Source organism: Nonomuraea sp. NPDC049309 (genome assembly GCF_043196965.1).
GTDB lineage: Bacteria > Actinomycetota > Actinomycetes > Streptosporangiales > Streptosporangiaceae > Nonomuraea > Nonomuraea fastidiosa.
The window spans coordinates 678,792-728,996 of record NZ_JBICSH010000005.1 but is presented as its reverse complement, the minus strand read 5'-3'; the positions used below and the strand labels follow the sequence as shown (position 1 = coordinate 728,996).

The window sequence follows — 50,205 nt, the reverse complement described above, 5'->3', positions numbered from 1 at the left end:
GCCGCGTCGTGACAGTGGTTACGGTGATCGGCGCGAGGGTGGTTACTCCTCGCGTCGTGAGGGCGGTTATCGCGATCGGGATGATCGCGGGCCGCGCCGTGACAGCGGCTATGGCGATCGGCGTGAGGGCGGCTACCGGGGTGACCGGGGTCCTCGGCGTGAGTGGGACGATCGCCGGTCGTACCGGGATCGGGATGATCGTGGGCCGCGTCGTGACAGTGGTTACGGTGATCGGCGCGAGGGTGGTTACTCCTCGCGTCGTGAGGGCGGTTATCGCGATCGGGATGATCGCGGGCCGCGTCGTGAGTACGGGTCGCGGGACGATCGTCCGCGGCGTGACGGCGGGTTCCGCGATGATCGGGGTCCGCGTCGTGAGTTCCGTGACGATCGTGGACCGCGCCGCGAGGGCGGTTACTCGTCGCGGCGTGACGGTGGCTACCGCGACGACCGCGGTCCCCGTCGTGACTGGGACGAGCGCCGTCCCTACCGCGATCGGGACGACAGGAGGCCGGCTCGCGAGGGCGGCCCGCGTGACAGGCGCGGCGAGTCCCGTCCGTTCTCCCGTGACGGCCGCCGCGACGACAGGGCCGCGGGCACCCGCGCCCGCTACGGCAGGAGCGACCGCGACGCCGCCCCCGAGGCGCCGCAGCGGGAGAAGCTGCCCGAGGTGGCGCCCGACATCACCGTCGACGAGCTCGACAAGGAGGTGCTGGAGGAGCTGCGTTCGCTCCCCGGCGACCTCGCCGACCTGGTCGGACGGCACCTCGTCGCGGCCGAGCGGGCTCTTGAGGAGGACGACCCCGACCGGGCGCACGAGCACACCAAGGTGGCGCGCAGGTTCGCGGCGCGCATCGGCGTCGTACGCGAGGCCGCCGGCATCGTCGCCTACCGTGCCGGGCACTACTCCGAGGCGCTGAGCGACCTGCGCGCGGCCAGGAGGCTGACGGGGTCGGAGGCGTACCTGCCGATCATGGCCGACTGCGAGCGCGGCCTCGGCCGTCCCGAGCGGGCCATCGACCTCATCCGTTCGCCTGAGGCCGAACGCCTCGACCGGGCCGGGCGCATCGAGCTGACCATCGTCGAGTCCGGCGCCCGCCGCGACCTGGGCCAGCACGACGCGGCCGTGATCACGCTGCAGCGCCTGCCCGAGCTGCGCGACCCGAAGCCGCGGCCGTGGTCGGCACGCCTCGCCTTCGCGTACGCGGACGCGCTGGCCGAGGCCGGGCACCGCGAGGCGGCGACCGACTGGTTCGGCCGGGCGATGGCGTTCGACGAGGACGGCGAGACGGACGCCGCCGAGCGGTACGCCGAGCTGACCGGAGCCGTCATCGAGGACGTCGAAGAGGACCTCGACTACGAGGACGACTTCGACGACGCCGGTGCCGCGCCCGCGGCGGACGATGAGCCGGACGACGAGGAGGCGCTCGCCGAGGCGGGTGACCTGCTGGGCGATGGGGACGACGTACCGGAGGACGCCGGGGACGTGACCCCCGAAGCGGTCGAGCCGGTCGAGGGGCCTGTGGACGGATCCTCGGGGAAGGCCGAGTCTGAGAAGGCTGAGTCTGAGAACGTGTCCGGTGCTGACGCTCGGGGTCAGGCCGAGGAGGCTCCCGGCATCACGCCGGCGTTCATCGAGCCGCACTTCGAGGACGTACGGGATGAACCGGACGAGCCTGGTGACGACAAGAAGGCCGGCAAGTCGGACGGCTGACGGCACGGCCGCCTGAACGGAAGCGGCGGGCACGCGGAACGCGCGTGCCCGCCGCCTGTTCGTTTTCGGTGTGAGGCGGCTGGGCGCTTCGGTGGCTATGAGCGAAGCGTTTTCGAGCGAGGCGCCGGCGCGCGTGCCCGTTGCTTGGTCGTCTCGACGTCCGGGGCTGGGCGTTTCGATCTTCGTGAACGGGCGCCGGCGCGCGGGTCACTGGGACGGGCGCTGGGCGTCCGGGGAGACGCGGTTCAGCCAGTGCAGGATGCCCGCGACGTTGGACTGGGCGCCGCTCAGCAGCTCCAGCTGCTCGGCTCGCTCGTCGCCGGACGCCGGCTGGGCGTAACGCTCCTTCGTGCGGTCCCTGACCATGGCGACGGCGTGATCGAGGTCCATGCCCTCGGCGTGGGCCTGCCGGGTCAGATCCACCCATACCCGGAGCTCTTCGGCGGACCGCTCAAGCGTCTCCTTGACCGCGTCGACCGGGCCGTAGTGGCTGAAGAGCAGGCGTTGCGGGTCGAGGGCCTCGAACAGCGCGATCGAGTTCAGCGCGGTCTGCAGGTCGAAGTCCGGCGGTGGGGTGGCGGGGCGCAGATCGCCCGTTTCGGGCAGGTAGACGCCGGCGGCGTCGCCGACGTACAGGTCGCCGGTGGCGGAGTCGACCAGGCCCACGTGGTGCTTGGCGTGGCCGGGTGAGTAGTGACTGCTCAGCGTGCGGCCGTTGCCTAGGTCGATGGCGCCGGTGTCGCCGAGGGCGACGATGCGTTCGGCCTCGGTCGGGGAGAGCTCGCCGAACAGCACGTCGAGCTTGTCGCCCCACACCATGCGGGCGCTGGTCATCAGGCGTGACGGATCGGCGAGGTGACGCGCGCCCTTCTCGTGTACGACGATCTGCGCGGACGGGAAGAACCTGGCGATGTCGCCCACCCCGCCGGCGTGGTCGAGGTGGATGTGGGTCACGACGACCGTGGCGAGCTCGTCGGGGCCGACGCCGAGCGAGGCGATCGCGTCGCGTACCACGGGGGCGGAGGTGGACGTACCCGTCTCCACCAGGCACGGGCGGTCGCTGAGGATCAGGTAGCCGGCCGTGATGCCGGAGTACCCGGCCATCTTGGTGTCGATCTCGTAGACGTCGCCGCCCAGTGCTTTGATGTTGTCCACAGGCACTCCCGATCGTCCGCCGTTGTCCCCAGAACGGCATTCGAGCCGATCCGGCGTCCTCCTCATCGTAGAGAGTGATCTCCACCAGAGCACCGATGGGAGGACGACCATGGACCGAAACGAAGTCTTGCTGGTGGGGAGACTGTCGGCGCCCGCCGAGGAGCACCCCTTGCCGAGCGGCGACACCGCGACGAAATGGCGCATCATCGTCCGCCGCCGTCACCGCCCGGGCGCGGCCCTGACCGACAGCATTCCGTGCGTCACGTTCGACCCGGAGACGGCCGCCGTGGTGCGCGCCCTCAAGCCTCGCGACTACATGGAGGTGACGGGGGAGTTCCGCTGCCGCGTCTTCGGGCCGACGGCGGCCAAGATCTGGCGGTACGAGGTGGAGGTGAGCAGCGTCAGACCGTGCGAGGTCGCACTGGTGGCTGCGGACGATGTGGGTTCGGAGGGGCAGGTGGCGGCTTTGGTGCCGAGACAGGTGCGGTATCTGGCGGCTGCGGGGTGACGGTGGTGGGGTGAGGGCGGCGGGATGGGGATGCGGGGCGGGCACGTCTTGGGGCGTCCGGCTCATCGTCGGCGGCTCGGCGCTTCGAGGATGACGAAGGGGCCTGTCGGCGGTGATGGCCGGCGAAGCCCCTTCGCTCCTGACCGGTCTCTTGGCGCAGCAGAAGGTCGTTGAGCCTGCCGGTGGTGATGGCCGGTGTGGCTCCTTCTGCTTTGTCCTGTCTCTTGTCCGCTCGTCGCCTCTGTCCGGTGCACTGCTGTGAGAGCTTGGCAGTGGGCTGCCGGTGGAGCTTGGCAGGGGTGGGGCGGCCGGGCGGTCTTCGCGCGCTTGTGGCGGGCTCCGATGCCGGGCCGAACCCCGGCCTGCGGTCGAAGGTCAGGGCCTGATGCGTGGCCCTGACCCCCTTTAGAGCGGCCCCTCGTCTCCTCCCCAGGTCATGCTTCGCTTGAGCAGCTCGTCGAGTTTGCAGTCGAGCAGGTACACGCCGATGCGGAGATCGTCGAGCTGCTGTTGCAGCTGGGCCTGGCCGGAGGTGAAGTACTCCCGTGTCTGCCAGCGGAGCCCCGTGATCTCCACGTTGAGGGCCTCCAGGTCGTCGGCCAGCCCTTGGGGGTACTGAGCGACGGCAGGAGCGCCGGCGGCGACCGGTGTCGCCGGCTCGTCCTCATCGGAGGACAAGCCGGACTCGAGCGCCTGGAGGCGCTGCTTGAGGTTGGTGATCTCTTCTTCGAGGTCCATCCGACCTACCTCGGTGGCAATTGTGCTGTGGCCAGGCCTTATGCCGAGCCAAATGAACTGCGGCCTATGGTGACAGGACTCGGAGGTGAGCGTGACCACGGTTCGGAGCCGCGGTGTGATTTCTTCTCCCGGCAGGGCGCTCCAGGTCGGGTGGAAAAGGCGGGATGAAACGTGACCTGACCTCACTTGCCGGTAGAAGAATTTCTCCTGGCCGCGAGATTGTGCATGCACGTCGGCGGTCCGTGATTCGGCTCATCCTCGCTCGCGGCGGATTCGCCCCTCCGGCTTGCTCCGGATCCGTTCCCTAGTTTCGGGTCCGGCCGTGGTCGGTCTGCTCCTGGCTCGGGTGCGCACTCAGCGCGTGTCCCCGGTCATCGTTCGTTTTCGCCTGCGCGCGCACTGGGCGGTCATGGTCTTGGCGCCGGCTCGGGCGGGTCCGGGGTGCGGCTAGGTGGCGGTCAGGAGTCTTGCTGTGGCTCTTCGGGCCCGAACTGAAGAGCTCTTCGGGCCCGGACTCAAGCCTTTCGGGCCCGACCTCTGCGACTGTCCGGGCGGGTGAGGGGGCCTGAATCGGTCTGGGGCGGTTCACGAGCCGTTCTGTCCGTACGCGTTCAGGAACCGACTGGGCGGGACGGAGTCCGTGTGGTGAACCGACCCGCGGTCAGTCGATGGCGAAGGTGCGCAGGACGAGGCCGGTGCGGGGCTTGGGGCCGAAGGAGGTGGATTTGCGGGGGACGCGTTCGCCGGCCGCGGCGACGGCCAGGACGTCATCGACGGCGAGCGGCTTCAGCAGGACGGCGGTGCCGCCGGTGCGGGCGGCCAGGTCGGCGGCGGCCTGTGCGTCGTGGTGGACGATGCGTACGGCCTGGTCGCTGTCCTGCATGCCCCACACCACGGGGAGGATGAACTCCGTGAGGATGGAGGTGTTGAGCGCGTTCCAGCGGTCGGAGCGGTCGGCGGGCATGGCGCGGGCCAGCTGTACGGGGTCGGGGCCGGTGAGCAGGTGGGCGCTGTGGCCGTCGGCCAGCAGGAAGGCGGGCTCGGGGGCGTCCTGGAGCGCGGCGAGACCGGCGGCGAGGTCGGCGTAGTCCTGGACCCGCCAGGCGCCCTTGGCCTTGGCGACGGCCTCGGCGAGCGGCAGGCCGGGGATGACGCGGTGGATGGCCTTGAGGTCGGGCGGGTACGTGGCCGAGTCCACGAGCAGGGCGAGGCCGAAGTCCCAGGGGCCGGAGGCGGGCGCGTCGCGGGCGGCGCGCTCCTGGCGCTGCAGGACGCGGTAGGTCGCGTACCGGTGGTGGCCGTCCGCGATGAGGGCCTGGCGGGGGTGGAGGTCGGCGTTGACGGCGGCGATCTCGGACTCGTCGGTGACCGCCCAGAGGCGGTGGGTGAGTCCGTCCTCGGTGCGCGCCGTGACCAGCGGGTCGCGGGTGGCGGCCACCTCGTCGACCAGCCGGGTGGCGGCGCCGCCGTCGCCGTCGTACAGCAGGAAGATCGGCTCCAGGTTGGCCTGGGTGGTGCTCATGAGGGCCAGGCGGTCGGCGATCGGGCCGGGCAGGACGTCCTCGTGCGGGAGGATGACGCGCCGGCCCGGGTCGGCGAGCGCGACGTCGCCGATGAGGCCGCGCTGCAGGACGCCGGGGCCGCTCTGCTCGTAGACGTAGAGGGCGGGCACCTCGTCGGGGACCAGGACGCCGGAGTCGAGCCAGGCCCGCAACGTCTCCCTGGCCTCGGTGTACCGGCCGGGTGACGGCTGTTCCGCGGCGAGGCTCGTGGTGCCAGAGGAGTCACCAGAAGGCGTACAGGGAAGGATAAGACGGACGACGTTGTTCGGGTGAGCGTCAAGGAGGACCTCGACGTCGGCGTCGGAGATGAGGTCGTACGGCGGGGAGGTCACCTTGGCGGGATCTTCGACAGCGAAACGCACGCCGCGGAAGGGCCGTAGCACCAGTCCATCTGGTATCGGCAGTTCAGGAATCCCCATACCGGGCATGCTGCCATAAATGCCCGTTCCTTCTGAAAACCGGCCCATGGTTGCAGTCGTTCCCGCACCGCGGCAGGCGTGGCGGGGTCACCCGTACAGCGATGAAGGAGTTCTCACCCATGGCTCACGAGGGAAACGTCCATGACCAGAATTCGGGAGCTCCCAGAGGTGGTGTTTACGACTGGTACCAGCGCGGGGTCAAGCTGCTGAACGACGGCAGCCCGGCGGCCGCCGCGGCCCTTCTCGAACGGGCCGCCGCCGCGCAGCCGGACTCGCGCAGCATTCTGGAGGCGCTGGCGCGGGCCCAGTTCAACTCCCGCCACTATGCCGAGGCCGCCGAGAGTTTCCGGCAGATCGTGAACGCCAATCCGACCGAGGACTACGCGTATTTCGGACTGGGACTGTCGTTGTGGCGTACCGGGGACGTGGAAGGGGCTCAGGAACCGCTGGCCATCGCGGTGGCCATGCGTCCCGATGACCGTAATTACGTGTCGGCGTTGCGGAGTGTGCGCGCGACGTTGAAGGCGCGCAAAGAGATGTGAGCCTGCCTGTCCGTCCGCCGGTGCGCCCGTCGCCGGCCCGTCCCTCAACGTCCCGCCGGCAGCGGTTGACTCCCCCCGAGAGCGATCTCCGGGGGAGGGCGGTCTCCCTGGGAGCAGGTACGAGGGGGTGGTCTCCCCAGACGGGTACGACGGGGGCGCTCCCCCTGAGAGACAGGCGGTCTCGTCGAGGACGGGCGTTCTCCCCGAGTGCGGGCGGTCTCCCGCATGCGGGTTCCGGGGCGGCCGGCTCTCCCGAGGCGGGCGGCCTCCTCACGGGCCGGTACGGGGGCGGCGCTAGAGTCGCACGCGGCGTGACAGGCGAACGGGAAGAGGCACTGTGCTGATCGACGCTTTCGACACCCTGCTGCTCGACCTCGACGGCGTGGTCTATCTGGGCAGGCAGGCGATCCCCGGTGCCCCCGAGTCGCTGGAGGAGGCCAGGCGGCGCGGGGCCCGGCTGGCGTACGTCACCAACAACGCCTCCCGCACCCCCGCCGCGATCGCCGCGCACCTGCGCGGGCTGGGTGCGCCCGCCACCGCCGACGACGTCGTGACCTCGGCCCAGGCCGCCGCGCGGGTGGTCGCCGAGCGGGTGCCGCCGGGGTCGAAGGTGCTGGTGGTCGGCGGGTCAGGGCTGCGGCTCGCGGTACGCGATCGCGGGCTCAGGCCCGTCTCGACGGCCGCCGAGTCGCCCGCGGCGGTGGTGCAGGGGTTCGCGTACGAGCTGTCGTACGGGCTGCTCGCGGAAGGGGCGCTGGCGGTGCGGCAGGGGGCGCTGTTCGTGGCCTCCAACGGCGACACCACGATGCCGAGCCCGCGCGGCGAGCTGCCCGGCAACGGCTCCCTGGTACGGGTGATCGCCACGGCCGCCGGCGTCGAGCCGATCTACGCGGGCAAGCCCGACCCGCCGCTGCACCGGGAGTCGATGATCAGGACGAACGCGCGCCGCCCGCTGGTCGTGGGCGACCGGCTCGACACCGACATCGAGGGGGCCACGAACGCGGGGGTCGAGAGCCTGCTCGTGCTCACCGGGGTCACGACGCCGGCCGACGTGCTGACGGCCGAGCCGCGCCACCGTCCCACGTACGTGGGCGAGGACCTGCGGACGCTGCTCCAGCCCTACCCCGAGGTGCGCGACGGCGCCTGCGGCGGCTGGCGGGCCCGGTGGCAGGACGGCGCTCTGCGGCTCGAAGGCGAGGGGAGCAGGATCGACGGGCTGAGGGCCGCCTGCGACGTCGCCTGGGCGGTGGCCGGGGAGGGGCGCCTGGAGGAGGACGCCGTCAAACCCGCACTCGACCGGCTCACCTGACGGGGGCCTTCCGCCGGTTCGCGCGGCGCGGAAGGGGGTCTTCCGCCGGTTCGCGCTGCGCCTAGGAGAGCCTTCCGTCGGTTCGCGCCGCGCGAAGGAGGGGCCTCCGCTGGTTCGGGCGGCGCGGAAGAGCGGTGCGAAGGAGAGCTCTCCGCGGGGTTCGGGCGGCGTGTGAAAGGCGGGCGCGCGGCGCTATCGGCGGCCCGGCGAGGGATGCTCAGAGCAGGCGGCGCAGCCGCAGCAGGTCGCCGAAGCTCGCGTCCACCTTCACCCGGCCGCCGAGCAGCGCCCGCGCCAGGTCGAGCTCCCCGTTGACCAGCGCCACCAGGTCGTCGCTGACGATCGTCAGCCTGACGTCGGCGGGTGTGCCGCCGGCGGGCGGCGTCTCGACGAACGGGTCGAGCCCCTCGTGGTGCAGCCGCCCGTAGAACGTGACGTCGAGGTCGGACACCCGGCAGCTGACCGTGCGCTCGACCACGTGCTTGGCACGGTCGGCCTCGTCGATCTCGTCGAACTGGGTGACGAGCTTGGCCAGTGCCGCCCGGCACTCCTCGACGCTTGCCATGATGCGTATCCTTTCATCCCTTTGCGGACGGTAGCGTTCCACATCAGTAGCACCCTCGTATGGGCTTCAACGTCTGACACGCCTGCCAAGGTCCCGGCCGCTCGCGGGAGGCGTTACGGTCGAGTCATGAGTGAGCTGCCGGAGCAGAGCGGCGACGCGCGCGTCGACGCCATCGTGGCGGGTCTGGGCAGGCTGGGCGAGCTGCCCGTGAGCGAGCACGTCGCGGTCTTCGAGGAGGCGTTCTCCGGTCTGGAGAGCGCGCTCGCCGCCGTGGACGGACAGGCCGTGAGCGAGCAGGCCGTGGACGGGCGGATCACGGGCAGGCCCGCGGTCCCCGCACCGCCCGCCGTGGGACGCCCGTGAGCCGCAGGGTCCGCCTCGACAGCGAGCTGGTCCGCCGCGGCATGGCCAGATCGCGTGAGCAGGCCGTCCAGCTGATCGAGGCGGGACGGGTGAGCGTCGCAGGCCAGCGGGCGCGCAAGCCCGCCACACAGGTCGACACCGCCGCCGCCATCGTCGTCGCCGAGTCGGACGACGGTCCCGACTACGTTTCGCGCGGAGCGCACAAGCTGCTCGGCGCGCTCGACACGTTCACCTCGCTGAAGGTGGCGGGCCGCCGCTGCCTGGACGCGGGCGCCTCCACCGGCGGGTTCACCGACGTGCTGCTGCGGCGCGGCGCCGCCCACGTGGTGGCGGTCGACGTCGGTTACGGCCAGCTCGCCTGGTCGCTGCGCAACGACGAGCGGGTGACGGTCATGGAGCGGGTGAACGTCCGCGACCTCACCCCCGAGATGGTCGGCGAGCCGCCCACGCTGGTGGTCGGAGACCTGTCGTTCATCTCGCTGCGGCTGGTGCTGCCCGCGCTCGCCGCCGTCGCCGCCCCCGCGGCCGACTTCGTGCTGCTGGTGAAGCCGCAGTTCGAGGTGGGCAAGGAGCGCGTGGGGGCCGGCGGCGTCGTACGCGATCCCGAGCTGCGCGCCGAGTCGGTGCGCGGCGCCGCCGCCAAGGCGAAGGAGCTGGGGCTGAGCGTGCGCGGCGTGACCTTCAGCCCGCTGCCGGGACCGTCGGGCAACGTCGAGTACCTGCTGTGGCTCGGCAAGGGGGAGGGCGAGCCGGAGGTCGCCGACCTCGACGCCGAGATCCGGCGTGCCGTCGCGGAAGGGCCGCAATGAACCGCACTGTGCTGGTCGCCGTCCACACCGGGCGCGAGGCCGCCGTCGAGAGCGCCCGGCTGGTCATCAAACGGCTGGTCGACGCCGGCATCACCGTCAAGGTGCTCGACACCGAGGCCGACGAGCTGGGCTGCCACGGCATAGAAGCGGTGCACGGCGACCCGGGCGCCGCGGAGGACGCCGAGGTGATGATCGTGCTGGGCGGCGACGGGTCGCTGCTGCGCGCCGCCGAGCTGGCCAAGCCCGCCGGCACGCCGCTGCTCGGCGTCAACCTCGGCCACGTCGGGTTCCTCGCCGAGGCCGAGGTGGCCGACCTGGCCTCGGCCGTCGACGCCGTCGTGGCCGGCCGCTACGACGTCGAGGAGCGGATGACGGTCGACGTGATCGCCCGGCAGAACGGCCGGCTGATCGCCGACACCTGGGCGCTCAACGAGGTCACCGTCGAAAAGCAGGAGCGCATGCTGGAGGTGGTCGCCGAGATCGACGGCCGCCCCCTGTCGCGGTGGGGCTGCGACGGCGTGATCTGCGCCACCCCGACGGGCTCGACCGCCTACGCGTTCTCCGCCGGAGGGCCGGTCGTCTGGCCCGAGGTCGAGGCGCTGCTCATGGTGCCCATCAGTGCCCACGCGCTGTTCGCCAAGCCGCTGGTCGTCTCGCCGCGCTCCACGCTGGCCGTGGAGATCCTGCCCGACACCCCGGGCGGCGTCATGTGGTGTGACGGACGCCGCAAGTTCGAGGTGCCGTCCGGCACCCGGGTCGAGGTGCGCAGGGGCGCCGAGCCCGTGCGGCTGGCCCGGCTGCACGGGGTGGAGAGCACCGGCGCGCCCTTCACCGATCGGCTGGTCGCCAAGTTCGAGCTGCCCGTCCAGGGGTGGCGCGGAAGGGCTCGACCCTGAGTGAATGGAGTGCGGAGCGCGTAGGATCGCGTGGTCAGCACGATCGACCGCGACAGCGGCGTCAGACACGGCAGTGAACGGGAGTGGGCAGTGCGACCGAGGGTCGAGGAGGTCCGCATCCAGGGGCTCGGCGTCATCGACGAGGCCGTGCTCGAGCTTTCGCCTGGCTTCAACGTGGTCACCGGCGAGACCGGCGCGGGCAAGACGATGGTCGTGACCGGGCTCGGGCTGCTGTTCGGCGGCCGGGCGGACCCGGCGCGGGTGCGGCCGGGGGCCGACCGCGCGACTGTCGAAGGCACGTTGGTCATCGAGCCGGGCGGGCGCGTCGCGCGGCAGGTGGAGGACATCGGCGGCCAGGTCGAGGACGGCGAGCTGATCATTTCGCGTACGGTCTCCGCCGAGGGCAGGTCCAGGGCCTGGCTGGGCGGGCGCACGGTGCCCGTGGGCACGCTGACGTATCTGGCCGACGACCTGGTGGCGGTGCACGGGCAGATGGACCAGCAACGGCTGCTGCAGCCGGCCAGGCAGCGCGCCGCGCTCGACCGCTACGCGGGCGACGAGCTGGTCAAGCCGATGCGCGAGTACGCGCAGACGTACAAGCGGCACAAGCAGGTGGCCGCGCAGCTCGAGGAGCTGACGACCAAGGCGCGCGAGCGGGCGCAGGAGGCCGACCTGCTGCGCTTCGGGCTGGAAGAGATCGAGAAGGTCGATCCGAAGCCGGGCGAGGACGAGGAGCTGCGCGAGGAGGAGGAACGGCTCTCCCACGCCGACGCGCTGCGCAGCGCCGCCACGACCGCCCACACCGCGCTGCTCGGCGACCCGATGGAGGCCGCGAGCGGCCCGCGCGACGTGATCGGGCTGCTGGGCGAGGCGCGGGCGGCGGTGGAGGCCGTACGCGACTTCGACCCCAGGCTCGCCGGGGTGGCCGACCGGCTGGCCGAGGCCGGATACCTCATCTCCGACGTGGCCACCGACCTCGCCGCGTACGCCGAGTCGGTCGAGGCCGATCCGGCGCGGCTGGCGGCGGTGCAGGAGCGGCGCTCCGTCCTGTCCGGACTGATCAGGAAATACGGCGAGGACAGCGCGGCGGTGCTGGCCTGGGCGCAGCAGGCCGCCGCCCGCCTGGCCGAGCTGGAGGGCGACGACGAGCGCATCGACGAGCTGACCCGCGAGTACGACGAGCTGACCGAGCGGCTCACCGAGCTGGCCGACCGGCTCACCGAGGTGCGCAAGGCGGCCGCCGAGCGGTTCGGCAAGGCGGTCACGGAAGAGCTGACCGCGCTCGCCATGCCGCACGCCAGGGTCGTGGTCGAGGTGACGCAGAGCGCCGAGTTCGGCCCCGAGGGCCGCGACGAGGTGGAGCTGCGCATGGCCGCCCACCCGGCCGCCCCGCCGCTGCCGCTCACCAAGGGCGCATCCGGCGGCGAGCTGAGCCGCGTCATGCTGGCCATCGAAGTGGTGTTCGCGGGCGCCGACCCGGTCCCGACGTTCGTCTTCGACGAGGTCGACGCGGGGGTCGGCGGCAAGGCCGCGGTCGAGATCGGCCGCCGGCTGGCCCGCCTCGCCCGCACCGCGCAGGTCATCGTGGTGACGCACCTGCCGCAGGTCGCCGCCTTCGCCGACCAGCACCTGGTGGTCGAGAAGTCGAGCGACGGCAGCATCGTGCGCAGCGGCGTGGTGGCGCTCGACCACGAGGGCCGCGTCCGCGAGCTGTCCCGCATGCTCGCCGGCATGGAAGACTCGGAGCTGGGCAGAGCTCACGCCGAGGAGCTGCTCAGCCTGGCCGCGGCGGACAGGTGATGCTGGGTGACATAGCGGACACGCCGCGTCATGCGTGGCCTCCGCGGTGTTTCCCTCTGGCAGGATGGTCTTGATGAAGGTTCCGGGAAGCAAGAGGCCGGGCCTCCGCGGCAGGAAGGTCGGTGACCTTCCCGGTATAACGGCAGTGGCGAGGATCGACCGGCGCACCAAGAGGCTGACGAAACGCCTCCAGCCCGGTGAAATCGCGATCATCGACCACGTCGACGTCGACCGGGTCAGCGCGGAGGCGCTTGTCGCGTGCGGTGCCTCCGCCGTGGTCAACGTCGCGAGCGGCATCAGCGGCCGCTATCCCAACCTGGGGCCGCAGATCCTGCTCGAGGCCGGTGTGCCGTTCATCGACAACGCCAGCCCCGAGCTGTTCGAACGGGTCAAGGACGGCGACGTCGTCCGCGTCTGCGACGGCGTCATATACCTCGACGACGACGTGGTCGGCAAGGGCGTCGAGCAGACGCTCGAGTCCGTCGAGTCGGCCATGGCCGAGGCCCGCGCCGGGCTGGCCGTGCAGATCGAGGCGTTCGCCGTCAACACCATGGAATACGTGCGCGGCGAGGGCAGGCTGCTCATCGACGGCGTCGGGGTGCCCGAGATCCGCACGCCCATGGAGGGCCGCCACGTCCTCATCGTGGTGCGCGGCTACCACTACAAGGAGGACATCGCCACCCTCCGCCCCTATATCCGCGAATACCGTCCCGTCCTCGTCGGCGTCGACGGCGGCGCCGACGCGCTGCTGGAGGCGGGCTACCTGCCCGACGTGATCGTCGGCGACTTCGACTCGGTCTCGACCAAGGCCCTGACCTGCGGCGCGGAGCTGGTCGTCCACGCCTACCGCGACGGCCGGGCCCCCGGCCTGGAGCGCGTGCACCAGCTCGGCAGGGAAGCGGTGATCTTCCCCGCCACCGGCACCAGCGAGGACATCGCGATGCTGCTGGCCGACGACAAGGGCGCCGAGCTGATCGTCGCCGTCGGCACCCACGGCACGCTGGAGGAGTTCCTCGACAAGGGCCGCGCGGGCATGGCCAGCACGTTCCTCACCCGCCTTATCATCGGGAGCAAGCTCATCGACGCCAAAGGCGTCAGCCGGCTCTACCGCAGCCGCATCACCACTTCACAACTGCTCCTGCTGGTGATCACCGCGTTGATCACCATGGGAGTCGCGCTCTTCATGTCGCCACTCGGCCAGACCTGGCTGAACGGCCTGCAAGACGTCTGGAACGCGTTCATCTTCTGGCTGGTCGGACTCTTCTCGTGATCGATTTTCGCTACCACCTCGTCTCCATCGTCGCGATCTTCCTGGCGCTCGCGGTGGGCATCGTGCTGGGCACGACGCTGCTGCAGGAGCCCGCGGTCAAGTCCGCCCAGGAGCTCACCGCGCAGCTCACCAAGACGAAGGAGGAGCTGCGCGCCCAGATCGACACGCTGCAGGGCCGTGAGGCCGGCAACGACGCCTTCATCACCGCCGTGACGCCCGAGCTGGTCGCCGGCGACCTGGCCGGCCAGCGCGTGCTGCTCATCGAGACGCCGGGCTCCAGCACCGCCTGGCGCGAGGCCGCACAGCAGGTGCTCGGCCAGGCAGGCGCCGAGATCTCCGGCCGCATCGCGTTCACGGAGAAGTTCCTCGACCCCAAGGGCACCGGCGTGCTCGACGGCCTGGTCAACCAGCTCAAGCCGGTCAACATGGTCTTCCCCGCCACCGCCACCGCCTGGGACAGGGCCGCCGCGCTGCTGGCCGCCGCGCTGGTCACCAATGACCCCGCCCAGGCCGGCACGCCCAACACCGCCACCGCCGACGTCGTCGGCGCGTTCGAGGCGGGCGGGCTGCTCACCGTCGACGGCGACCCGGGCAAGCGGGCCACGCTCGCCGTCATGTTCGCGCCGGAGCGGCCGTACGAGGGGGAGAACGCCGAGACGCAGGCGAGCGCGCTGGTGTCCGTCGCCAACGGCTTCGACGCCGCGGGCAAGGGCGCGGTGGTGGCCGGCACCGTCGCCACCACGGTCACGCCGGGCGACGTCATCACGGCCCTGCGGGACGAGAGCGAGATCTCCAAGCGGGTGAGCGGCGTCGACACGGCCGACATGCCGCTCGGCCGGGTCGCGATCGTCTACTCTCTGCAGGAACAGCTGTCCGGGCGGGCCGGCCAGTACGGCAACGGCAAGGGGGCATCGGGCCCCATCCCGGCCGACGCGCCGGCCCCCACCCCATCCCCCACCACCGAATCAGGGAGCTGACATGCCCAGCCGGGCCCGTGGCCTGCTCAGCGCGCTGGCCGGCGCCGCCATCGGCGCCGTGGCCGCGCGCGTCGCCTACACCGCCTTCACCCGTAACCGGCCCGCCGACCTGACCGGCCGCTGGACCAGGAAGAACCACCGCGGCGAGCCCATCACGCTGCTCGAGGGCCCCGCGTTCGTGGCCGGTGCCGGCGCCGCCGCCGCGCTCACGCCCGGCCTCACCCCGCGCCAGCGCGCCGCCGCGCTGCTCGCGGGCGGCGGCAGCGGGGTGCTCGGCGCGTACGACGACCTCTACGGCACCACCGCCTCCAAGGGCTTCAAGGGTCACCTGAGCGCGCTGGCCCGCGGCGAGGTCACCAGCGGCGCGGTCAAGATCCTCGGCATCGGCGCGACCGGGCTCGGCGCCGCCGCGCTGGTGTCCCGCGGCCCGGTCGACACGCTGGTCAACGGCGCGGCCATCGCCGGCTCGGCCAACCTCGCCAACCTCTTCGACCTGCGCCCGGGCCGCGCCATCAAGGCCGGCCTGCTGACCGGCGGCCCGCTGCTGGCCGCCGCGCTCTTCCGCGACCAGCCCGCCGCGGGTGCGCTGGCCGCCGTGCCGCTGGGCGCCGCCGCCGCGCTGCTGCCCGACGACCTCGGCGAGCGCGCCATGCTCGGCGACGCGGGCGCCAACGCCCTCGGTGCGCTGCTCGGCCTCGCCGCCGTCACCAAGCTCGGCAGGCCCGGCCGGTACGCCCTGCTCGGCACCGTCGTCGCGCTCACGGCCGCCGCGGAGAAGGTCAGCTTCACCAAGGTCATCGCCGGCAACCCGGTGCTCAACCGCATCGACATGCTCGGCCGCCGCCCCGTCGATCCCGCCTGAGGTCCCTGAAGACGCGATTGTCGGTCCGGCCTGCCAGGATGTCTGCGTACGGTTCTGCTGCGCGTTCGGGGGAGGCCGGGTGGGTCTGGTGACGGCGAGGGGCATCGCGGGCGGTGCGGTGCTCATCGGGGCGATCACCGTGCTGGCGCGCGTCACCGGGTTCGCCAAGCAGTACGCCTTCGCCCAGACCGTCGGCACCAACTGCCTGGCCACCGCCTACATGACGGCCAACCAGATCCCCAACATCGTCTTCGAGGTGGTCGTCGGCGGCGCGCTCGCGGGCATGGTGGTGCCCGTGCTCGCCGGGGTGCCGCGCGAGCGGGCCGGCCGCATCGCCTCGGCGCTGCTGACCTGGGTGCTGGTGGTGCTCGTCCCGATCGCGGTGCTCATCGCGCTGCTCGCCGGGCCGGTCATCGGGCTGTTCCTGGGCGGCGACGTCGACGGCTGCACCGACCACCTGGCCGCGCTCGGCGAGGTCGCCACCCGCATGCTCGTCGTCTTCGCCCCGCAGATCCCGCTGTACGGCGTGGCCGTGGTGCTCTACGGCGTGCTCCAGGCCCATGACCGCTTCGCCGGGCCCGCCGTCGCGCCGCTGGTGTCGAGCATCGTCGTCATCGTCGCGTACCTGTTGTTCGTGCCGCTCGGCGGCGGGCACCGCGACGTCGAAGGGCTGCCGATGGCGGGCGAGCTGGCGCTGTCGGCCGGCACCAGCCTCGGCGTGCTGTCGCTGGTGCTGACCGTCATCGGGCCCGTCGGGCGGCTGGGGCTGCGGTGGCGGCCCACGTTACGGTTCCCCGCCGGGGTGGCCGGGCGGGTGCGCAGGCTCGCGCTGGCCGGCATCGCCGGGCTGCTCGCCCAGCAGGCGGCCATGACCGTGGCGCTGCTGCTGGCCAACAAGGTCGTCGGCGGCGGGGCCATCGCGGCGTACAACTACGCGTGGGCGATCTACCTGGTGCCGTACGCGGTGCTCGCCGTGCCCATCGCCACCAGCGCGTTCCCCCGGCTGTCGGCGCAGTCCGGCGAGCCGGAGGAGTTCGCGGCGCTGGCCGCCCGCACCACCAGGGCCGTCGTGCTGGTCTCCGGCCTCGCGGCCGGCGTGCTCGCGGCGGCGTCCGGGCCCGGCGCGGTCGTGTTCCTCGCCGACAAGAGCGACGTGCCCGCGGGCGAGCTGGCCGCCGCCATCGCGCTGTTCGCGCCCGGCCTCATCGGCTACGGGCTCATCGCCCACCTCAGCCGCGTCCTCTACGCCGCGGGCCAGGGCCGCGCGGTCGCCACCGGCACCGTCGCGGGATGGCTCGTGGTCATGGTGGCCCAGACCGTGCTGGTGCTCGTGCTGCCCGCCGAGTGGGGCATCGCGGCGATGGCGCTCGGCATGAGCATCGGCATGAGCGTGGGCGGCGGGCTGCTGCTGGCGTTCGTGGTCCGCGCCAGAGGCGGTGCGGCGGCGGCCGGGCTGCCCCGCGCGCTGGGGGCGGCGGTCGCCGGGGGAGCGGCCGGGTACCTGGCCGGGGCCGCGGCCGTCGGCCTGCTGGGAGCCGAGTCCCTGTGGGCGAACGCGGTGGCCGCCGTGCTCGGGGCGGTGGTGGCGCTGGCGGCCGGGGTGGCGGTCGTCGCCGTGATCGACCGGCCGGACGCCGCCTCGGTGGCCGGGATGCTGCGGCGCCGCGGGTCCGGCGCGGGCGTGTGAGCGGGAGGTCCGGCGGGCGTTCTGAGCGGAAGCCTGGTGCGGGCTGGTGTGAGTGATAGGGAGGAGCTTGTCGTGCGGGTGGCTTTCGTGCTGGGCACCACGTCCGGTGGCACGGGCCGGCACGTCCTGATGCTGGTGGAGGGGCTCGTACGGCGGGGGCACCAGGTGCTGGTGATCGGGCCGCGCAGCGTCGAGGAGCAGTTCTCCTTCGGGGCCGCCGGCGCCCGCTTCGCCGAGGTGGCGGTCTCCGACCGGCCGCATCCGCGGAACGACCTGCGCGCCGTGCTCGCCGTCCGGCGGCTGACCAGGGGCGCCGACGTCGTCCACGCTCACGGCCTGCGCGCCGGGGCCCTCGCCGGGCTGTCCGGCGGGCCGGGGCGGCTCATCGTGACGTTGCACAACGCGCTGACCGCCGGAGGCTTCGTGGGGCTGGTCTACGGCGTGCTGGAGCGGATCGTCGCGCGGCGGGCCGGGGTGGTGCTGGTGGTCTCGCCCGACCTCGGCGAGCGCATGACCCGGCTGGGCGCCCGTGACGTACGGCCGGCGCTGGTGTCCGCGCCCGCGCCCGCCCCGGCCAAGCGGACCGCACAGGAGATCCGGGACGAGCTGGGCGCGGGCGAGCGCCCCATCCTCCTCACCGTCGCCCGGCTGGCCCAGCAGAAAGGGCTGGAGACGCTGCTCGACGTCGCGGCGGGGCCGTGGGAGGGCGAGCCGCTGTTCGTGGTGGCCGGCGAGGGACCGTTGCGCGGAGAACTACAGCGCCGCATCGACGCCGAGGACCTGCCCGTACGGCTGCTGGGCAACCGCGACGACGTGCCCGACCTGATGCGCGCCGCCACGGCCCTCGTGATGCCGAGCCGCTGGGAAGGGCAGCCGCTCACGCTCCGGGAAGCGCTCATGACCGGCACGCCCGCCATCGCCTCGGAGGTCGGCGGCATCCCCGAGATCCTGGGCGAGGCGGGGATCCTGGTGCCGTACGGAGACGTGGCCGGATTCCGCGCCGCCGTGCGGCGGCTGCTCGCCTCGCCGGAGGAGGCGCGGACGCTGGCCGAGGCGGCGCGGAGGCGCGGGGACGAGATGCCGGGCGCGGACGACGTGGTGGAGAGCGCCCTCGCGGTCTATGGGCGGTGAGCGGGGGACTGCTCGTGGGTTCGCTCGCGCTGGAGCCTGCGTGGTGTGGGTTCGCTCGCGCTGGGGCCTGCGCCGTGGATTGACTGGCCCTGAGCTCGGCCCGCCCGCCGCTTCGCGCTGATTGCCGCTTTCGCTCCGCCCGGTGCTGCCGCTCGCCGCTCCGCCGGGTCGCGGCCGGGCTCGCGCCCACGAATGCGCTGGGGCTGTGGCTCGGCCCGCGTCGTGCCCGGCCTGGGCGAGCCATGGGGCTAGCACGCCAGCGGAGCGGGAACGGACCGGCGGAACGCCCAGGCGGAGCAGTTCCGCCGGTCCGCCCCGCTTCTCCCATGTCTCATGGGTTCCGTTCGTGTTCCGCCTGCTGTGCGTGCCTGAGCGCGCATAGCGGCGTGGTGAGGGTCACATGGGCGGAAGATGTGGCTCTCCGTAAAAGGGTCATCACTCTTGAGGGAGTGGCGGTGCCGTTCGATGCCGGGTTTGGTGGAGGTGGGGTTGAAGAGATGCGCTGGTGAGCGGGCGGGGTGGGAACCGGGGCGGAGGAGGATTAGGTGCGGTCGAGGCGTTCTCGTATACTGCGTGGGTTAGGGAGGGGAGTATCCCTTCGCGACAGCCTCGTCATCACGGTGCAGCCCCACTCCACGGGGCCCCCGGGGCTGCCGGTCCGCAGGCGAACGCGGGCGGGAGAGACCTCCGGCAATGAAGCGTGCATGCCGGAGGGTCTTTGTGACTGAACCTTTGTGGGCTTGGATCGCCGTGATCGGTGGTCTGCTGCTCGTCCTCGCCGTTGACCTGTGGATCGTCGATCGTGGTGAGGCCCGCGAATTCAGCATGCGCCAGGCCGGCTACTGGGTCACGTTCTACGTCATCCTCGCCGTGCTGTTCGGGGTGCTGCTGTGGCAGACCTCCGGCCCGGATCGCGCAGGTGAGTTCTTCGCCGGTTACATCACCGAGTACAGCCTCAGCGTCGACAACCTGTTCATCTTCTTCATCATCATGAGCCGGTTCGCGGTGCCGAGGGTGTACCAGCACAAGGTGCTGCTCGTCGGCATCCTGCTCGCGCTCGTGATGCGCGGCGTGTTCATCGCGCTCGGCGCCGCCGCGCTCGAGCGGTTCAGCTGGCTGTTCTACGTGTTCGGCGCGTTCCTCCTCTACACGGCGGTCAACATCGTCCGCCAGCACCTCAAGGGCGAGGAAGAGGAGTTCAACGAGAACATCCTGCTGCGCTGGGTGCGCCGGGCCTTCCCCACCACCGAGGGTTACGTCGGCTCCAGGATCACCGCGAAGATCGACGGCAAGCGCATGGTCACCCCCATGCTCATCGTCATGGTCGCCATCGGCACCACCGACCTGCTGTTCGCGCTCGACTCGATTCCGGCGATCTTCGGGCTCACCCAGGACGCCTTCATCGTCTTCACCGCCAACGCGTTCGCCCTGATGGGGCTGCGTCAGCTCTACTTCCTCCTGGGCGGTCTGCTGCAGCGGCTCGTCTACATCAGCTACGGTTTGGCGTTCATCCTGGGGTTCATCGGGGTTAAGCTCGTATTGGAGGCGTTGCATTCCAGCGATGTCTCCTGGGCGCCCGAAATTCCCATCTGGGTGTCGCTCTCGGTCATCGGCACCACCATGGTCATCACCACCGTGGCCAGCCTGATCAAAGCCCGAATCGACGCGCGAAAGGGCAAGGAGTCGCACCCGGAGCAGGTCTAGCGCGTGGGGCTTCGAGGCGCTTTGCTCATGTAGTTATGCCGTGTAATAGTTGCTAGTTCTGTAACATCACGGCAAAGCGCCCAGTCCAGTCACCACCAAAGGTTGTACGTGTCAGACGATTCTGCTAAGCCGGGCCGTATGAGGCTCGCGCGCGGGGTCTCCCCGTGGCTCCTCCCGACGGCCGCTACGGCGGCCGCCACCGCTCTGCTGACGCTCCGAGACCGGCGATGGGCGCTCGCGGCGGTGCCGCTGAGCGCGCTCACCGGAGGCATGCTCTGGTTCTTCCGCGACCCGGACCGTACGATCGGCGAGGGCCGCATCCTGTCGCCCGCCGACGGCGTGGTGCAGAGCATCGACCCGTGGCCCGACGGCCGCACCAGAGTGGCGATCTTCATGAACCCGCTGAACGTGCACGTCAATCGTGCCCCTCTTGCGGGAAAAGTCACCTCCGTGCAGCATGTGGCAGGTGGGTTCCTGCCGGCGTTCAATAAGGACAGCGACCAGAACGAGCGCGTGGTGTGGCATTTCGAGACCGCGCTGGGCGACATCGAGATGGTGCAGATCGCGGGCGCCGTTGCGCGCAGGATCGTGCCGTATCTGAGCGCCGGTGCGACCGTCGAGCAGGGCGAGCGGATCGGGCTGATCAGGTTGGGGTCCCGGGTCGACATCTATCTTCCCGAAGGGATATCTCCCGCGGTGTCCGTGGGCGACAAGACGGTTGCGGGGGTGACCAGAATTGACCACGGCTGACGCCGGTAGCTGGCGAGCTGAAGAGGAAGAACCCCGCGGACCCGTCGGCAAGGCGTTCCGCCTGTCCGCCGCCGATTCCTTGTCGCTGGGCAACGCCGTCTGCGGTTTTCTCGCGGTCTGCGTGCTGGCCTACTCCGCCATCCAGCAGCTCCAGGTCGACGGCGGCCGGTTCACGCCCGCCCCGAGCTACTTCGCCACCGCCATCGTGCTGCTGCTCATCGGCGCCACCTGCGACCTGTTCGACGGGCTCGTGGCGCGCCGCTTCCGCGCCTCCGCCATGGGGGCCGAGCTGGACAACCTCGCCGACGTCATCAGCTTCGGCTTCGCGCCCGCCTTCATGGTCGTCATCTGGGGCATCGGCGTGCCGCAGTCGGTGCCGTTCACGGCCGTGCTGGCCGCGGCGGCGGCGGTGCTGGTCGCCGGCGTGGTACGCCTGGCGAGGTTCGCCTGCGTCAAGACCAAGAGCGGCGACTTCATGGGGCTGCCCATCCCGATGGGCGCCATGACCGTGATCTCCATCGTGCTGCTGTTCCAGCCCAGCATCTGGTCGCTGCTGGCCGTGCTCGGGGTGGCCTGGCTGATGGTCAGTCGCATCGAGTACCCCAAGCCGAAGGGGCAGCTCGCCGCGGTGGTCCTCGGCTGGATCATGGTGAACGTCGCGTTCCTGACGTTCTGGGTGGCCTGGCCCGAGGGCGGCGACCTGCCCATCAAGATCGGGGCCACCATGCAGATCGCGCTCGTCGCGGCGATCCCGCTGCGGGTGCTGTTCTACAAGCGCGAGCAGCGCAAGGAAGCCGCTCGTCTCGGCCGTTCCGGTCTTGAATGACCCACTGACGGGATTTTTCGTCTTATTTCGGCTTTGATGGAGCCATGTCGGCTGCGCCGCGCGAGCACACGCGTACGTACTACCTCGGCAAGCTGGCCACGGAGCTGGAACAACGCGGGCTGACGGCCGTGCTGCGGCCGGACCCGCCCGCGTTGCGCGTCACCCACCCCGACGCGCCGCTGATGGCCGAGACCGTGGACTGCGCGGCGCTGCCGGACGGCTGGTGCTTCCGCTGGTCGTGGGGCGAGCTCGTCGGGCTCGCCGGCGATCCCGCCCTGGCGGCCGAGCGCATCGCGCATGTGCTGGCCGCCCGCCGCTGACCTCCCGGGTGCGCGGGCCGGCCGCTGACCCGCTGAAGAGCCTGACCTCTCCGACCTCGGTCCGCTGCCGGCCCCGGCGAAGACCTCAGGTCCGCTGCCGGCCTCGATGAAGACCCCGGGTCCGCGGCGCTCTCGATGAAAACCTCGGGCGCTGCCGGTACCTCGAGCCCGCCGCCGGTACCTCGAGCCCGCCGCCGGCCTCGACGAAAGCCCGGGGCCGCCGCGGATCCCCCGGAGCCGGGTGCTACCAGCCCCTCGCCTTCCACTCCGGCAGCGCGGGACGCTCGGCGCCGAGCGTGGTGTCCTTGCCGTGGCCCGGGTAGACCCACGTCTCGTCGGGCAGGCGGTCGAAGATGCGCTCGACCACGTCGGTGAAGAGCTGGTTGAAGCGCTCGGGGTCCTTCTGGGTGTTGCCCACGCCGCCGGGGAACAGCGAGTCGCCGGTGAACAGGTGGTAGCCGTCGTCGCCGCCGTCGTACAGCAGGGCGATCGAGCCGGGCGTGTGGCCGCGCAGGTGGATGACCTCCAGCGTGATCTCGCCGAACGTGATGGTGTCGCCGTGCTCGACCGTGCGGTCGGCGGGGACGGGCAGCGCGGGCGCGTCGAGCGGATGGGCGATCACCTGCGCGCCGGTCACCTTCGTCACCTGCTCGAGCGCCTGCCAGTGGTCGCCGTGCTGGTGGGTGGTGACGATCGCGGTGACGGGCTTGTCGGCCATGAGGGCGAGCAGCCGGTCGGGCTCGGCCGCCGCGTCGATGAGCAGCGCCTGGCCGGTCGCGTTGCAGCGCAGCAGGTAGGCGTTGTTGTCGAACGGGCCTACCGCGAGCTTGGAGATCGTGAGCGCGGACAGTTCGCGGACGTCGGCGGGTCCGCCGACCTGGACGTCACCGGTGTAGGTCATGGGTAGTCCTCTGGGGGCGTCGTGGGCAGATCAGCGGGGGCCGGCATCGTGAGCCACGGCGGCGGATCGGGAAGACCCGCACCTTCGTGACCGCAAGTGAACGGCCGCCCCATGGGCACCAGACTAACCCCCTCGCCACCGGACCTCCCGGTGAGCCAGGCCAGCATGTCGCGCGGCGTGCCGCGGACCGCGGGGCCGTCGCCGAGCACGTGCACGGCCTCTGTCCCGCCGGGTCCGGTGAGCTCGATGCGGCCCACGGCGCGGTGATCCGGCGGCCAGGTGGCCAGGCGGTCGTGCAGTTCTCGGCGTACGAAGGAGGCCGGCCGGCGGGGGTGTGGCCGGCGTTCAGATCCACGTGGTGAAAGCCGACCTCGCGCAACCGGCGTACCAGGAGATACCAGGCGGGGTGCGTACGCCGGTGCGCGCCCAGGTCAGCAGGTTGAGGCAGGATCCGGCGTTCTGGGCGACGTGGGCGAGCACGTGGCCTCTGGTCCAGCCGGGCAGCAGCGACGGGGCGGCGAGGTCGGCGTCCGAAAGCGACGCGGCCGTGGCCAGCAGCCGGTCCGTGGCCGCGGTCAGCTCGGCCTGCAGCGCGGGCAGGATGGTCATGGTGGATATTTGAGCATCCGGGGCGACTCGGCCCGCGGGGGCATAAAACCCCAGGTCAGCCAGTTGGATGTGCAAGGGGTCCTCCCCTGCCGGGAGATGGTCGTAACCTGTGAGAGACGGATTTTCGGGGGCCGCCGGTCGGACCGCCGAAATTGTCGGAGCCGCCCTCTACCATCCCCCGTGGACCTATCCGCTTTTCGACATCCAGGATCGCCGTGGCTGACCGCCTGATCGTGCGTGGTGCACGAGAACACAACCTCAAAGACGTCTCGCTCGACCTGCCGCGAGACTCGCTGATCGTCTTCACCGGCCTGTCCGGCTCGGGCAAGTCGAGCCTGGCCTTCGACACGATCTTCGCTGAGGGCCAGCGGCGCTACGTCGAGTCGCTGTCGGCTTACGCCCGCCAGTTCCTCGGCCAGATGGACAAGCCCGACGTCGACTTCATCGAGGGCCTGTCGCCCGCGGTCTCCATCGACCAGAAGGCCACCAGTAAGAACCCCCGCTCGACCGTCGGCACCATCACCGAGGTCTACGACTACCTGCGACTGCTGTGGGCCCGCATCGGCAAGCCGCACTGCCCGGTGTGCAGGCGCCCGATCGCCAGGCAGTCGCCGCAGCAGATCGTCGACCGCGTGATGGAGTTCGAGGAGGGCACCAGGTTCCAGGTGCTCGCCCCGGTCATCAGGGGCCGTAAGGGCGAATACGCCGAGCTGTTCCGCGAGCTGCAGACCAAGGGCTTCGCCAGGGCGCGGGTCGATGGCACCGTCGTGCGGCTGGAGGAGCCGCCGACGCTGAAGAAGTACGAAAAGCACGACATCGAGGTCATCGTCGACCGCCTGTCGGTGAAGGAGTCGGCGCGGCGGCGTCTCACCGACTCCGTGGAGACGGCGCTGCAGCTGTCCGGCGGCACGATCACGCTCGAGTTCGTCGACCTGCCGGAGGACGACCCCAACCGCGAGCGCTTCTTCTCCGAGCACCTCTACTGCCCCTACGACGACCTGTCGTTCGAGGAGCTGGAGCCGCGCTCGTTCTCCTTCAACTCGCCGTTCGGCGCCTGCCCCGAGTGCACGGGGCTCGGCACCAAGATGGAGGTCGACCCCGAGCTGGTGGTGCCCGACCCCGAGCGCACCCTGCGCGAGGGCGCCATCCACCCGTGGTCGGGCGGCCACACCAGCGAATACTTCACCAGGCTGATGGAGGCGCTCGGCCACGCGATGGGCTTCGGCCTCGACACGCCGTGGGAGCGCCTGCCCAAGAAGGCGCAGAAGTCGCTGCTGTACGGCCACGACGAGCAGATCCACGTGCGCTACAGCAACCGCTTCGGGCGGCAGCGCGCCTACTACACCACCTACGACGGCGTCATCCCGTGGGTGCAGCGCAGGCACGCCGAGGCCGAGAGCGACACCGCGCGCGAGCGGTTCGAGGGCTACATGCGCGAGATCCCGTGTCCCGCCTGCAAGGGGGCCAGGCTCAAGCCGGTCAGCCTCGCGGTGACGGTGGCGGGCAAGTCGATCGCCGAGGTGTCGGCGATGTCGATCGGCGAGTGCGCGAAGTTCCTCGCCGGGCTCAAGCTCTCCGACCGCGACATGCAGATCGCCGAGCGGGTGGTCAAGGAGATCAACGCCCGCATGGGCTTCCTGCTCGACGTCGGCCTCGACTACCTCACGATGGACCGCGCCGCCGCCACCCTCGCCGGTGGCGAGGCGCAGCGCATCAGGCTCGCCACGCAGATCGGCTCGGGCCTGGTCGGCGTGCTGTACGTGCTCGACGAGCCGTCCATCGGCCTGCACCAGCGCGACAACATGCGGCTGCTCGACACCCTGATCAGGCTGCGCGACATGGGCAACACGCTGATCGTGGTCGAGCACGACGAGGACACCATCGCCGCCGCCGACTGGGTCGTCGACATCGGTCCCGGCGCGGGCGAGCACGGCGGCCAGGTCGTCGTCTCCGGCACCGTCCAGGACCTGCTGGCCAGCGAGGAGTCGCTGACCGGCGCGTACCTGTCGGGGCGCAAGAGCATCCCCATCCCCGCCAAGCGCCGTAAGCGCGACAAGAAGCGGCAGATCGTCGTCAAGGGGGCGCGCGAGCACAACCTCAAGGGCGTCGACATCGAGTTCCCGCTCGGCCTGTTCACGGCGGTCACCGGCGTGTCGGGGTCGGGCAAGTCGACGCTGGTCAACGACATCCTCTACAACGCGCTGGCCAAGGAGCTCAACGGCGCCCGCACGGTGCCCGGCCGCCACTCCCGCATCAACGGCATGGACCAGGTCGACAAGGTCGTCCACGTCGACCAGTCGCCGATCGGGCGCACGCCGCGCTCCAACCCGGCCACGTACACCGGGGTCTTCGACCACATCCGCAAGCTGTTCGCGGCCACGACCGAGGCGAAGGTGCGCGGGTACCAGCCGGGGCGCTTCAGCTTCAACGTCAAGGGCGGGCGCTGCGAGGCGTGCTCGGGCGACGGCACCATCAAGATCGAGATGAACTTCCTGCCGGACGTCTACGTCCCCTGCGAGGTCTGCCACGGCGCCCGCTACAACCGGGAGACGCTGGAGGTCCACTACAAGGGCAAGACGATCGCCGAAGTTCTCGACATGCCGATCGAGGAGGCCCTGGAGTTCTTCGACGCCATCCCGGCCATCAAGCGCCACCTGCAGACGCTCTACGACGTGGGGCTCGGCTACGTACGCCTCGGGCAGCCGGCCACCACGCTGTCCGGCGGCGAGGCGCAGCGCGTCAAGCTCGCCTCCGAGCTGCAGCGGCGGCAGACCGGGCGGACGATCTACGTCCTCGACGAGCCCACCACCGGCCTGCACTTCGAGGACATCCGGCGGCTGCTCGGTGTCCTCGGCCGGCTGGTCGACGGCGGCAACACCGTGATCGTCATCGAGCACAACCTCGACGTCATCAAGACCGCCGACTGGATCATCGACATGGGCCCCGAGGGCGGCTCGCGCGGCGGCACGCTCGTCGCCGCCGGCACGCCGGAGGAGGTCGCGCTGGTGGACGAGAGCCACACGGGGCGCTTCCTGCGCAAGATCCTCTCGCTCTGACCCTGGTGGTAAGGCCGAACCGTCCCCTGCGCCCGGAGGGGGCGGGCCGGCCTCGCCGCGGTCCCGACCGGGTGAGCGCCGCACGGTGCTCCGGCGACGGCCGCCCGACACGGATGCGGCGCTGCCCCGGGCGCCTCTACGGCGAGCTGTGGCTTGGGCGCGGTGGGCGCTCGGGCGGGGGAGTGTGCGGCTGATCAGACGGTACGCCGGGCCAGGGCGCGGGCGCGGCGCTTGGCGGCGTCGCCGCGTTCCAGCCACCACTCGGCCAGCGGCAGCGGCAGCGTCCGGCCCAGCCAGGCGCTCAGCGCCGCGATCGACTGCGCCATCACCTGCTCGTCGCCCGGGAAGAAGGTGTCGCTGTACGGGCTCAGCACGACGACGAACACCGCGGTCCACAGGCGGTCGGTGACGATGCACAGCGCCAATGCACAGCGCCAATGCACAGTGACAATGGACGGTGATATAGGACATCGTCAGGGCGAAGCTGCGCACCGTCCACCGGCGATGCTCGACGAAGCGGCGCTGCCTGGCCATCCGCCAGCCGGTGAACGTGCAGCCCAGCCAGAGCAGCGCGAGCATCACGTTGCTGACGGACGTGACCGGCCCCCACGGCGTCGCGATGCCCACGGTCAGGCCGCTCGGCCGGCAGCCGGCGAAGACGTACACGCGGCCGATCCTGCGGTGCACGACGGGGTGGCGCGCGCGGAACCACGGCCAGATCCGCAAGCAGCAGGTGATCATCGCGATCGAGCCGAACAACACGTGCATGGGGAGCATCCAGTGATGCGGCGGGAAGAAGTCCGGCGCGGGCACGCGTGACCGCGCCGGGTCGAGCGAGACGTACGGCGGCAGCGAGAACGCCACGAACGCCGTCGCCACCACGGCCAGTGGCGCCACCCACGGCCGCCGCCCCCAGCGCCGCGGCCGCGCCGTCACGCCGGACCCGGCCGCCCCGGACGAAGCCGGTCCCGGATCGCCGGGACCGGGCTGCTCGGGCTGCGGTCACATCGGAGGCGGCCGGGCCTGGCCGGGTCGTCCGGCGGCGGTGGCGCCGGAGCTCTGGGTGGCATGGGTTGGCCCGTCGGTATGGGTGGAGGTGCGGGCTGAAGGGGGGTGGTCCGTCGGTACGGGTGGAGGTGCGGGCGAAGGGGGTGGCTCGTCGGTACGGGTGGAGGTGCGGGCTGAAGGGGGGTGGTCCGTCGGTACGGATGGAGGTGCGGGCAGAAGGGAGCGACCCGTGGGAACGGCTCGAGGCCGCGGGGTGCGGGTCGGTTCGGGAAGGGTCGGATGGAAGGCGCGTGGGGCAGCGGGGCGGGGTCGCTGACCGTCCGCCTACCACCCGCTGACCGGACCGAGGGGTACCGCCAATAAGCTGTTTCCACAACGATGGCCGTAACCGGGGGCGCCACCGGCGGCTGGCGACGTACGGAAAGACGCGCGGCCGGCGCGCGAGACGGAACATCAGACCTGCGGAGCGAGAACACCGAGGACAGATCGGGGCGGAGCCATGTCCGGAAACGGTTTGGGACGGCGGGAGATGCTGGGCGCGGCGGGGGTCGCGGCGTGCGGCCTGGCGCTGGCCGCATGCGGTTCGGGGGGCGCGCAGACCCGGCCGAGCCTCAAGGGCAAGGTGCTGGCCAAGACGGCCGAGGTGCCGGTGGGCGGCGGCAAGCTCATCGAGGACCTGAAGGTCGTGGTGACGCAGCCGCAGCCGGGCGTCTTCAAGGCGTTCAGCTCGCTGTGCACGCACAAGGGCTGCCAGGTCGGCACCCCTGAGGACAACGTCATCAGGTGCGCCTGCCACGGCAGCGAGTTCGCCGCCGACAGCGGGAAGGCGACGAAGGGGCCGGCCACCGCGCCGCTGGCCTCGTTCCAGGTGAAGGTCGAGGGCGACGGCATCGTCGTCGTCTGAGCCGTCCCGTTTCGCATCCCCCGGAGCGGTCCGGCTGGCTCGCCTGTGGTCCGGCTGGCCTGCCTGCGGGTTTGATGCGTCTGAGCCCTCCCGGCGCGGTCGCCCACAGGTCTCTAAGGGCGGGCGGTTCAGACCGGCTCGGGCCGGGGTGGAACGGCGAGCGCTCAGGGCCGCGCCAGGGCGGCGCGGATCCCGAGGTCGGGCCGGACGGCGAGGATCGTCGTCTTGGCGGCCGGCGGGCGGGATCGGCCGTCCCCTGGGAGAGGCGGTCTGTCGGAGAGCGGCCGTCTCGTGGGGAGAGGTGGTCTTTCCGAGAGTGGCCGTCCTGTAAGGAGAGGCAGTCCGTCCGGAGCGGCCATCCCCTGGGAGGGGGGCCGTCCGGGAGCGGCCATCCCGTGGGAGAGGTGGTCCGTCCGGCAGCAACCTTCTCATGGGGAGAGGTGGTCCGTCCGCGAGCGGTCGTCCCGCAGAGAGCGGCGGTTTCGTGTCAAGCGGCTTTTCATGAACCGGTAATTGTGCGTGGTCGCCCGGATCGGGCTCCGGGAGGCTGAACCCCGGCCGGGGCCCGGGCCGTACCTCGAAGTGAAAGCCGATCTGGGAGGACGCACGATGACGGAAACGACGCGGCGGACGGTTGTCTTCGGTGCAGGAACGGCCGGGCTCGCGGCCGTGCTGACGGCCTGCGCGAGCTACGGCGTACCGGAGACCGAGGCGGACGTGGAGGCTCCCGCTGAGGAGGCGACGTCGTCCGCGCCCGAGGAGGGCGGCGAGGCCAAGCCGAAAGCGGAGGCCAAGGCGGCCCTGGCGGACGTCGGCGACATCCCCGAGGGCGGCGGCAAGGTCTTCAAGAGCCAGAAGATCGTCGTCACGCAGCCGACGGCGGGCGAGTTCAAGGCGTTCAGCGCGGTCTGCACGCACGCGGGCTGCACGGTCGCCTCCGTCTCGAACCAGACGATCAACTGCCCCTGTCACGGCAGCAAGTTCAGCATCGCCGACGGCTCGGTGACCGACGGGCCCGCGGGCGGCCCGCTGGAGGAGAAGCAGATTCAAGTGGACGGTCAGAAGATCAGACTCGCCTGAGAAAGCTTTCATCTTTTTCTCACCTGAGTGCGCTTGGGTGAGGCGCATGGCAGATGAGCTTCACACCCGCAGAGCGGTGTTCGCCGGCGTCGGTGCAGGTGGCCTGGCGTTGGCGATCAGCGCGTGCAGCGGCGACTCCGGTACCGACACGGCGCAGTCGGCGCCCTCCACCGCCGCGTCCGGCGCTCCCGAGGGGAGCGCGACGCAGTCCAGCGCGTCCGGCGGCGGCGTGCTGGCCAAGAAGGCCGACATCCCGGTGGGCGGCGGGACCGTCTTCAAGGACCAGAAGGTCGTGGTGACACAGCCGACGGAGGGCGAGTTCAAGGCGTTCAGCGCGATCTGCACGCACAAGGGCTGCCCGGTCGGCAGCGTCGAGGATGGCGCGATCGTGTGCCCGTGCCACAACAGCAGGTTCGCGATCGCGGACGGCTCCGTCACCGGCGGGCCCGCGCAGCAGCCGCTGCCCGCCCAGGAGATCAAGGTCGAGGGCGACGACATTCTGCTGGCGTAGCCGCCCATAGCCGCCCGTGGCCGGGTGGGTGCCCGCCGTACGTGCGCGAAGAGTACGGCGGGCAACTCTGTCGGTGCGGGCCATTAGGCTGACAGGCGTGGCGAGATCAGCGGCTAACACCTTGAGTTTCCGGCCGAGGCCGGGGTCGATCCCGGAGTCCCCGGGTGTCTACAGGTTCAGGGACGCGCACGGCCGGGTGATCTACGTCGGCAAGGCCAAGAGCCTGCGCCAGCGGCTCAACTCGTACTTCGCCGACTTCTCCGCGCTGCACCCCCGTACGCAGTCGATGCTGACCACGGCCGCCGACGTCGACTGGACGGTCGTCGGCACCGAGGTGGAGGCGCTGCAGCTCGAATACTCCTGGATCAAGGAGTTCGACCCCCGCTTCAACGTCAAATACCGCGACGACAAGTCCTACCCCTACCTCGCGGTCACGATGAGCGAGGACTTCCCGCGCGTCCAGGTGCTGCGCGGCGCCAAGCGCAAGGGCACCCGCTACTTCGGCCCCTACTCCCACGCCTGGGCCATCCGCGAGACCGTCGACCTGCTGCTGCGGGTCTTCCCGGTGCGCACGTGCAGCGCCGGGGTGTTCAAGCGCGCGGGGCAGATCGGGCGGCCCTGCCTGCTCGGCTACATCGACAAGTGCTCGGCGCCGTGCGTCGGCCGGGTCACCCCGGAGGAGCACCGCGCGCTGGCCGAGGACTTCTGCGACTTCATGGCGGGCAACACCAGCCGCTTCATCAAGCGTCTCGAGAAGGAGATGCGCGAGGCCGCCGCCGAGCAGGAGTACGAACGCGCCGCCCGGCTGCGCGACGACATCCAGGCGCTGCAGCGGGCGCTGGAGAAGCAGGCGGTCGTGCTGGGGGAGAGCACCGACGCCGACGTCATCGCCCTGGCAGAGGACCCGCTCGAAGCCGCCGTCCAGGTCTTCTACGTACGCGGCGGGCGCATCCGCGGCCAGCGCGGCTGGGTGGTCGACAAGGTCGAGGAGACCTCGCCGGGCGAGCTGGTCGAGCAGTTCCTGCTGCAGATGTACGCCGAGGCGAGCGCCGATTCCATGCCCCGCGAGGTGCTGGTGCCCGCGCTGCCGCCCGACGTCGAGGCGGTGGCCGAGCTGCTGACCGAGCAGCGCGGAGCCCGCGTCGAGGTGCGGGTGCCGCAGCGCGGCGACAAGAAGTCGCTGCTGGAGACCGTCGAGCGCAACGCCAAGGAGTCGCTGGCCCAGCACAAGATCCGCCGTGCCAGCGACCTCAGCGCGCGCAGCAAGGCGCTGCAGGAGATCGCCGACGCGCTCGACCTCGACCAGGCGCCGCTGCGCATCGAGTGCTACGACGTGTCCCACCTGCAGGGCGAGAACGTCGTGGCGTCCATGGTGGTCTTCGAGGACGGCCTGGCCCGCAAGGGCGAATACCGGCGCTTCTCGGTCAAGACCAAGGAGGGCGACGTCGCCTCGATCTACGAGGTGATCATGCGCAGGTTCCGCCGCTACCTGGAGGAGCGCTCGGCCACCGGCGAGCTGGCGGCCGACGACGACGCGGCGGCGGGCGGCGGTCCCATCGACCCCGACACCGGCAAGCCGCGCAAGTTCGCCTACCCGCCCAACCTCGTCGTGGTCGACGGCGCGGGCCCGCAGGCGGCCGCCGCGCAGCGGGCGCTCGACGAGCTCGGCATCGACGACGTGGCCGTGTGCGGGCTGGCCAAGCGCCTGGAGGAAGTGTGGCTGCCAGGCGACGACCAGCCGGTGATCATGCCTCGTTCAAGTGAGGGTCTCTACCTTCTGCAGCGGGTGAGAGACGAAGCGCACAGGTTCGCCATCACCTACCATCGTTCCAAGAGGTCCAAGACGGTGAAGGAGAGCGCGCTCGACGGCGTGCCCGGCCTCGGGCCGGCGCGAAGGCAGGCGCTGCTCAAACACTTCGGCTCCGTGAAAAAGCTACGCGAGGCCACTGCCGCCGAAATCTGCGAGGTTCCCGGCATCGGCCCGTCCATCGCCGAGGTCATCGTGTCGACGCTGAAGGGAGAGTCACCTTGATCTCGCCAGGATGCCAGGGTGCCCATGCCGCATGCTCCTACCGGCCCGCGCTGAGGAGCGGGCCCGCTGCCGGGGTGAGGCGATGAGCACCGAGCCGGCGTTCGTCATCGTCACCGGCATGTCCGGTGCGGGGCGCAGCACCGCCGCCAAGGCGCTGGAGGACCTGGGCTGGTTCGTCATCGACAACCTGCCGCCGGGTCTGTTGTTCGCCATGGCGGAGGAGGCGGGCAAGGTCAAGCTCGCCGCGGACAAGGTGGCCGCCGTCGTCGACGTGCGCAGCCTGGCCTTCACCACCGATCTCAACGCCGCGATCGAGGAGCTCGAGGGGCGCGGCGTGCGCGTGCGGGTGGTCTTCCTCGAGGCCGGCGACGAGGAGCTGGTGCGCAGGTTCGAGAACGTCCGCAGGCCGCACCCGCTGCAGGGCGAGGGGCGGCTGGTCGACGGCATCACCCGCGAGCGCGGCATCCTGCGCGAGGTGCGCGCCAACGCCGACCTGGTGATCGACACCTCCACCCACAACGTCCACGAGCTGCGCGCCAAGATCGTCGACTTCTTCGGCGGCGAGGACCGCCCCGGCCTGCGGCTCAACGTCGTGTCGTTCGGCTTCAAGTACGGCCTGCCGGTCGACGCCGACCTCGTGGTCGACTGCCGGTTCCTGCCCAATCCGCACTGGGTGCCCGAGCTGCGGCCGCTCAACGGCCTCGACGCGGCGGTCAGCGACTACGTGCTCGGCCAGCCGGGCGCCAAGGAGTTCCTCGACGCCTACGAGGAGGTCCTGCAGGTCGTCGCGGCCGGATACGCGCGCGAGGGCAAGAGCTACGCGACGCTCGCGGTGGGCTGCACGGGCGGCAAGCACCGCAGCGTGGCCATGGCCGAGCAGATCGCCGCGCGGCTGCGCGACCGCGGCATCGAAGTCCAGGTGAGCCATCGGGATGTGGGGCGGGAGTGACCGATGACAGCGGCGAAGGGATCGTGCCTCCTCCGATGAACGGCCTGCCCTGCGACAGGCCGGACGTGCTCGGCGTCGGGCGGCCCGGGGTCGGGCCCGCCGTCGTGGCGCTGGGCGGCGGCCATGGGCTCTACGCATCCCTGTCCGCATTACGGATGGTGACCGACCGGTTGACCGCCGTGGTGACGGTGGCGGACGACGGCGGCTCCAGCGGGCGGCTGCGCCGCGAGCTGGGCGTGCTGCCGCCCGGCGACCTGCGCATGGCGCTGGCCGCGCTGTGCGGCGACGACGAGTGGGGCAGCACCTGGAGCGAGGTCGTCCAGCACCGCTTCCGCAGCGAGGGCGAGCTGCACGGCCACGCGGTCGGCAACCTGCTGATCGTGGCCCTATGGGAGCTGCTCGGCGACTCGGTGGCCGGCCTCGACTGGGTCGGGCGGCTGCTGGGCGCCCACGGCCGCGTGCTGCCGATGGCGTCGGTGCCGCTCGACATCGTGGCCGAGGTGGAGCTCGACGGCGTCATCTCGACCGTACGCGGGCAGGTGGCCTGCGCCTCGACGCCCGGCCGCGTCCAGGCGATCTCGCTCGTGCCCGAGGACCCGCCGGCCCGCCCCGAGGCGGTCGCCGCCGTGCTCGACGCCGACTGGGTGGTGTTCGGGCCGGGGTCGTGGTTCACCAGCGTGCTGCCGCACCTCAAGGTGCCCGCGCTCGCCAGGGCCCTGCACGCCACCCGCGCCAAGCGGCTGGTCACGCTCAATCTCGCCCCGCAGCCGGGCGAGACCGACGACTTCTCCCCCCAGCAACATCTGGAGGTGCTTCGCCGACACGCTCCCGACCTGCGGATCGACGTGGTGCTCGCCGACACCGGCGTGGTCGACGACCCCGGCGCCCTGGAGAAGGCCGCGGGCGCGCTCGGCGCCCGGCTCGTCATGGACGACGTGGCCGCCGCCGACGGCTCGCCGCGGCATGACCCACGACGTCTTGCCTCCGTCCTGGACGAGATTTTCCTCCAGAAGCGTTGATCCTGGTCGGCGTGGCGCGAAGGTGCGAGAGACTCGAAGGAGCCGGTCTGAATGGGGGAGAGGACTAACGCATGGCGATGACAGGTGTGGTGAAGGACGAGCTGAGCCGCCTGCCGGTGCTGAAGCCGTGCTGCCGCAAGGCGGAGGTATCGACGCTGCTGCGGTTCGCCAGCGGCCTGCACCTGGTGGGCGGGCGGATCGTGATCGAGGCCGAGCTCGACACCAACGCCACCGCACGGCGGCTCATCAAGGACATCGGCGAGGTGTTCGGGCACAAGGCCGAGGTGCTCGTGCTCGCACCCGCCGGGCTGCGCAAGGGCTCGCGCTACGTCGTACGCGTCTACCGCGACGGTGAGGCGCTGGCTCGCCAGACGGGTCTCATCGACAACCACGGCCGCCCCGTGCGCGGGCTGCCCCGCCAGGTCGTGGCGGGCGCCGCCTGCGACGCCGAGGCCGCATGGCGCGGCGCGTTCCTCGCGCACGGCTCGCTCACCGAGCCGGGCCGGTCGATGTCGCTCGAGGTCACCTGCCCGGGGCCTGAGGCGGCGCTGGCGCTGGTGGGCTCGGCCCGGCGGCTGAAGATCCACGCCAAGGCGCGCGAGGTGCGCGGCGTCGACCGCGTGGTCGTCCGCGACGGCGACGCCATCAGCGCGCTGCTCACCCGGCTCGGCGCGCACGACAGCGTGCTGGCCTGGGAGGAGCGCCGGATGCGCCGCGAGGTGCGCGCCACCGCCAACCGCCTGGCCAACTTCGACGACGCCAACCTGCGGCGCTCGGCGCGGGCCGCCGTCGCGGCCGGTGCCCGGGTCCAGCGGGCCTTGGAGATCCTCGGCGACGACGCCCCCGAGCACCTCGTGATCGCCGGGCGGCTGCGGGTCGAGCACAAGCAGGCGTCGCTGGAGGAGCTCGGCCAGATCGCCGACCCGCCGCTGACCAAGGATGCCATCGCCGGGCGCATCAGGCGGCTGCTCGCGATGGCCGACAAGCGGGCCTCCGACCTCGGCATCCCCAACACTGAGGCGAATCTCACAGTGGACATGCTGGCACCGTGAGCCGGCGCGTGGCCGGTCTTTGCGGTGACGGGCGGGGGGGACGGGCGGGGCCCGTCCCCCTGCCGGTGCGCACGGCGGTCCTTCAATGGGGTGTGTGGGCGGCCCGTCCTGCGCCGACGGCCCCGAGGGCGGGCGTTTTGGGGTGGCCGGTCAGGTGCCGGTGGCTTGAGGGTGGGCGTTTGGGGTGGCCGGTCCTGTGCCGGCGGGCTGAGGGCGGACGCGAAGGCCAGGTCCTGCATGCGCGGCGGTCCCGGAAGGGCGGGCGGGCAGCGGTGGGAGGCGGCTCATGCAACGTGCCGATGGCCTGCGCGCACCGCGGCCGGGTGCACGGTCAGGCAGGACCGGCGCTGGATGGCGCTGGAGGACGAGGGGCGAGCGGCCCGTGAGATCCGGATGCTTGCGCGCGGGCGAGAGCCGGCGGGATCGGCGTCGCGGGAAGCGGGAGGCGCTGAGCGGAAGCGGGAGGCGCTGAGCGCCTGGGCGGTGGGTGGTGCCGGGAGGGTGCCGCGGCTGGATGCGCGGGGCTGGGCCGCTGGTCAGTCGCGGGCCGGCTTGCGGGGGGTGAACAGGTCGGTCGTGGGCTTGGGCGCGGGCGGCTGGGCGGGCTCGAAGGGTGCGCGGTACTCCGGCTTGCCGGAGTCGCCGGGCGCCCCCGGCTCGCCGGAGTCCCCAGGCTCATCGGGCGAGCCGGCGGACCCGGCGGACCGCGCCCGGCGTACGCGCAGGACCCGCAGCGTGAGCAGGGCGAGCGCGGCCAGCGCGGCGACCACGATGTACAGCCAGGCCGTCGTCTCGGTCAGCAGCTCGCGGTAGAGGCGCAGCGCCTGCGGCAGGCCCTCGTTGAAGGTGGGCAGGTCGACATCGGAGAGACCGGCGCGCTCCTCGGGCGCGCGAGCGCGGGCGCCGAGCAGCACGGAGAGCCCGGTGATCTGGCCGCCCGCGAAGGCGGCGCCCCCGTACAGGAAGGCGAAGGGCAGGAGCAGGAGGCTGCGGGGCCGCCTCGCGCCCATGGCGAGCGCGACGATGACGGCGATGAGCAGGGCCAGCGCCAGCGAGACGGGCACTCCGCCCCCGAAGCCCGTCACCGCCTTCGGCAGGCTCTCCTGGTACAGCACGGCCACCCCCAGGCCCGCCGCGCAGATGAGCGCGGCGAGCAGGCCGAAGAAGAGCCCCGATAGTAGGCCGGACCGCTTATGTGACATCTCAGCCCCCAGAGAATGCACGAATTTACTCCGACGAGTCGGGCACTTTACTCGAACCTCGCAAAACGTGCCGGAGGAACGCTGATTCACACGCCGGGACCTGCAGTGGTCTAAACCAATTTGGGTCCGATAAGGTTCGTGATTGAGGTTTCCAGCCCGCATCTGTTCGAGGAGATCGGTTCCCGTGAGCATCCGCGTAGGCGTCAACGGCTTCGGCCGCATCGGTCGCAACTTCTGGCGCGCTGTCGCCGCCAGCGGCAAGGACATCGAGATCGTCGCGGTCAACGACCTGACCGACACCGCGACGCTCGCGCACCTGCTGAAGTACGACAGCATCCTCGGCCGCCTGCCCTACGAGGTGAAGGCCACCGCCGACGAGATCACGGTCGACGGCAAGTCGATCAAGGTGTTCGCGGAGCGCGACCCGGCCAAGCTGCCGTGGGGCGACCTCGGTGTGGACGTCGTGGTGGAGTCGACCGGCCTGTTCACCGACGCCACCAAGGCCAAGGTGCACGCCGACAACGGCGCGAAGAAGGTCATCATCTCCGCTCCGGCGAAGAACGAGGACGTCACCGTCGTGCTGGGCGTCAACGACAGCGCGTACGACCCGGCCAAGCACACGATCATCTCCAACGCCTCCTGCACCACCAACTGCCTGGCCCCGATGGCCAAGGTCATCCACGACGCCTTCACCATCGAGAAGGGTCTGATGACCACCATCCACGCCTACACGCAGGACCAGAACCTGCAGGACGGCCCGCACAAGGACCTGCGCCGCGCCCGTGCCGCCGCGCTCAACGTGGTGCCCACCTCCACCGGCGCCGCCAAGGCCATCGGCCTGGTCCTGCCCGAGCTGAAGGGCAAGCTCGACGGCTTCGCCATGCGCGTGCCGATCCCGACCGGCTCGGCCACCGACCTCACCGTCGACGTCGGCCGCGAGGTCACCGTCGAGGAGGTCAACGCCGCGGTCAAGGCCGCCGCCGAGGGCCCGCTCAAGGGCATCCTCAGCTACACCGAGGACCCCATCGTCTCGAGCGACATCGTCACCGACCCGTCCTCCTGCATCTTCGACGCCCAGCTCACCAAGGTGATCGGCAACCAGGTGAAGGTCGTCGGCTGGTACGACAACGAGTGGGGTTACTCCAACCGCCTGGCCGACCTGGTCGAGCTGGTGGGCCGCGGGCTCTGATGCCCGGGCGGACGCGTACACATCGGGGCGCGCCGCCGGCGTGCCCCGCAGCAGGAACGGGAGCATGACATGCGCACGCTCGACGATCTCGACGTGAAGGGGCGGCGCGTGCTTGTGCGCGCCGACCTCAACGTCCCCCTCGACGGGGAGACGATCACCGACGACGGCCGCATCCGCGCGTCGGTCCCGACGATCAAGACCCTGCTGGAGCGGGGCGCCAAGGTCGTCGTCTGCGCCCACCTGGGCAGGCCCAAGGGCAAGGTGGAGCCGAAGTACTCGCTGCGTCCCGTGGCGGCCCGCCTGGGCGAGCTGCTGGGCCAGGACGTCGCCTTCGCCACCGACGTGGTCGGCGACAGCGCCGCGAGCACGGTGGAGTCGCTCCAGGACGGCCAGGTGGCCCTGCTGGAGAACCTCCGCTACGAGCCGGGTGAGGAGTCCAAGGACGACGCCGAGCGCGGCGCGTTCGCGGCCAAGCTCGCGGCCCTCGCCGAGCTGTACGTCGGCGACGGCTTCGGCGCCGTCCACCGCAAGCACGCCAGCGTCTACGACGTGCCCAAGCTGCTGCCGCACGCGGCGGGCGGGCTGGTCGAGGCCGAGGTCGGCGTGCTGCGCCGGCTCACCGAGGACGCCGAGCGGCCCTACGTGGTCGTGCTCGGCGGCGCCAAGGTCTCCGACAAGCTCGGCGTCATCGCCAACCTGCTGACCAAGGTCGACAGGCTGCTCATCGGCGGCGGCATGGCGTACACCTTCCTCAAGGCCCAGGGCCACGAGGTGGGCAACTCGCTGCTGCAGGAGGACCAGCTCGACCAGGTGCGCGGCTTCCTGGAGGAGGCCGGGCGGCGCGGCGTCGAGCTGGTGCTGCCCGTCGACGTGCTGGCGGCGGTCACCTACGCGCCCGACGCCGAGCACCAGGTGGTGGAGGCCACCGCGATCCCGGCCGACCGCGAGGGGCTCGACATCGGTCCCAAGACGCGCGAGCTGTTCGCGAGCAAGATCGCCGACGCCAAGACCGTGTTCTGGAACGGCCCGATGGGCGTGTTCGAGTTCGAGGCGTTCTCCGGCGGCACCAAGGCGGTGGCCGAGGCGCTCATCGCCTCCGAGGCGTTCACCGTCGTGGGCGGCGGCGACTCGGCGGCGGCCGTACGCAGGCTGGGCCTGCCCGAGGACGGCTTCTCGCACATCTCCACCGGTGGCGGCGCCAGCCTCGAATACCTCGAAGGCAAGACCCTTCCCGGACTCGCGGCCCTGGAGGACTGAGAGTTGCAGCGCAAGCCGCTCATCGCCGGCAACTGGAAGATGAACCTCAACCATCTCGAGGCCATCGCGCTGGTCCAGAAGCTGGCCTTCGCGCTCAACGACAAGGACTTCGACAAGGTCGAGGTCGCCGTCCTGCCTCCGTACACCGATCTGCGCAGCGTCCAGACCCTGGTCGACGGCGACAAGCTCAGGATCGTGTACGGAGCCCAGGACCTGTCCAGGCACGACCGCGGCGCCTACACCGGTGAGGTGTCGGGCGCCATGCTCGCCAAGCTCGGTTGCACGTACGTCGTGGTCGGGCACTCCGAGCGCCGCCAGTACCACGGTGAGGACGACGACATCGTCAACGCCAAGGTGCAGGCGGCCTACCGCCACTCGCTCACGCCCATCCTCTGCGTGGGCGAGGGCCTCGAAGTGCGTCAAGAGGGCCGCCACATCGCGCACAGTCTCGGCCAACTCGACGGCGCGCTGCGCAAAATCGACGCCGAACAGGCAAAATCGATTGTGGTGGCCTACGAGCCGGTGTGGGCGATCGGCACCGGCGAGGTGGCCACCCCCGAGGACGCACAGGAGGTCTGCGGGGCGTTGCGAGCCAGACTCGCTGAGCTCTACGACGCCGAAGTGGCCTCGGGAATCCGTATCCTTTACGGTGGCTCGGTCAAGTCAGGGAACATCGCAGGGATCATGGCTCAGCCGGATGTCGACGGCGCGCTCGTGGGCGGTGCCAGCATCGACGCCGATGAGTTCGTGAAGATCTGCCGTTTCTCTGATATACCCGGCTAACTCGGCCGTTCTGGGGGTGCGACTTGACATCAGGTCGTACCCTCAAGAGGCAAGTTTGAATCGTCACGCGTAACAGAGCATCGAAGGAACAGGCATACCGTGGAAATCGGAATCTCCATCGCCCTCATCCTGGCGAGCCTTCTCATGATCCTGCTCGTCCTGCTCCACAAGGGCAAGGGTGGTGGTCTGTCTGACATGTTCGGCGGCGGCTTCTCGTCGAACTTCGGTGGTTCCTCGGTGGTGGAGCGCAACCTCGACCGGCTGACCGTCATCACGGGCGTGGTCTGGTTCGTCTGCATCATCGCTCTGGGCCTGCTCCTGCGGTCCTGAGTTGTAGTTGACGCGTGACAGTGATTCTCCCCCCGTGTCCGCACACGGGGCGATCGAGCGAGGAGTTCATCCGTGGGTAGTGGCAACGCGATCCGTGGCAGCCGAGTCGGCGCCGGCCCGATGGGGGAGGCCGAGCGCGGCGAGGCAGCTCCGAGAGTGCGGGTCTCGTTCTGGTGCGCCAACATGCACGAGACGCGCCCCAGTTTCGCCAGCGACGCGGCGGTCCCCGAGCTGTGGGATTGCCCCCGTTGTGGTCTCCCAGCCGGCCAGGACGAAAAGGCGCCGCCCGCCCCGCCGAAGAATGAGCCGTACAAGACGCACCTTGCGTACGTGAAGGAGCGCAGGAGCGATAAGGACGGCAAGGCCATCCTCGAAGAGGCACTGGAGCGCCTGCGCAGCAGCAAGTCCTCCTCCTCCTTCTCCTCCTGACGACGGCGAGGGCCCCGGCGACTGCCGGGGCCCTTCCGCTTGTCCCGGGCTCAGGCGGCTTCGTAGACCGCCTCGCCGTCCACGAACGTCATCCGCACCCTGGTCGTCCAGATGTCGCCGGGCGGCAGCTCGAACGGGTCGCGGTCGAGCACCACCAGGTCGGCGGGCCGCCCCGGCTCGATGCGCCCGGCCGGTGAGCGGTTGATCCAGGCCGAGCCCTCCGTGTACGCCGCCATCACCGTCGCCAGGTCGATGCGCTGCTCGGGCAGGAACGGCGTCTGCGCCGTCGGGTAGCCGGCGTGCACCGAGCCGCCCGGCTCCGTACGGTTGACCGCCACATGCATGCCCTGCAGCGGGTCGGCGTCGGAGACGGGCCAGTCGCTGCCCGCGCACAGCCGGGTGCCGCAGGCCACCAGGTCCGCGAACGGGTACTGCCACGACGAGCGCGGCTCCCCGAGGTACGGCAGGGTCAGCTCGTCCATCTGCGCGTGGTGGGTCGCCCACAGCGGCTGCAGGTTGGCCGTGACGCCGAGCGCGGCGAAGCGCGGCACGTCCGACGGCTCGATGATCTGCAGGTGGGCGATGTGGTGCCGGTTGGCCGGGTTCGTGCCCTCCAGGCTGTCGAGGGCCTCGTGCACCGCGCGCTCGCCGATCGCGTGGAAGTGCACCTGGAAGCCGAGGCGGTCCAGCTCGGCGACGTACTCCTTGAGCTTGGCCGGGTCCACGTACGACAGGCCCGTGCCCCCGCACAGGCAGTACGGCTCCAGCGTGGCGGCGGTGAAGTTCTCCGTGATGCCGTCCTGCATGATCTTGACCGAGGTGGCCCTGAACCGCTCCAGCCCATTCGCCGACGCGCGCCGCGCCACCAGCTCCTCGATCTGCTCCAGGCCGCGCGTGCGGTCCCACCACAGGGCGCCCACGACGCGCGCCCGCAGGCGTCCTGCGCGGGCCGCCGCGAGGTAGGTGGGCAGCTGGTCGCCGGAGCCCGCGTACGAGCCCACGATGGCGTCCTGCCAGCCGGTGACGCCCAGCGAGAACAGGTGCCGCTCGGCGTCCGCCAGCGCGTCCAGCAGGTCCTGGGCGGCCGGGCGCGGGGTGAGCAGGCCGACGAGGTCCATCGCGCCCTCGTGCAGGACGCCCGTCGGGGCGCCGTCCGCGTCCCGCTCGATGCGGCCGTCGGCGGGATCGGGGGTGTCGCGGGTGATGCCGGCGCGTTCCAGGGCCCGCGTGTTGACCCAGGCGGCGTGGTGGTCGCGCTGGATCAGGTACGCGGGGCGGTCGAGGAAGTCGAGTTGGTCGCGGTGAGGGAGGCCGCCGGGGAATGCCGACATGTCCCATCCGCCGCCATCGATCCACTCTTTCTCCGCGTTTTTCGCGGCATAGTCGGCGATCTTTTCTTTGTACGCGTCAAGGCCGAAATCTTCTGACAAGTCGCACTTTGCGCGTTCGAGGCCCGCCTGAATCGGGTGCATGTGCGCGTCCGTGAAACCCGGCACCAGCAGACCGCCGCCGAGATCCACCGTCTCGTGCGGCCCGCGCGCCAGCTCCCCCTCCGGCCCCACGGCGGCGATCACGCCGTCCCGCACCAGCACGGCCCCGGCCACGACACCGTCGGGGGTGAAGACCCGGCCGCCTCGGAAGAGGATGTCCATCGAACGTCGTCCTTTCTCGCAGTCGCTCCATCTTGCCCCGCGCGGAGGCGGAGGAGCGCTCGTCTTGGCGTGGCCGGGGCTGCTCGCGCCGTCCTGCCTCCGCTTGCCCGGGAGGAGGGCGGTCCTGGGTGACGGCCTGAGCGCGACGGGGAGGGCCGGTCGGGGGCTCTCTTCCGGTGGTACGGGGAAGGGCCGGAGGAGGCCAGAGCGGGCCCGCGATGCGGGGGAGGGGAGGTTGCAGCGGTGTCTGAGGGGTTGTGTGGTGTGGTGTGAGGGGCGGTGGGGGTGTGGAGTGGGTTCCGTAGCGCGAGGTGGAGAGGCGGAGGTTGGAGCGGTGCCTGAGGGATGGCCGTGCGATGGGGTGCGAGGTCGGTGGTGGGGGCGGGGCCCGGGTGTGGTGGGGATAAGGATGACATTGCGCGATATAAGCGGACATCTCGCGATGAATCACGCGATGTAAACGCGTCGGTAGCAACCGCGTAACAGCTCCACGCCATGCTCGTCGCATGGGATTCTTGCGCATTCGCACCACGGTGGACGAGCGGCCCGGACGCCTGGCCTCGCTGGCGGCGGCCCTGGCCGACAGGGGCGGCAACATCCTCGGCCTGAGCGTCCAGTCCGACGCTGAAGGCACCGTCGACGAGTTCGTCGCCGACATCCCCGCCGCACCCGAGACCGTGCGCGAGGCGCTGGAGGCGGCCGGTGGCCGCCGCGTCCAGGTGGTGCCCGCCACCGCCCACGAGCTGACCGACGAGCCCACCAGGGCGCTCCTGCTGGCCTCCAGGCTGCGCTCGATGCCGTGGCGGCTGCCTGAGCTGCTGGCCGAGCTGCTGCGCGCGGACGACGCGCGGTGGATCTATGGTGAGGCCGTGAGTGATCTACCCGACCCGACCCAGCTCGTCGTGCCGGTCGCACCCAAGCGGGCGGTGCGTCTGCGGCGCGCCGAGCTGCCGTTCACGCTGACCGAAGCGGCCAGGGCGGCCGCCTTCGCGAGGCTCGCCCAGCCCGCGCCCGAGCAGACCACCTCCGAGCGTGCGATCAAGCTGTCCGACGGCGTGGAGGTGACCGTACGGCCGCTCACCTCCATCTACCGCGAGGCCGTACGCGACCTGCACGACCGCTGCTCACCCGAATCGCGCAGGTTCCGCTACTTCACCGCCATGCCGACGCTGCCGCCGCGCCTGTTCGACCGGCTGTGCGACAGGAACAAGGGCTACTCGCTGGTGGCCGGGCACGACGGGCAGGTCGTGGGGATGGCCAACCTGCTGTTCACGCCCGACCCGGGCATCGCGGAAATGGCCTTCCTGGTCGAGGACCGCTGGCAGGGGCGCGGCCTGGGGACGGCGTTGGCGAGGATGCTCGTACGCGCGGCGGCCGACCTGGGCTACGCCGAGGTCAAGGCGTCGATGCTGTCGGACAACGTGAAGATGCGCCGGCTGATGATCTCGCTGGGCGCGACGCTCGGCTACACCGACGACCCCGGCGTGGTGGAGGCCAGGCTTCCCGTGGGCGCGGTGGTGCCCGTCTGACGCCGCCCGCCTGGGCGGTGGTGCCCGTTCCGGCACCCGTACGGAACCGATTGCGGCGCACTGGGCGCGCGCGAGGACAGGTTCTAAGCTGGCGAGGGTGACGGCGACGACGGCGGCGGGCGCGCGGACACAGGAGCAGCTGCGGCAGCGCAACCTGAGCGAGGTGCTGCGGCGCGTGCACAAAGAGGGGGCGGTGTCGCGGGCCGCGCTGAGCCGCTGGATGGGCCTCAACCGCAGCACCATCATGGACCTCACCGCCGAGCTCGCCGCCGCCGGGCTCGTCCGCGAGGGCGTCCCCCGCCGCAGGGGCCGCGCGGGGCGGCCGTCCATCGTCGTCATGCCCGAGCAGGAGACCCTGTACGGGCTCGCGTTCGACGTCGCCGTCGACCGGCTGATCGCGGCCCGCGTGGGACTCGGCGGGCGGGTGCTGGCCCGGCGCGAGGCCGTACGCGCCCGCGCGGGCGTGGACCTGGAGGACGTCGTCGGCGTGCTCGCCGGGTTCGGCCGTGAGCTGGTGGCCGAGGCCGGCCCCGGCGCGCTGTGCGTGGGCATCGGGGCGTCGTACTGCGGGCTGATCAGGCGTGCCGACGGCACGGTCCGCTACGGGCCGCACCTCGGCTGGGTGGACCAGGCGTTCGGGCCGGAGCTCGCCGCGGGGCTCGGGCTCGGGCTGCCGGTCGAGGTGGGCAACGAGGCGCACCTGGGTGCGGTCGCCGAGCACGTACGCGGTGCGGGCAGGGACGTCGACAACCTCATCTACCTGCACGGCGACGTCGGCGTCGGCGGCGGGATCATCGTCGGCGGCAGGCTGCTCGACGGAGACGGCGGCTACGGCTGCGAGCTCGGGCACATGCTGGTCAACCCGTTCGACGGGCGGCCCTGCCTGTGCGGGTCGCGCGGCTGCCTGGAGGCGGAGGTGGGCGAGGAGGCCCTGCTCGAGTACGCGGGGCGCGCCGGCGAGCTGTTCGGCCGCGAGGGCATCAGAGCCGTCGCGGCCCTGGCCGCCGCCGGTGACGCGCGGGCGCGTGACGCGCTCGACCGGGTCGGCGACTGGCTCGGGGTCGGCATCGTCAACCTCATCAACCTGTTCAACCCGGCGCTGGTGGTCTTCGGGGGCATGCTGCGCGACGTCTACCCGGGCGCGGCGCCGCGCGTCAGGGCGCGCGTGGACGCCCATGTGCTGCCGGTGTCGCGCGAACGCGTCCGCCTGGCCGTGACCGCCCTCGGCGACGGCACCACGCTCGCCGGGGCCGCCGAGCTGGCCTTCGCCCGCCTCCTGGAGAACCCTCTCGACACCTTGGCCGCCCTCCGCTGACCTCGCTCGGGCCGATCGGGAGTCAGCCGGTGGCGTCTTCGCCGGCCGCGTCGTCCGGGCTCTCGTCGCTCCTCGTCGCGTCCTCCCGGCGCGCTTCGGAGGGCGGCTCGTCGCGTTTGATGCCGAGGTGGCGTTCGATCCGGTCGAGGCTCTCCTGGATCTGGGTGAGCTGCTCCTGCAGCGCCGACGCGCCCGCGGCGAAGAGGTCGGACGGACGCTCTCTGGGGCCGCGGCTGAGCCGGTCGAGGACGCGGCGGCGTAGGTCGGGAAGGTCCACGCCCGCGTCGGCGAGCGCCTGCGCGGCCGGGCCATCGCCCTCCCTGATCAGGCCGAGCAGGATGTGCTCGGTGCCGATGTAGTTGTGGCGCAGCTGCAGGGCCTCGCGCAGCGACAGCTCCAGGACCTTCTTCGCGCGCTGCGTGAAGGGGATGTGCCCGTCGGGCGCCTTGGCGCCGTGGCCCACCTCCTGCTCCACGAACGCGCGTACGCGCTCCAGCTGCACGCCGCACTCGTTCAGCACGAGGGACGCGAGCCCTTCGCCCTCGTGGATGAGACCGAGCAGGATGTGCTCGGTGCCGATGTAGTCGTGGTTCATCATCCGCGCCTCCTCCTGGGCGAGGACGACGACCCTGCGCGCACGGTCGGTGAATCGCTCGAACACCGGGGGCCTCCGTTCGGCTGGGGCTGATTCCACTATGCGCTAGAAAATCGGCGGCGGAGGGTATTTGTCCTGTGTGGATCTCGATGAGGTGGCCGATCGCCTGTACGGGCTGCCGCCGCAGGAGTTCACCGCCGCCCGCACGCGGGAGGCCCGCGCGGCCAAGGAGGCGGGCGACGTACGGCTCTCCCGCGAGGTCGCGAAGCTGCGCAAGCCCACGGTGTCGGCGTGGGCGGTGAACCGGCTCTCCCGCGAGCATCCTGACGAGCTGCGCGAGCTGCTGGAGGTGGGGGAGCGGCTGCGCGCGGCCTGGCGGGAGCAGGACGCGGACGCGCTGGCCGAGCTGGTTCGGCTCAGAGGCGAGGTGACCGCCACGGTGGGCCGGCTGGCCAGGCGGGCGGGCGACCTGTCGGCCGCGGCCGCGACCGAGGTGGACCAGACCCTGGACGCCGCCCTGGTGGACGAGCAGGCGGCCGAGGAGGTGCGGCGGGGGCGCCTGGCCAAGCCGCTGCGGTACAGCGGGTTCGCGCCCGCGCCCGTCACGCGCGAGCGGCCTTCCCGGAGGAAGAAGGACGGCCCTGAGACGGCGAATCAGGCTGCGTCCGATGAGTCTGCGTCCGATGAGTCTGCGTCCGAAGAGTCTGCGTCTGAAGAGTCTGCGTCTGAAGAGTTGGGGGCCGTTCAGGATGAGGAGGCGCGCAGGCGGGCGGAAGAGGCCGCCAGGAAGGCCAGGGAGCGCGAGGAGGCCGAGGCGGCGCACCGGGAGTGGGCGGCCCAGCTGGAGACGGCTCGGAAGGAGCATGACGAGCGCGCGGAGAAGGTGGCGCGGCTGGAGAGGAAGCTGGCCAAGGCGCGTAAGAAACTCGAGGACGCCAGGCAGCGGCTCGAGGTCGCCCGCCGTGAGGAGCGTCACGCCCGTCAACGCCTGGAGCGGTGAACGGGCGACCCCTGCGCCGGCCGGTAGCGGGCCGAACGCGTGGAGGCCCAGGTGGCGAAGCCGCGATCGTGCGCCCCGGCGGTTGACCACCGCCCGCAGTGCGGCTCAACTCAGCAAAATTGACAACCTTGTGTGAGATTCAGCGGCAAAGCCTGTCTTTTCTGGATATGCCGGTTCTAGGGTCGTCCGCATGACCCTTGACGACTTCATCGACGCCCTGCCCAAGGTCGAGCTGCACGTTCACCACGTCGGCTCCGCCTCGGTCCCCACCGTGCTGGAGCTGGCGCGCCGCCACCCCGGCAGCGGCGTCCCCACGACCGAGGAGGAGCTGCGCCGCTTCTACACCTTCCAGGACTTCCCGCACTTCGCCCGCGTGTACGGGGCCGTCAACGCACTCGTGCGCGAGCCCGAGGACGTCGCCACGCTCGTGCTCGGCCTGGCCCGCGACCTCGCCTCCCAAGGTGGACGCTACGCGGAGCTGCAGGTCACGCCGTACGCTCAGCACGTGGTCGGGCTGCCGATGCGCGCGGTCACCGAGGCGCTGGACCTGGCCGCCGGCCGCGCGCTCGCCGAGCACGGCGTCGAGATCGCCTACATCTTCGACATCCCCGGCGAGTACGGCGACGAGGCCGCAGAGGTGACGCTCAAGCACGCCCTCGAAGAACCTCCCACCGCGCTGGTAGGTTTCGGCATCGGCGGGATCGAACAGGAACGCCCGAAATACCGGGACGCCTTCCGCGCCGCGTTCGCCGCCGCGCGGGCGGCCGGGCTGCACAGCGTCCCGCACGCCGGCGAGATGAGCGGGCCCGAGACGATCTGGGAGGTCGTCGAGCACTACGGCGCCGAGCGCATCGGCCACGGTATCAACTGCCTGGCCGACCCCCGGCTCGTGGCGCATCTGCGGGAGACGCGGATCCCGCTCGACGTCTGCCCGACGTCCAACCTGTGCACGGGGCAGATCGCCCGCATCGAGGACCACCCGCTGCCCCGGCTGCTCGAAGAGGGGCTGTACGTGACCCTGAACAGCGACGACCCGCCGATGTTCGGCACCACGCTGGCCGATGAGTACCGGGTCGCGGCCCGGGTGTTCGGATTCGGCCGGGAGCAGCTCGCCGAGCTGGCGCGGAACGGGGTGCGGGCGTCGTACCTCGCGGAAGAGCGCAAGCAGGCACTGCTCACCGAGATCGACACCCTCGCCGCCGCATCCGGCTGAGCGCGCACCGCCTCGGCCGCCGGGAGCCGAGGGGAGCGAGCCGCACGCGGAACAGGGAGTTGTTTCCCGCGAGGGGGCGAGCCGCGAAAGCCCTCCACGAGGCCGTCAGGGGCTCTCGAAGGCTCTGAGGCGAAAGCCGAGGCCCCCAGACCGCACCTCGCGCAAGGTGGGCTCTGGGGGCCTCTGAAAGGGCCTGACCGGGTCTCAGGAAGCCGCCGGGCAGGCGGCTTCCCGGACGCCGCGGATCACGGGGATGCGAGGCGGCCGAGCTCCGGCGGGATCTTGGCCGCGGCCGCGCGGTCGAGCAGGAACAGCGTCCGCCCGCGCCCGCGCGCCCCCGCCGCCGGCACCTGCACGGGCCCGGAGTCGGACAGCGCCATGCGCACCGCGCCCGCCTTCTCCTCGCCGGCCGCGACCACCCACACCTCGCGCGAGGCCTGGATGGCGGGCAGGGTCAGGGAGATGCGGGTGGGCGGCGGCTTGGGCGAGCCGTGCACGGCCACCACCGGACGCGTGTCGTACAGGGCCGGCATGCCGGGGAACAGCGACGCCACGTGGGTGTCCGGCCCCATGCCGAGCAGCATCACGTCGAAGGCGGGCACCGGCCCGTGGTCTTCGGGCCTGGCGGCCCTGCGCAGCTCGGCGGCGTAGGCGTCGGCGGACTCCTCGGCGGTCATGCCCGAGTCGGGGCCGCGCATGACGTGCACCCGCTCGGGATCGACGTCGACGTGGTCGAGCAGCGCCTGGCGGGCGCCGGTCTCGTTGCGCTCCTTGTCGCCGTCGGGCAGGAACCGCTCGTCGCCCCACCAGATGTCCAGGCGCCGCCAGTCGACGGCGTCCCTGGCCGGGGTGGCCGCGATGGCGGCCAGCGTGGCGGTGCCGATGGTGCCGCCGGTCAGCACGATCGACGCCGAGCCCTTGGCCGCCTGCACGTCGACCAGCCGCGTGATGATGCGCGCCGCCACGGCGTTGGCCAGGACCTCGGGATCACGGTGCACGACGATGGTGGGCACGTTCACGTTGCTCATCCCTTGAACGTCCTCGCGAAACGCTTGACCGCGGCCTCGTAGATCTCGTCGCTGTCGAGCCTGCGCAGCTCCTCCGCCATCAGCTCGGAGGTCTGCCGGCGGGCCAGCGCCACCGTCCGGTCCGGCTGGCCGGGACGGGAGAGCGTGGCCACGCGGGCGTCGTTGCGCACGACCGACAGCTCACCGCCCGCGGCGAGCTGCAGGCGCACGGCGGTCAGGCCGGGCCCCGCCGAGTCGACGACCTTGACCGGGCAGCCCAGCCGCTCCGACAGCCAGGCCGCGAGCAGCGGCGCGCTCGGGTGGCCCGCCGCGGCCTCGACCGTGCCCTTGCGCACCTTGCCCACCGGCTGGTCGAACGCGGCCGCGAGCAGGCTGCGCCACGGCGTGAGCCGGGCCCAGGCCAGGTCGGTGTCGCCGCGGGCGTACCCCTTGGCGCGGGTCACCAGCGACTTGACGCCGCCGTCGTCGAAGCCCTTGGCGTCGGTGATGCGCCGCTGCGCCAGCGCGCCGATGGCGTCCTTGGACGGCACGTCGGGCGCCGCGCCCGGCCACCAGGCCACCACGGGCGTGTCGGGCAGCAGCAGCGGGCTGACGACGGAGTCGGCGTGCTCGGTCAGCTCGCCGTACAGGCGCAGCACCACGACCTCGCCGGGCGTGTTCTCGCCGATGCGCAGCTCGGCGTCGAGCCTGATCGGCTCGTCCTCCTCGCGCTTGATCACCACGATGATGCGCGACGGGTGCTCGCGAGCCGCCTCGGTGGCCGCGCGCAGCGCGTCGTACTGGTGGCGCTCCTCGCAGACCACGACGAGCGTGAGCACCATGCCGATGGCCGGCGCGCCCATCTGGTGGCGCAGGTGCGTGAACTGGGCGGCGATCTTGCCTGCCGTGGTGTCGGTCAGCATGAAGGTCGTCATGTCAGAGCCTCCTCCACACGCGGCCGTCGCGGGCCATCATCGCATCGGCCGAGGTGGGGCCCCACGAGCCCGACTCGTACGGCTCCGGCTGGCCCTGCGTGGCCCAGAACTCCTCGATCGGGTCGAGGATCTTCCACGACAGCTCCACCTCCCGCTGGTGCGGGAAGAGCGGTGGATCACCGATCATCACGTCGAGCAGCAGCCGCTCGTACGCCTCGGGCGACGACTCCAGGAACGACTCGCCGTAGGCGAAGTCCATGGACACGTCGCGCACCTCCATCGCCGTGCCCGGCACCTTCGAGCCGAACCGCACGGTGATGCCCTCGTCCGGCTGCACCCGGATGACCAGCGCGTTCTGGCCGAGGATCTCGGTGTCGTCGGCGCTGAACGGCAGGTGCGGCGCCCGCTGGAACACCACGGCCACCTCGGTCACCCGGCGGCCGAGCCGCTTGCCGGTGCGCAGGTAGAACGGCACGCCGGCCCAGCGCCTGTTGGCGATCTCCAGCTTGATCGCCGCGTACGTCTCGGTCGTGGAGTCGGGCGAGATGCCCTCCTCCTCCAGATAGCCGACGACCTTCTCGCCGCCCTGCCAGCCGGCGGCGTACTGGCCGCGCGCGGTGTTGAGCGCCAGGTTGGCCGGCAGCCGCACGGCCTTGAGCACCTTCTCCTTCTCCCGGCGCAGCGAGGCCGCCTCGAACGAGGTCGGGTCCTCCATCGCGACGAGCGCGAGGAGCTGGAGCAGGT

General features: G+C 71.5%; 46 protein-coding genes and 2 pseudogenes (1 of these 48 cut by a window edge). 34 read left to right on the top strand and 14 right to left on the bottom strand.

Features of this window, described 5'->3' with window-relative positions:
• Window positions 1-667 precede the first annotated feature (667 nt).
• Window positions 668-1,711: a hypothetical protein gene (locus tag ACGFIM_RS31680; RefSeq protein WP_393207732.1), complete on the top strand. Its 1,044-nt coding sequence runs from the start codon at window positions 668-670 to the stop codon at window positions 1,709-1,711.
• A gap of 207 nt (window positions 1,712-1,918) precedes the next feature.
• Here ACGFIM_RS31680 and ACGFIM_RS31675 read toward each other — a convergent pair whose 3' ends face one another.
• Window positions 1,919-2,866: an MBL fold metallo-hydrolase gene (locus tag ACGFIM_RS31675; RefSeq protein ID WP_393207729.1), complete on the bottom strand. Its 948-nt coding sequence runs from the start codon at window positions 2,864-2,866 to the stop codon at window positions 1,919-1,921.
• 109 nt (window positions 2,867-2,975) lie between these two features.
• Between ACGFIM_RS31675 and ACGFIM_RS31670 the strand changes: the two genes are divergently transcribed.
• Window positions 2,976-3,374, top strand: a complete 399-nt coding sequence (locus tag ACGFIM_RS31670; RefSeq protein ID WP_393207726.1) for a single-stranded DNA-binding protein — start codon at window positions 2,976-2,978, stop codon at window positions 3,372-3,374.
• Window positions 3,375-3,779: 405 nt separating this feature from the next.
• Here the strand turns inward: ACGFIM_RS31670 and ACGFIM_RS31665 are convergent, their stop codons facing one another.
• The gene (locus ACGFIM_RS31665) at window positions 3,780-4,112 is read right to left on the bottom strand and encodes a hypothetical protein (RefSeq protein WP_393207723.1); all 333 of its coding nucleotides are present in this window, start codon (window positions 4,110-4,112) and stop codon (window positions 3,780-3,782) included.
• Between the two features lie 661 nt (window positions 4,113-4,773).
• Complete coding sequence (locus ACGFIM_RS31660; RefSeq protein ID WP_393207720.1) at window positions 4,774-6,093, bottom strand: DUF1015 family protein; 1,320 nt, start codon at window positions 6,091-6,093, stop codon at window positions 4,774-4,776.
• A 119-nt stretch (window positions 6,094-6,212) separates the two neighbouring features.
• Here ACGFIM_RS31660 and ACGFIM_RS31655 point away from each other — a divergent pair, with 119 nt between their 5' ends.
• Together ACGFIM_RS31655 and ACGFIM_RS31650 are read left to right on the top strand one after the other, a co-directional pair.
• Window positions 6,213-6,635 carry a tetratricopeptide repeat protein gene (locus ACGFIM_RS31655; RefSeq protein ID WP_393207717.1) on the top strand — a complete coding sequence of 141 codons (423 nt, stop codon included), beginning with the start codon at window positions 6,213-6,215 and terminating at the stop codon, window positions 6,633-6,635.
• Between the two features lie 337 nt (window positions 6,636-6,972).
• The gene (locus ACGFIM_RS31650) at window positions 6,973-7,944 is read left to right on the top strand and encodes an HAD-IIA family hydrolase (RefSeq protein WP_393207714.1); all 972 of its coding nucleotides are present in this window, start codon (window positions 6,973-6,975) and stop codon (window positions 7,942-7,944) included.
• 217 nt (window positions 7,945-8,161) lie between these two features.
• On the opposite strand, the gene ACGFIM_RS31645 is transcribed toward ACGFIM_RS31650, so the two are convergent.
• Entirely contained in the window at window positions 8,162-8,509 is a 348-nt protein-coding gene (locus ACGFIM_RS31645; RefSeq protein ID WP_393207711.1) for an SCP2 sterol-binding domain-containing protein, read from the bottom strand.
• Window positions 8,510-8,635: 126 nt separating this feature from the next.
• On the opposite strand from ACGFIM_RS31645, the gene ACGFIM_RS31640 reads away from it, so the two are divergent.
• The 13 genes from ACGFIM_RS31640 to ACGFIM_RS31580 all read left to right on the top strand — a co-directional run bounded on the left by ACGFIM_RS31640 (window position 8,636) and on the right by ACGFIM_RS31580 (window position 21,904).
• A complete protein-coding gene (locus ACGFIM_RS31640; RefSeq protein WP_393207708.1) occupies window positions 8,636-8,872 on the top strand; it encodes a hypothetical protein in 237 nt (78 codons plus the stop codon).
• Entirely contained in the window at window positions 8,869-9,681 is an 813-nt protein-coding gene (locus ACGFIM_RS31635) for a TlyA family RNA methyltransferase (protein WP_393207705.1), read from the top strand. The genes ACGFIM_RS31640 and ACGFIM_RS31635 overlap by 4 nt, the downstream gene beginning before the upstream one ends.
• Complete coding sequence (locus ACGFIM_RS31630; protein WP_393207702.1) at window positions 9,678-10,577, top strand: NAD kinase; 900 nt, start codon at window positions 9,678-9,680, stop codon at window positions 10,575-10,577. The genes ACGFIM_RS31635 and ACGFIM_RS31630 overlap by 4 nt, the downstream gene beginning before the upstream one ends.
• 90 nt (window positions 10,578-10,667) lie before the next feature.
• Complete coding sequence (gene recN / locus ACGFIM_RS31625; protein ID WP_393207699.1) at window positions 10,668-12,377, top strand: DNA repair protein RecN; 1,710 nt, start codon at window positions 10,668-10,670, stop codon at window positions 12,375-12,377.
• Between the two features lie 73 nt (window positions 12,378-12,450).
• Window positions 12,451-13,647, top strand: a complete 1,197-nt coding sequence (gene steA / locus ACGFIM_RS31620; RefSeq protein WP_393207696.1) for a putative cytokinetic ring protein SteA — start codon at window positions 12,451-12,453, stop codon at window positions 13,645-13,647.
• Complete coding sequence (locus ACGFIM_RS31615; RefSeq protein ID WP_393207693.1) at window positions 13,644-14,624, top strand: copper transporter; 981 nt, start codon at window positions 13,644-13,646, stop codon at window positions 14,622-14,624. The genes steA and ACGFIM_RS31615 overlap by 4 nt, the downstream gene beginning before the upstream one ends.
• Window position 14,625: 1 nt before the next feature.
• Window positions 14,626-15,486: a hypothetical protein gene (locus ACGFIM_RS31610; RefSeq protein WP_393207690.1), complete on the top strand. Its 861-nt coding sequence runs from the start codon at window positions 14,626-14,628 to the stop codon at window positions 15,484-15,486.
• Between the two features lie 79 nt (window positions 15,487-15,565).
• On the top strand, window positions 15,566-17,173 hold the full coding sequence (gene murJ, locus ACGFIM_RS31605) for a murein biosynthesis integral membrane protein MurJ (RefSeq protein WP_393207687.1): 1,608 nt from the start codon (window positions 15,566-15,568) through the stop codon (window positions 17,171-17,173).
• 72 nt (window positions 17,174-17,245) lie between these two features.
• Window positions 17,246-18,304: a glycosyltransferase family 4 protein gene (locus ACGFIM_RS31600; protein ID WP_393207684.1), complete on the top strand. Its 1,059-nt coding sequence runs from the start codon at window positions 17,246-17,248 to the stop codon at window positions 18,302-18,304.
• Between the two features lie 693 nt (window positions 18,305-18,997).
• Window positions 18,998-20,008: a TerC family protein gene (locus ACGFIM_RS31595; protein WP_393207681.1), complete on the top strand. Its 1,011-nt coding sequence runs from the start codon at window positions 18,998-19,000 to the stop codon at window positions 20,006-20,008.
• Between the two features lie 138 nt (window positions 20,009-20,146).
• Window positions 20,147-20,758 carry a phosphatidylserine decarboxylase gene (locus ACGFIM_RS31590; protein WP_364065861.1) on the top strand — a complete coding sequence of 204 codons (612 nt, stop codon included), beginning with the start codon at window positions 20,147-20,149 and terminating at the stop codon, window positions 20,756-20,758.
• The gene (gene pssA, locus ACGFIM_RS31585; protein ID WP_393207678.1) at window positions 20,745-21,584 is read left to right on the top strand and encodes a CDP-diacylglycerol--serine O-phosphatidyltransferase; all 840 of its coding nucleotides are present in this window, start codon (window positions 20,745-20,747) and stop codon (window positions 21,582-21,584) included. Before ACGFIM_RS31590 ends, pssA begins: the two co-directional genes overlap by 14 nt.
• A gap of 44 nt (window positions 21,585-21,628) precedes the next feature.
• Entirely contained in the window at window positions 21,629-21,904 is a 276-nt protein-coding gene (locus ACGFIM_RS31580; protein ID WP_393207675.1) for a hypothetical protein, read from the top strand.
• Between the two features lie 244 nt (window positions 21,905-22,148).
• Here ACGFIM_RS31580 and ACGFIM_RS31575 read toward each other — a convergent pair whose 3' ends face one another.
• Together ACGFIM_RS31575 and ACGFIM_RS31570 are read right to left on the bottom strand one after the other, a co-directional pair.
• Window positions 22,149-22,805: an MBL fold metallo-hydrolase gene (locus ACGFIM_RS31575; protein WP_393207672.1), complete on the bottom strand. Its 657-nt coding sequence runs from the start codon at window positions 22,803-22,805 to the stop codon at window positions 22,149-22,151.
• 345 nt (window positions 22,806-23,150) lie between these two features.
• A complete protein-coding gene (locus tag ACGFIM_RS31570) occupies window positions 23,151-23,414 on the bottom strand; it encodes a maleylpyruvate isomerase N-terminal domain-containing protein (RefSeq protein WP_393207669.1) in 264 nt (87 codons plus the stop codon).
• Between the two features lie 215 nt (window positions 23,415-23,629).
• Here ACGFIM_RS31570 and uvrA point away from each other — a divergent pair, with 215 nt between their 5' ends.
• Complete coding sequence (gene uvrA, locus ACGFIM_RS31565) at window positions 23,630-26,470, top strand: excinuclease ABC subunit UvrA (protein ID WP_393207666.1); 2,841 nt, start codon at window positions 23,630-23,632, stop codon at window positions 26,468-26,470.
• 194 nt (window positions 26,471-26,664) lie between these two features.
• Here uvrA and ACGFIM_RS31560 read toward each other — a convergent pair whose 3' ends face one another.
• Together ACGFIM_RS31560 and ACGFIM_RS31555 are read right to left on the bottom strand one after the other, a co-directional pair.
• On the bottom strand, window positions 26,665-26,913 hold the full coding sequence (locus tag ACGFIM_RS31560; RefSeq protein ID WP_393207663.1) for a hypothetical protein: 249 nt from the start codon (window positions 26,911-26,913) through the stop codon (window positions 26,665-26,667).
• Between the two features lie 40 nt (window positions 26,914-26,953).
• Window positions 26,954-27,211: pseudogene (locus tag ACGFIM_RS31555) on the bottom strand (DUF2306 domain-containing protein); the annotation flags it as partial.
• A gap of 766 nt (window positions 27,212-27,977) precedes the next feature.
• Here ACGFIM_RS31555 and ACGFIM_RS31550 point away from each other — a divergent pair.
• From ACGFIM_RS31550 to whiA, 7 genes are all read left to right on the top strand, one after another.
• The gene (locus ACGFIM_RS31550) at window positions 27,978-28,382 is read left to right on the top strand and encodes a Rieske (2Fe-2S) protein (RefSeq protein WP_393207660.1); all 405 of its coding nucleotides are present in this window, start codon (window positions 27,978-27,980) and stop codon (window positions 28,380-28,382) included.
• Window positions 28,383-28,991: 609 nt separating this feature from the next.
• Window positions 28,992-29,462 carry a Rieske (2Fe-2S) protein gene (locus ACGFIM_RS31545; RefSeq protein WP_393207657.1) on the top strand — a complete coding sequence of 157 codons (471 nt, stop codon included), beginning with the start codon at window positions 28,992-28,994 and terminating at the stop codon, window positions 29,460-29,462.
• Window positions 29,463-29,508: 46 nt separating this feature from the next.
• Window positions 29,509-29,973, top strand: a complete 465-nt coding sequence (locus ACGFIM_RS31540; RefSeq protein ID WP_393207654.1) for a Rieske (2Fe-2S) protein — start codon at window positions 29,509-29,511, stop codon at window positions 29,971-29,973.
• A gap of 97 nt (window positions 29,974-30,070) precedes the next feature.
• Window positions 30,071-32,005 carry an excinuclease ABC subunit UvrC gene (gene uvrC / locus ACGFIM_RS31535; RefSeq protein WP_393207651.1) on the top strand — a complete coding sequence of 645 codons (1,935 nt, stop codon included), beginning with the start codon at window positions 30,071-30,073 and terminating at the stop codon, window positions 32,003-32,005.
• Window positions 32,006-32,087: 82 nt separating this feature from the next.
• Window positions 32,088-32,954: an RNase adapter RapZ gene (gene rapZ, locus ACGFIM_RS31530; RefSeq protein ID WP_393207648.1), complete on the top strand. Its 867-nt coding sequence runs from the start codon at window positions 32,088-32,090 to the stop codon at window positions 32,952-32,954.
• A gap of 35 nt (window positions 32,955-32,989) precedes the next feature.
• Window positions 32,990-33,973, top strand: coding sequence for a uridine diphosphate-N-acetylglucosamine-binding protein YvcK (gene yvcK / locus ACGFIM_RS31525; RefSeq protein WP_393207801.1), 984 nt, complete (start codon window positions 32,990-32,992; stop codon window positions 33,971-33,973).
• Between the two features lie 71 nt (window positions 33,974-34,044).
• Window positions 34,045-35,025: a DNA-binding protein WhiA gene (gene whiA / locus ACGFIM_RS31520; RefSeq protein WP_364065822.1), complete on the top strand. Its 981-nt coding sequence runs from the start codon at window positions 34,045-34,047 to the stop codon at window positions 35,023-35,025.
• Between the two features lie 536 nt (window positions 35,026-35,561).
• On the opposite strand, the gene ACGFIM_RS31515 is transcribed toward whiA, so the two are convergent.
• Complete coding sequence (locus ACGFIM_RS31515) at window positions 35,562-36,227, bottom strand: hypothetical protein (protein WP_393207644.1); 666 nt, start codon at window positions 36,225-36,227, stop codon at window positions 35,562-35,564.
• A gap of 184 nt (window positions 36,228-36,411) precedes the next feature.
• On the opposite strand from ACGFIM_RS31515, the gene gap reads away from it, so the two are divergent.
• From gap to ACGFIM_RS31490, 5 genes are all read left to right on the top strand, one after another.
• A complete protein-coding gene (gene gap / locus ACGFIM_RS31510) occupies window positions 36,412-37,416 on the top strand; it encodes a type I glyceraldehyde-3-phosphate dehydrogenase (protein ID WP_393207641.1) in 1,005 nt (334 codons plus the stop codon).
• 69 nt (window positions 37,417-37,485) lie between these two features.
• Complete coding sequence (locus tag ACGFIM_RS31505) at window positions 37,486-38,673, top strand: phosphoglycerate kinase (RefSeq protein WP_393207638.1); 1,188 nt, start codon at window positions 37,486-37,488, stop codon at window positions 38,671-38,673.
• A 3-nt stretch (window positions 38,674-38,676) separates the two neighbouring features.
• Window positions 38,677-39,456, top strand: coding sequence for a triose-phosphate isomerase (tpiA, locus tag ACGFIM_RS31500; RefSeq protein ID WP_393207635.1), 780 nt, complete (start codon window positions 38,677-38,679; stop codon window positions 39,454-39,456).
• Between the two features lie 99 nt (window positions 39,457-39,555).
• The gene (gene secG, locus ACGFIM_RS31495) at window positions 39,556-39,786 is read left to right on the top strand and encodes a preprotein translocase subunit SecG (RefSeq protein WP_364065808.1); all 231 of its coding nucleotides are present in this window, start codon (window positions 39,556-39,558) and stop codon (window positions 39,784-39,786) included.
• Window positions 39,787-39,858: 72 nt separating this feature from the next.
• Window positions 39,859-40,215 (top strand): RNA polymerase-binding protein RbpA, encoded by a 357-nt coding sequence (locus ACGFIM_RS31490; protein WP_364065805.1) that lies wholly within the window; start codon window positions 39,859-39,861, stop codon window positions 40,213-40,215.
• Between the two features lie 50 nt (window positions 40,216-40,265).
• On the opposite strand, the gene ACGFIM_RS31485 is transcribed toward ACGFIM_RS31490, so the two are convergent.
• On the bottom strand, window positions 40,266-41,867 hold the full coding sequence (locus tag ACGFIM_RS31485) for an amidohydrolase (protein WP_393207631.1): 1,602 nt from the start codon (window positions 41,865-41,867) through the stop codon (window positions 40,266-40,268).
• A 506-nt stretch (window positions 41,868-42,373) separates the two neighbouring features.
• Here ACGFIM_RS31485 and ACGFIM_RS31480 point away from each other — a divergent pair.
• Together ACGFIM_RS31480 and ACGFIM_RS31475 are read left to right on the top strand one after the other, a co-directional pair.
• Complete coding sequence (locus tag ACGFIM_RS31480) at window positions 42,374-43,396, top strand: GNAT family N-acetyltransferase (RefSeq protein WP_393207628.1); 1,023 nt, start codon at window positions 42,374-42,376, stop codon at window positions 43,394-43,396.
• 97 nt (window positions 43,397-43,493) lie between these two features.
• Window positions 43,494-44,711, top strand: a complete 1,218-nt coding sequence (locus tag ACGFIM_RS31475; protein WP_393207625.1) for an ROK family protein — start codon at window positions 43,494-43,496, stop codon at window positions 44,709-44,711.
• A gap of 124 nt (window positions 44,712-44,835) precedes the next feature.
• Here the strand turns inward: ACGFIM_RS31475 and ACGFIM_RS31470 are convergent.
• Window positions 44,836-45,372 (bottom strand): annotated as a pseudogene (locus ACGFIM_RS31470) (Clp protease N-terminal domain-containing protein); the annotation flags it as partial.
• A 73-nt stretch (window positions 45,373-45,445) separates the two neighbouring features.
• Between ACGFIM_RS31470 and ACGFIM_RS31465 the strand changes: the two are divergent.
• Window positions 45,446-46,306: a hypothetical protein gene (locus tag ACGFIM_RS31465; protein WP_393207622.1), complete on the top strand. Its 861-nt coding sequence runs from the start codon at window positions 45,446-45,448 to the stop codon at window positions 46,304-46,306.
• 190 nt (window positions 46,307-46,496) lie between these two features.
• Window positions 46,497-47,519 carry an adenosine deaminase gene (gene add / locus ACGFIM_RS31460; protein WP_393207619.1) on the top strand — a complete coding sequence of 341 codons (1,023 nt, stop codon included), beginning with the start codon at window positions 46,497-46,499 and terminating at the stop codon, window positions 47,517-47,519.
• A 245-nt stretch (window positions 47,520-47,764) separates the two neighbouring features.
• Here the strand turns inward: add and pgl are convergent, their stop codons facing one another.
• The 3 genes in view from pgl to zwf are tightly spaced (at most 1 nt apart) and all read right to left on the bottom strand, a layout consistent with a single transcriptional unit that may run on beyond the window.
• On the bottom strand, window positions 47,765-48,547 hold the full coding sequence (gene pgl, locus ACGFIM_RS31455; protein WP_393207616.1) for a 6-phosphogluconolactonase: 783 nt from the start codon (window positions 48,545-48,547) through the stop codon (window positions 47,765-47,767).
• The gene (locus tag ACGFIM_RS31450) at window positions 48,544-49,461 is read right to left on the bottom strand and encodes a glucose-6-phosphate dehydrogenase assembly protein OpcA (protein ID WP_393207613.1); all 918 of its coding nucleotides are present in this window, start codon (window positions 49,459-49,461) and stop codon (window positions 48,544-48,546) included. Before ACGFIM_RS31450 ends, pgl begins: the two co-directional genes overlap by 4 nt.
• A 1-nt stretch (window position 49,462) precedes the next feature.
• Window positions 49,463-50,205: the end of a glucose-6-phosphate dehydrogenase gene (zwf, locus tag ACGFIM_RS31445; RefSeq protein WP_393207610.1), read on the bottom strand. 895 nt of this gene lie beyond the right edge of the window; 743 of the gene's 1,638 nt are visible here — the last part of the coding sequence; the start codon falls outside the window, past its right edge — the gene reads right to left on this strand; its stop codon occupies window positions 49,463-49,465.

What these genes read in the sequence shown, in the direction of transcription:
- pgl (WP_393207616.1), bottom strand. Translation starts at nt 48,547, where the DNA reads ATGAGCAACGTGAACGTGCCCACCATCGTCGTGCACCGTGATCCCGAG.
- ACGFIM_RS31590 (WP_364065861.1), top strand. Translation starts at nt 20,147, where the DNA reads ATGAGGCTCGCGCGCGGGGTCTCCCCGTGGCTCCTCCCGACGGCCGCT.
- ACGFIM_RS31570 (WP_393207669.1), bottom strand. Translation starts at nt 23,414, where the DNA reads ATGACCATCCTGCCCGCGCTGCAGGCCGAGCTGACCGCGGCCACGGAC.
- ACGFIM_RS31610 (WP_393207690.1), top strand. Translation starts at nt 14,626, where the DNA reads ATGCCCAGCCGGGCCCGTGGCCTGCTCAGCGCGCTGGCCGGCGCCGCC.
- ACGFIM_RS31550 (WP_393207660.1), top strand. Translation starts at nt 27,978, where the DNA reads ATGTCCGGAAACGGTTTGGGACGGCGGGAGATGCTGGGCGCGGCGGGG.
- yvcK (WP_393207801.1), top strand. Translation starts at nt 32,990, where the DNA reads ATGAACGGCCTGCCCTGCGACAGGCCGGACGTGCTCGGCGTCGGGCGG.
- ACGFIM_RS31545 (WP_393207657.1), top strand. Translation starts at nt 28,992, where the DNA reads ATGACGGAAACGACGCGGCGGACGGTTGTCTTCGGTGCAGGAACGGCC.
- ACGFIM_RS31480 (WP_393207628.1), top strand. Translation starts at nt 42,374, where the DNA reads ATGGGATTCTTGCGCATTCGCACCACGGTGGACGAGCGGCCCGGACGC.
- ACGFIM_RS31670 (WP_393207726.1), top strand. Translation starts at nt 2,976, where the DNA reads ATGGACCGAAACGAAGTCTTGCTGGTGGGGAGACTGTCGGCGCCCGCC.
- ACGFIM_RS31660 (WP_393207720.1), bottom strand. Translation starts at nt 6,093, where the DNA reads ATGGGGATTCCTGAACTGCCGATACCAGATGGACTGGTGCTACGGCCC.
- rapZ (WP_393207648.1), top strand. Translation starts at nt 32,088, where the DNA reads ATGAGCACCGAGCCGGCGTTCGTCATCGTCACCGGCATGTCCGGTGCG.
- ACGFIM_RS31595 (WP_393207681.1), top strand. Translation starts at nt 18,998, where the DNA reads ATGAAGCGTGCATGCCGGAGGGTCTTTGTGACTGAACCTTTGTGGGCT.
- ACGFIM_RS31645 (WP_393207711.1), bottom strand. Translation starts at nt 8,509, where the DNA reads ATGGCAAGCGTCGAGGAGTGCCGGGCGGCACTGGCCAAGCTCGTCACC.
- ACGFIM_RS31575 (WP_393207672.1), bottom strand. Translation starts at nt 22,805, where the DNA reads ATGACCTACACCGGTGACGTCCAGGTCGGCGGACCCGCCGACGTCCGC.
- ACGFIM_RS31515 (WP_393207644.1), bottom strand. Translation starts at nt 36,227, where the DNA reads ATGTCACATAAGCGGTCCGGCCTACTATCGGGGCTCTTCTTCGGCCTG.
- whiA (WP_364065822.1), top strand. Translation starts at nt 34,045, where the DNA reads ATGGCGATGACAGGTGTGGTGAAGGACGAGCTGAGCCGCCTGCCGGTG.
- add (WP_393207619.1), top strand. Translation starts at nt 46,497, where the DNA reads ATGACCCTTGACGACTTCATCGACGCCCTGCCCAAGGTCGAGCTGCAC.
- ACGFIM_RS31580 (WP_393207675.1), top strand. Translation starts at nt 21,629, where the DNA reads ATGTCGGCTGCGCCGCGCGAGCACACGCGTACGTACTACCTCGGCAAG.
- steA (WP_393207696.1), top strand. Translation starts at nt 12,451, where the DNA reads ATGAAGGTTCCGGGAAGCAAGAGGCCGGGCCTCCGCGGCAGGAAGGTC.
- ACGFIM_RS31450 (WP_393207613.1), bottom strand. Translation starts at nt 49,461, where the DNA reads ATGACGACCTTCATGCTGACCGACACCACGGCAGGCAAGATCGCCGCC.
- ACGFIM_RS31665 (WP_393207723.1), bottom strand. Translation starts at nt 4,112, where the DNA reads ATGGACCTCGAAGAAGAGATCACCAACCTCAAGCAGCGCCTCCAGGCG.
- ACGFIM_RS31655 (WP_393207717.1), top strand. Translation starts at nt 6,213, where the DNA reads ATGGCTCACGAGGGAAACGTCCATGACCAGAATTCGGGAGCTCCCAGA.
- ACGFIM_RS31630 (WP_393207702.1), top strand. Translation starts at nt 9,678, where the DNA reads ATGAACCGCACTGTGCTGGTCGCCGTCCACACCGGGCGCGAGGCCGCC.
- ACGFIM_RS31485 (WP_393207631.1), bottom strand. Translation starts at nt 41,867, where the DNA reads ATGGACATCCTCTTCCGAGGCGGCCGGGTCTTCACCCCCGACGGTGTC.
- ACGFIM_RS31505 (WP_393207638.1), top strand. Translation starts at nt 37,486, where the DNA reads ATGCGCACGCTCGACGATCTCGACGTGAAGGGGCGGCGCGTGCTTGTG.
- ACGFIM_RS31540 (WP_393207654.1), top strand. Translation starts at nt 29,509, where the DNA reads ATGGCAGATGAGCTTCACACCCGCAGAGCGGTGTTCGCCGGCGTCGGT.
- ACGFIM_RS31640 (WP_393207708.1), top strand. Translation starts at nt 8,636, where the DNA reads ATGAGTGAGCTGCCGGAGCAGAGCGGCGACGCGCGCGTCGACGCCATC.